59 protein-coding genes and 2 tRNA genes (1 of these 61 cut by a window edge) are annotated in these 54970 nt (G+C 56.5%); 28 read left to right on the plus strand and 33 right to left on the minus strand.

The window, feature by feature from the left end; translation table 11 throughout:
• Positions 1–330 precede the first annotated feature (330 nt).
• The 4 genes from G7G_RS0115875 to G7G_RS0115890 all read left to right on the plus strand — a co-directional run bounded on the left by G7G_RS0115875 (position 331) and on the right by G7G_RS0115890 (position 4224).
• Complete coding sequence (locus tag G7G_RS0115875) at positions 331–1080, plus strand: 5-oxoprolinase subunit B family protein (protein WP_010442428.1); 750 nt, start codon at positions 331–333, stop codon at positions 1078–1080.
• On the plus strand, positions 1077–2072 hold the full coding sequence (locus tag G7G_RS0115880) for a 5-oxoprolinase subunit C family protein (protein WP_010442429.1): 996 nt from the start codon (positions 1077–1079) through the stop codon (positions 2070–2072). Before G7G_RS0115875 ends, G7G_RS0115880 begins: the two co-directional genes overlap by 4 nt.
• Positions 2073–2084: 12 nt before the next feature.
• Positions 2085–2846 (plus strand): LamB/YcsF family protein, encoded by a 762-nt coding sequence (locus G7G_RS0115885; protein ID WP_010442430.1) that lies wholly within the window; start codon positions 2085–2087, stop codon positions 2844–2846.
• Positions 2847–2976: 130 nt separating this feature from the next.
• On the plus strand, positions 2977–4224 hold the full coding sequence (locus G7G_RS0115890) for a hypothetical protein (protein ID WP_010442431.1): 1248 nt from the start codon (positions 2977–2979) through the stop codon (positions 4222–4224).
• A gap of 64 nt (positions 4225–4288) precedes the next feature.
• Here G7G_RS0115890 and G7G_RS0115895 read toward each other — a convergent pair whose 3' ends face one another.
• Together G7G_RS0115895 and G7G_RS0115900 are read right to left on the minus strand one after the other, a co-directional pair.
• Entirely contained in the window at positions 4289–5668 is a 1380-nt protein-coding gene (locus G7G_RS0115895; RefSeq protein WP_010442432.1) for a D-alanyl-D-alanine carboxypeptidase family protein, read from the minus strand.
• Between the two features lie 280 nt (positions 5669–5948).
• Entirely contained in the window at positions 5949–6650 is a 702-nt protein-coding gene (locus G7G_RS0115900) for an HAD family hydrolase (protein WP_010442433.1), read from the minus strand.
• 94 nt (positions 6651–6744) lie between these two features.
• Between G7G_RS0115900 and clpS the strand changes: the two genes are divergently transcribed.
• From clpS to hemF, 4 genes are read left to right on the plus strand one after another with little or no spacing between them, the layout of a single operon-like run.
• Positions 6745–7086: an ATP-dependent Clp protease adapter ClpS gene (gene clpS, locus G7G_RS0115905; RefSeq protein ID WP_010442434.1), complete on the plus strand. Its 342-nt coding sequence runs from the start codon at positions 6745–6747 to the stop codon at positions 7084–7086.
• 9 nt (positions 7087–7095) lie between these two features.
• On the plus strand, positions 7096–8058 hold the full coding sequence (locus G7G_RS0115910; RefSeq protein ID WP_010442435.1) for a class I SAM-dependent methyltransferase: 963 nt from the start codon (positions 7096–7098) through the stop codon (positions 8056–8058).
• Between the two features lie 37 nt (positions 8059–8095).
• Positions 8096–8896: an SDR family NAD(P)-dependent oxidoreductase gene (locus G7G_RS0115915; protein ID WP_010442436.1), complete on the plus strand. Its 801-nt coding sequence runs from the start codon at positions 8096–8098 to the stop codon at positions 8894–8896.
• Positions 8897–8901: 5 nt separating this feature from the next.
• Positions 8902–9786 (plus strand): oxygen-dependent coproporphyrinogen oxidase, encoded by an 885-nt coding sequence (gene hemF / locus G7G_RS0115920; protein ID WP_010442437.1) that lies wholly within the window; start codon positions 8902–8904, stop codon positions 9784–9786.
• A gap of 3 nt (positions 9787–9789) precedes the next feature.
• On the opposite strand, the gene G7G_RS0115925 is transcribed toward hemF, so the two are convergent.
• Positions 9790–10197 carry a hypothetical protein gene (locus G7G_RS0115925; RefSeq protein ID WP_010442438.1) on the minus strand — a complete coding sequence of 136 codons (408 nt, stop codon included), beginning with the start codon at positions 10195–10197 and terminating at the stop codon, positions 9790–9792.
• Between the two features lie 191 nt (positions 10198–10388).
• Here G7G_RS0115925 and G7G_RS0115930 point away from each other — a divergent pair, with 191 nt between their 5' ends.
• Together G7G_RS0115930 and G7G_RS0115935 are read left to right on the plus strand one after the other, a co-directional pair.
• A complete protein-coding gene (locus tag G7G_RS0115930) occupies positions 10389–10901 on the plus strand; it encodes a toxin-activating lysine-acyltransferase (protein WP_010442439.1) in 513 nt (170 codons plus the stop codon).
• Position 10902: 1 nt separating this feature from the next.
• Positions 10903–11814 carry a Hint domain-containing protein gene (locus G7G_RS0115935; protein WP_010442440.1) on the plus strand — a complete coding sequence of 304 codons (912 nt, stop codon included), beginning with the start codon at positions 10903–10905 and terminating at the stop codon, positions 11812–11814.
• Between the two features lie 3 nt (positions 11815–11817).
• On the opposite strand, the gene modC is transcribed toward G7G_RS0115935, so the two are convergent.
• The 3 genes from modC to modA are packed head-to-tail and all read right to left on the minus strand — an operon-like array spanning position 11818 to position 14355.
• Positions 11818–12909: a molybdenum ABC transporter ATP-binding protein gene (gene modC, locus G7G_RS0115940; protein WP_010442441.1), complete on the minus strand. Its 1092-nt coding sequence runs from the start codon at positions 12907–12909 to the stop codon at positions 11818–11820.
• Entirely contained in the window at positions 12906–13598 is a 693-nt protein-coding gene (modB, locus tag G7G_RS0115945) for a molybdate ABC transporter permease subunit (RefSeq protein WP_010442442.1), read from the minus strand. The genes modC and modB overlap by 4 nt, the downstream gene beginning before the upstream one ends.
• Before the next feature lie 4 nt (positions 13599–13602).
• Positions 13603–14355 (minus strand): molybdate ABC transporter substrate-binding protein, encoded by a 753-nt coding sequence (modA, locus tag G7G_RS0115950; RefSeq protein WP_010442443.1) that lies wholly within the window; start codon positions 14353–14355, stop codon positions 13603–13605.
• 189 nt (positions 14356–14544) lie between these two features.
• On the opposite strand from modA, the gene G7G_RS0115955 reads away from it, so the two are divergent.
• Positions 14545–15798, plus strand: coding sequence for an aminotransferase class V-fold PLP-dependent enzyme (locus tag G7G_RS0115955; RefSeq protein ID WP_010442444.1), 1254 nt, complete (start codon positions 14545–14547; stop codon positions 15796–15798).
• Positions 15799–15882: 84 nt separating this feature from the next.
• Positions 15883–15958: transfer RNA gene (locus G7G_RS0115960), tRNA-Val, on the plus strand.
• A gap of 152 nt (positions 15959–16110) precedes the next feature.
• On the opposite strand, the gene G7G_RS0115965 is transcribed toward G7G_RS0115960, so the two are convergent.
• The 4 genes from G7G_RS0115965 to G7G_RS0115980 are packed head-to-tail and all read right to left on the minus strand — an operon-like array spanning position 16111 to position 20779.
• Entirely contained in the window at positions 16111–17352 is a 1242-nt protein-coding gene (locus tag G7G_RS0115965; RefSeq protein WP_010442445.1) for a membrane dipeptidase, read from the minus strand.
• 48 nt (positions 17353–17400) lie between these two features.
• A complete protein-coding gene (locus G7G_RS0115970; protein ID WP_010442446.1) occupies positions 17401–18579 on the minus strand; it encodes a carbohydrate porin in 1179 nt (392 codons plus the stop codon).
• Positions 18576–19340 (minus strand): DUF3299 domain-containing protein, encoded by a 765-nt coding sequence (locus G7G_RS0115975; protein ID WP_010442447.1) that lies wholly within the window; start codon positions 19338–19340, stop codon positions 18576–18578. Before G7G_RS0115975 ends, G7G_RS0115970 begins: the two co-directional genes overlap by 4 nt.
• A 26-nt stretch (positions 19341–19366) precedes the next feature.
• Positions 19367–20779, minus strand: coding sequence for a metal-dependent hydrolase family protein (locus G7G_RS0115980; RefSeq protein WP_037321800.1), 1413 nt, complete (start codon positions 20777–20779; stop codon positions 19367–19369).
• Positions 20780–20903: 124 nt separating this feature from the next.
• Between G7G_RS0115980 and G7G_RS0115985 the strand changes: the two genes are divergently transcribed.
• Entirely contained in the window at positions 20904–21908 is a 1005-nt protein-coding gene (locus G7G_RS0115985) for an AraC family transcriptional regulator (RefSeq protein WP_158005278.1), read from the plus strand.
• A 207-nt stretch (positions 21909–22115) separates the two neighbouring features.
• Here the strand turns inward: G7G_RS0115985 and G7G_RS0115990 are convergent, their stop codons facing one another.
• From G7G_RS0115990 to G7G_RS0116005, 4 genes are all read right to left on the minus strand, one after another.
• Entirely contained in the window at positions 22116–22451 is a 336-nt protein-coding gene (locus tag G7G_RS0115990; RefSeq protein ID WP_010442450.1) for a hypothetical protein, read from the minus strand.
• A gap of 200 nt (positions 22452–22651) precedes the next feature.
• Positions 22652–22728: transfer RNA gene (locus G7G_RS0115995), tRNA-Arg, on the minus strand.
• Between the two features lie 21 nt (positions 22729–22749).
• Entirely contained in the window at positions 22750–23226 is a 477-nt protein-coding gene (locus G7G_RS0116000) for a GNAT family N-acetyltransferase (protein ID WP_010442451.1), read from the minus strand.
• Between the two features lie 13 nt (positions 23227–23239).
• Positions 23240–23551 (minus strand): ETC complex I subunit, encoded by a 312-nt coding sequence (locus G7G_RS0116005; RefSeq protein ID WP_010442452.1) that lies wholly within the window; start codon positions 23549–23551, stop codon positions 23240–23242.
• Here G7G_RS0116005 and G7G_RS23215 point away from each other — a divergent pair.
• The 4 genes from G7G_RS23215 (at position 23550) to G7G_RS0116025 (ending at position 28198) form a co-directional block, all read left to right on the plus strand.
• A complete protein-coding gene (locus G7G_RS23215; RefSeq protein ID WP_010442453.1) occupies positions 23550–24188 on the plus strand; it encodes an SRPBCC family protein in 639 nt (212 codons plus the stop codon). The genes G7G_RS0116005 and G7G_RS23215 overlap by 2 nt on opposite strands.
• A gap of 81 nt (positions 24189–24269) precedes the next feature.
• A complete protein-coding gene (gene uvrB, locus G7G_RS0116015) occupies positions 24270–26456 on the plus strand; it encodes an excinuclease ABC subunit UvrB (RefSeq protein ID WP_010442454.1) in 2187 nt (728 codons plus the stop codon).
• Positions 26457–26552: 96 nt separating this feature from the next.
• On the plus strand, positions 26553–27380 hold the full coding sequence (locus G7G_RS0116020) for a formate/nitrite transporter family protein (protein WP_238528820.1): 828 nt from the start codon (positions 26553–26555) through the stop codon (positions 27378–27380).
• Positions 27381–27490: 110 nt separating this feature from the next.
• Positions 27491–28198 (plus strand): ORF6N domain-containing protein, encoded by a 708-nt coding sequence (locus G7G_RS0116025; RefSeq protein ID WP_010442456.1) that lies wholly within the window; start codon positions 27491–27493, stop codon positions 28196–28198.
• 3 nt (positions 28199–28201) lie between these two features.
• Here G7G_RS0116025 and G7G_RS23220 read toward each other — a convergent pair whose 3' ends face one another.
• The 3 genes from G7G_RS23220 to G7G_RS0116040 form a co-directional block, all read right to left on the minus strand.
• Positions 28202–28645: an excalibur calcium-binding domain-containing protein gene (locus tag G7G_RS23220; protein ID WP_238528821.1), complete on the minus strand. Its 444-nt coding sequence runs from the start codon at positions 28643–28645 to the stop codon at positions 28202–28204.
• A gap of 65 nt (positions 28646–28710) precedes the next feature.
• Positions 28711–29118, minus strand: coding sequence for a universal stress protein (locus G7G_RS0116035; RefSeq protein WP_010442458.1), 408 nt, complete (start codon positions 29116–29118; stop codon positions 28711–28713).
• A 65-nt stretch (positions 29119–29183) separates the two neighbouring features.
• Positions 29184–29510: an antibiotic biosynthesis monooxygenase family protein gene (locus G7G_RS0116040; protein ID WP_010442459.1), complete on the minus strand. Its 327-nt coding sequence runs from the start codon at positions 29508–29510 to the stop codon at positions 29184–29186.
• A gap of 156 nt (positions 29511–29666) precedes the next feature.
• Here G7G_RS0116040 and G7G_RS0116045 point away from each other — a divergent pair, with 156 nt between their 5' ends.
• Positions 29667–30329, plus strand: a complete 663-nt coding sequence (locus G7G_RS0116045; protein ID WP_120981253.1) for a hypothetical protein — start codon at positions 29667–29669, stop codon at positions 30327–30329.
• A 38-nt stretch (positions 30330–30367) separates the two neighbouring features.
• Here the strand turns inward: G7G_RS0116045 and G7G_RS0116050 are convergent, their stop codons facing one another.
• The 4 genes from G7G_RS0116050 to G7G_RS24855 form a co-directional block, all read right to left on the minus strand.
• Entirely contained in the window at positions 30368–32653 is a 2286-nt protein-coding gene (locus G7G_RS0116050; protein ID WP_010442461.1) for a glycosyl hydrolase family 28-related protein, read from the minus strand.
• Positions 32654–32789: 136 nt separating this feature from the next.
• Positions 32790–33191 carry a DUF4864 domain-containing protein gene (locus tag G7G_RS0116055; protein ID WP_010442463.1) on the minus strand — a complete coding sequence of 134 codons (402 nt, stop codon included), beginning with the start codon at positions 33189–33191 and terminating at the stop codon, positions 32790–32792.
• A gap of 48 nt (positions 33192–33239) precedes the next feature.
• The gene (locus G7G_RS0116060; RefSeq protein ID WP_010442464.1) at positions 33240–34814 is read right to left on the minus strand and encodes a lysine--tRNA ligase; all 1575 of its coding nucleotides are present in this window, start codon (positions 34812–34814) and stop codon (positions 33240–33242) included.
• A gap of 226 nt (positions 34815–35040) precedes the next feature.
• A complete protein-coding gene (locus G7G_RS24855; RefSeq protein ID WP_010442465.1) occupies positions 35041–35175 on the minus strand; it encodes a hypothetical protein in 135 nt (44 codons plus the stop codon).
• Positions 35176–35621: 446 nt separating this feature from the next.
• Between G7G_RS24855 and G7G_RS0116070 the strand changes: the two genes are divergently transcribed.
• Positions 35622–36044, plus strand: coding sequence for a tellurite resistance TerB family protein (locus G7G_RS0116070; protein WP_010442466.1), 423 nt, complete (start codon positions 35622–35624; stop codon positions 36042–36044).
• Here the strand turns inward: G7G_RS0116070 and dacB are convergent.
• The 3 genes from dacB to G7G_RS23225 all read right to left on the minus strand — a co-directional run bounded on the left by dacB (position 36041) and on the right by G7G_RS23225 (position 38711).
• Positions 36041–37519, minus strand: coding sequence for a D-alanyl-D-alanine carboxypeptidase/D-alanyl-D-alanine endopeptidase (gene dacB, locus G7G_RS0116075; protein ID WP_010442467.1), 1479 nt, complete (start codon positions 37517–37519; stop codon positions 36041–36043). The genes G7G_RS0116070 and dacB overlap by 4 nt on opposite strands.
• 67 nt (positions 37520–37586) lie before the next feature.
• Positions 37587–38207, minus strand: coding sequence for a nicotinate-nucleotide adenylyltransferase (locus G7G_RS0116080; protein ID WP_010442468.1), 621 nt, complete (start codon positions 38205–38207; stop codon positions 37587–37589).
• 87 nt (positions 38208–38294) lie between these two features.
• Positions 38295–38711, minus strand: coding sequence for an MOSC domain-containing protein (locus tag G7G_RS23225; protein ID WP_310793668.1), 417 nt, complete (start codon positions 38709–38711; stop codon positions 38295–38297).
• A gap of 101 nt (positions 38712–38812) precedes the next feature.
• Here G7G_RS23225 and G7G_RS0116090 point away from each other — a divergent pair, with 101 nt between their 5' ends.
• The 3 genes from G7G_RS0116090 to G7G_RS24250 all read left to right on the plus strand — a co-directional run bounded on the left by G7G_RS0116090 (position 38813) and on the right by G7G_RS24250 (position 42586).
• A complete protein-coding gene (locus tag G7G_RS0116090; protein ID WP_010442470.1) occupies positions 38813–40099 on the plus strand; it encodes a KAP family P-loop NTPase fold protein in 1287 nt (428 codons plus the stop codon).
• A gap of 88 nt (positions 40100–40187) precedes the next feature.
• Positions 40188–41855, plus strand: a complete 1668-nt coding sequence (gene ettA / locus G7G_RS0116095; RefSeq protein WP_010442471.1) for an energy-dependent translational throttle protein EttA — start codon at positions 40188–40190, stop codon at positions 41853–41855.
• A gap of 23 nt (positions 41856–41878) precedes the next feature.
• A complete protein-coding gene (locus G7G_RS24250; RefSeq protein WP_139056616.1) occupies positions 41879–42586 on the plus strand; it encodes a hypothetical protein in 708 nt (235 codons plus the stop codon).
• A gap of 84 nt (positions 42587–42670) precedes the next feature.
• Here G7G_RS24250 and G7G_RS0116110 read toward each other — a convergent pair whose 3' ends face one another.
• Positions 42671–42934: a transposase gene (locus G7G_RS0116110; protein WP_010442473.1), complete on the minus strand. Its 264-nt coding sequence runs from the start codon at positions 42932–42934 to the stop codon at positions 42671–42673.
• Between the two features lie 327 nt (positions 42935–43261).
• Here G7G_RS0116110 and G7G_RS0116115 point away from each other — a divergent pair, with 327 nt between their 5' ends.
• The gene (locus G7G_RS0116115; protein WP_010442474.1) at positions 43262–43468 is read left to right on the plus strand and encodes a cold-shock protein; all 207 of its coding nucleotides are present in this window, start codon (positions 43262–43264) and stop codon (positions 43466–43468) included.
• A 166-nt stretch (positions 43469–43634) separates the two neighbouring features.
• On the plus strand, positions 43635–44189 hold the full coding sequence (locus G7G_RS0116120; RefSeq protein WP_010442475.1) for a L,D-transpeptidase: 555 nt from the start codon (positions 43635–43637) through the stop codon (positions 44187–44189).
• Here G7G_RS0116120 and G7G_RS0116125 read toward each other — a convergent pair.
• Positions 44186–44800, minus strand: a complete 615-nt coding sequence (locus G7G_RS0116125; protein WP_010442476.1) for an SOS response-associated peptidase — start codon at positions 44798–44800, stop codon at positions 44186–44188. The two genes, G7G_RS0116120 and G7G_RS0116125, sit on opposite strands and share 4 nt — an antisense overlap.
• 9 nt (positions 44801–44809) lie before the next feature.
• Positions 44810–45394, minus strand: coding sequence for an arylesterase (locus G7G_RS0116130; RefSeq protein ID WP_050806473.1), 585 nt, complete (start codon positions 45392–45394; stop codon positions 44810–44812).
• A gap of 105 nt (positions 45395–45499) precedes the next feature.
• Here G7G_RS0116130 and G7G_RS0116135 point away from each other — a divergent pair, with 105 nt between their 5' ends.
• A complete protein-coding gene (locus tag G7G_RS0116135) occupies positions 45500–46195 on the plus strand; it encodes an ABC transporter ATP-binding protein (protein WP_010442478.1) in 696 nt (231 codons plus the stop codon).
• Entirely contained in the window at positions 46192–48720 is a 2529-nt protein-coding gene (locus tag G7G_RS0116140; protein ID WP_010442479.1) for an ABC transporter permease, read from the plus strand. The genes G7G_RS0116135 and G7G_RS0116140 overlap by 4 nt, the downstream gene beginning before the upstream one ends.
• A gap of 2 nt (positions 48721–48722) precedes the next feature.
• On the opposite strand, the gene G7G_RS0116145 is transcribed toward G7G_RS0116140, so the two are convergent.
• Positions 48723–49169, minus strand: coding sequence for an RrF2 family transcriptional regulator (locus tag G7G_RS0116145; protein ID WP_010442480.1), 447 nt, complete (start codon positions 49167–49169; stop codon positions 48723–48725).
• A 94-nt stretch (positions 49170–49263) separates the two neighbouring features.
• On the opposite strand from G7G_RS0116145, the gene G7G_RS23230 reads away from it, so the two are divergent.
• A complete protein-coding gene (locus G7G_RS23230; protein ID WP_010442481.1) occupies positions 49264–49875 on the plus strand; it encodes a gamma-glutamylcyclotransferase family protein in 612 nt (203 codons plus the stop codon).
• Positions 49876–49890: 15 nt separating this feature from the next.
• Here the strand turns inward: G7G_RS23230 and gltX are convergent, their stop codons facing one another.
• Both gltX and G7G_RS0116160 read right to left on the minus strand, forming a co-directional pair.
• The gene (gltX, locus tag G7G_RS0116155) at positions 49891–51216 is read right to left on the minus strand and encodes a glutamate--tRNA ligase (RefSeq protein ID WP_010442482.1); all 1326 of its coding nucleotides are present in this window, start codon (positions 51214–51216) and stop codon (positions 49891–49893) included.
• Between the two features lie 60 nt (positions 51217–51276).
• On the minus strand, positions 51277–51711 hold the full coding sequence (locus G7G_RS0116160; protein ID WP_029622090.1) for a DUF1801 domain-containing protein: 435 nt from the start codon (positions 51709–51711) through the stop codon (positions 51277–51279).
• A gap of 116 nt (positions 51712–51827) precedes the next feature.
• Between G7G_RS0116160 and G7G_RS0116165 the strand changes: the two genes are divergently transcribed.
• On the plus strand, positions 51828–52760 hold the full coding sequence (locus G7G_RS0116165) for an MBL fold metallo-hydrolase (protein WP_010442484.1): 933 nt from the start codon (positions 51828–51830) through the stop codon (positions 52758–52760).
• Between the two features lie 3 nt (positions 52761–52763).
• On the opposite strand, the gene G7G_RS0116170 is transcribed toward G7G_RS0116165, so the two are convergent.
• From G7G_RS0116170 to G7G_RS0116180, 3 genes are all read right to left on the minus strand, one after another.
• Positions 52764–54095, minus strand: coding sequence for an NAD(P)/FAD-dependent oxidoreductase (locus G7G_RS0116170; protein WP_010442485.1), 1332 nt, complete (start codon positions 54093–54095; stop codon positions 52764–52766).
• Between the two features lie 148 nt (positions 54096–54243).
• Positions 54244–54465 carry a hypothetical protein gene (locus G7G_RS0116175; protein WP_139056617.1) on the minus strand — a complete coding sequence of 74 codons (222 nt, stop codon included), beginning with the start codon at positions 54463–54465 and terminating at the stop codon, positions 54244–54246.
• 336 nt (positions 54466–54801) lie between these two features.
• Positions 54802–54970: the 3' portion of an NAD+ synthase gene (locus tag G7G_RS0116180; RefSeq protein ID WP_010442487.1), read on the minus strand. The gene runs 1490 nt beyond the window's last position; the window shows 169 of its 1659 coding nt (coding positions 1491–1659); the start codon falls outside the window, past its right edge — the gene reads right to left on this strand; it ends in the stop codon at positions 54802–54804.

The raw sequence follows: 54970 nt of genomic DNA on the forward strand, positions 1-54970 counted from the left end.
TTCAATTTCGCTTTTTATATCAATATATCAATAACTTACGAACTATCAATCTCACCGAAAACTGTTAAAAGCATCCTTCAAACCTATCAGGCATACCGCTCAGGTTTCAGTGCGTGTTGGTTCAAACCCTATATATAGTGAGTGCACTACGCCACCTCCACAAGACTGGACCGACTCGATGGGAAGCAGCGATTCATTTCCAATCCCGGAATCGCATCCAGCATCGGCGCCGCCGAGCGCATTGCCCAACTATCCTACAAGGCCTTGCGCATTGGCTATGGATAGGCTCAGGTCTCTCAGAAGTTCAACCGATACGCCTGTGACCGTGATATGACGACTGACACTAAGTTTCCCCTGCTACGAACCGTTGGATTAGACGGTCTGTTGGTGACTTTTGCGCAAACCATGTCCGAGCCATCCAACCGCGCCGCTCTGGCATTTCGCGGCGCGGTCGAAGAACAACAGATCGACGGTGTGCTTGAGACGTCGGCCTCGCTGGCATCTGCATTTATACGGTTCAATCCCTCAAGCCTGTCGCATCACGACATCGAAGAGTTGCTGCGCGCGATGTTGGACAGCCGCGATTGGTACGCCGCACCCTTGCCTGCGGGGCGACGATTCTGGAAAGTACCGACAGTCTACGGTACCGATCTTGCGCCACAGCTAGAAGACGCAGCGCTGGCAGCCGGATTGTCAACTGCAGACGCCATCGATCGTCTCAGCCAATCGCGCGTGCGGGTACTAACCATCGGGTTCGCTCCGGGCCAACCTTATCTTGGGCCACTAGGACCCGAATTCAACATTCCACGCCTGAAAGAGCTGACGCCAATGGTGCCCGAGGGGGCGTTGGTTCTGGCAATTTCGCAATTTGTTCTGTTCTCAGGGCCAACTCCAACCGGATGGCGCCATGTAGGGCAAACCGCTTTCCGTTGCTTTCGCCCGGACATGGAGCAGAGCTTTGCCCTCAACCCCGGTGATGAGATGCAGTTCATCTCTGTCTCGCGCGAGGAACTTGAGGATATCCGGAGAACCTGCACCGATGGTTCTGGCGGTGCGAGTTGCAAGGAGATCACGGCATGACGCTGATCGTCCATCGCATCGGTCCAGCTTGCACGGTTCAGGATCAAGGGCGTACTGGGTATCTGGATCAAGGCCTGTCACGTTCGGGTGCCGCAGATGTAATGGCGCTTTACGAAGGAGCCGCCTTACTGGGTAACGCCCCAGACTGCGCAGCACTGGAAATGGCGGGGATCGGGGGCGAGTTCGAGGCAACCGTGCCAACCGCCATCGCGCTAACCGGCGCACCTATGCAGGCCAGTATCGATGGCAGCCCGGTTCTGTGGAATGCCTCGCACCAGATGGAGGTCGGACAGCGACTGGTTATCGGGTCGGTTCAACAGGGCAGTTATGGGTATCTACACTTGGGCGGCGGGGTCGAGACCGAAATGACACTGGGCTCTCGCGCGGCACATCTGACCGCCAGGATCGGGCGCGCTGTTCGGGCCGGCGATCGACTGCCCGCACCTGGAGCAGGAACGACGGGCCTGAAGTTGCGTGCCGACGATAGATTCTCGGGAGGCTTGCTGCGGGTCGTGGCCAGCTTTCAGACTGCGCTGTTCGATGAAGGTACACTTGCGCGGTTTACACGAACGACTTTCTACCGTGGCGCCCGGGCCAACCGGATGGGCATGCAGCTAGATAGCGAAGGCGACGGCTTCGCTGCCAAAGGCCAGTTAGACATCCTTTCAGAAGTTATAACCCCCGGCGATATACAGATGACCGGTACCGGTGCACCCTTCATCTTACTTCCCGAATGCCAGACCACCGGAGGCTACCCGCGCATCGCAACCGTCCTACCCTGTGATCTGCCCCGCGCGGCACAGACCCCGGCGGGGGGCGAGGTTCGGTTCGAGTTTGTATCGATGGAACAAGCTGTGACACTACAAGCCGCTTTTGACGCCGAACTGGCCCGCATACCGGGGCGCGTCGAACCCTTGGTCCGCGATCCACATGACATCCCGGACCTTCTGTCCTACCAATTGATCAGCGGAATGATCTCCGCCACCGAATAAGGAGTTATCGCGATGCCGAGCGTCGATCTGAATGCAGATATGGGCGAGAGCTTTGGCCCCTGGAACATGGGGGATGATGAAAGTCTGCTGAAGATCATCACTTCGGCCAATATCGCCTGTGGCTTTCACGCCGGTGACCCGGATGTGATGGCCAAGACCATGACTCTGGCGACCGAGAACGGTGTTGGTATTGGCGCGCATCCCGGTTTTCCCGATCTACAGGGGTTCGGGCGTCGAAACATGAAAGTGCCTCATGACAGTTTGCGCAATCTTGTGCGTTATCAACTCGGATCGGCCATCGGTATGGCCAAGGCCGTAGGTACAAAAGTCCGGCACCTCAAATTGCACGGCGCACTGGCCAATATGTGCTCGGCCGATATCGACATGGCGCGCGCCTGTTATCAGGGCGCGCTGGATGTCGACCCCGACATCATCATAATGGTGCTTGCGGTGACCAAGCAGGAAGCAGCTGTGCGCGAGCTAGGTTGCAAATGGGTGGGTGAGATCTTTGCGGATCGCGCCTACAACGACGACGGCACGCTGGTAGACCGGTCCTTGCCGGGGGCGGTCATCCATGATCCCGCGATGGCAGGGCCGCGCATACTGAACATGGTGAAAGAAGGTGCGATAATCACCGAATCCGGCAAGCGGCTAGAGACTTCAATTGATACGATATGCCTGCATGGTGATGGCCCGACGGCGGTTCAGATCGCGCACTCCGTGCGCGAGAACCTGATCGCAGGCGGTGTCGAGGTCACAAAGTTCATCCGCTAGTCACAACAACGTAACTTTGGAACCCCATCTCCAAACTGTTGCCCATGCAGGCCTTAGCGCCTAGCATGAGTGGCAAGTGCATGATCTGACTACCACAAATCCAAGCAACGCGCCGCAAGGAGATGAGCCTATGTCTTTCGATCTGATGTCCTACCAGCCAAGGGGCGACAAGAAAAACTCGGACTTCTTCACCGAATATCTGCCCAGGATTTACGAGCGTCGCATCAGCTCGGGCATCGCGGATCAGGTAGGCGCGATGCGCGCGATCGTCATTCAGGTTGAAACCGATGCGCTGTTCGACACGTTGGTCGAACTTTATGTAATGACCCCCTATCGCCATACTGCCAGCTATCTGGGCCAGACGCATAAGTTCGCGGTCATGCACTCACATGCCGATTACCCGGCGCTGATCCTGATGGCTCCGCTCAGTTCGGCGTTCGAAGATTTCATTCCCCGCATCAACAGAATGTACCCGCTGGCGCGCGGCACGCCTCAGACGCGCTACGTGGGTGAGATTTACGGCGCCACCGATTTGAAGAACCTGACGGGAACGCTGGAGGATCAGAATATTCGGTTCGAATATTCCGGGGATACGGAAAACCCATTCTACACGTTGGACGGTTACCGGTTTACGACGCCGTCGGATTTCACGTGCAACCGCGTCGGCTATTCAACGCATGATTTCAACGACACCGACAGTCTGGGGCTTGGCGATCGCGTGATGCTGAGCGATGCGGAACAAGCGCGGCTGGATCAGGCCGCAGCCTTTGGCGCCGACAGCAAAATCTCTCCGCTGATGCTGGGGATCGATCACCTCGCCACGCGGGTTCTCGCTGGAGAGCGCGAGGACGCGATCCTTGAGTTTCTGACCATGGTCCCCTATTATTTCTGGGGGGCGTACAACATCTTTGACATGAACTCGTCAACCAACGTGAACCGTAACGCCAATGTGGATGACGACAAGAAATCCCCCGCCAAGGTCTTCACTGCCAACAACACGCCATCCTTCGTAAATTCCTTCGCCAAACTGCCGATGCCGACCGAGGATTTCGTGCGCAACTTTGGACGCCGCCTGCACCACATGGCAGTCGAGATTCAGGATGGTGATCATGCCGCAGGTGAGAAAAATGTCGATTTCGTAGTGAATACACTCAAAGACAAAGGTGTGCCATTTCTTGCCCATGTGGTGGGCGAGTGCAAAGACGATCCGAATCTTAAACAGATCTTCTCGAAGCACTCGAAACATACATTGCTGATCACTGAGTATATCGAGCGCTGCCATCACTATGATGGCTTCTTTACCAAAGACAATGTTGCTGCCCTGACCGCTGCCGCCGGGCAGGACGAACAGTACCAGCATGGTCACGTTTTCGACTGATCGGATGAAAAAAGGGCTGCGAGATCATCGCAGCCCAGACCCATCCAGGAGAGTATGTCGGGTCTTATGACGGCCCGATCATGAAACATGTGACGTTGCGCGCCTGCAACCGGCGGCAAGCCAGATCGGCCTGTTCGCGGGTCATGCCCTGAAAGGTCGCATCAAACCCGCGCGCGCTTTGGTTCACCTTGCGCAAAGTGCCTTCCAAAGTGGTCATTTCCGACAGCGCGGTTTTCAACAGAACTTTCTCGGCCTCGTATCGCGTGGTGTATCGGCCCACATTGACACCCCACAGGTGACCGCCGGATGTTGACAGGCGGGTAACCACTTCGGGTTCCGGCTCTGGCTGTCTGGCCGGTTCAACCGAGGCCAGAACCACATCCTCAGGCCGCGAAACCGGTCGTGTTGCGCTGTCCGCAGGTGCGATATCCGCTGCAGCGATGGCGGCAGCAATACCGTCTTGAATACGGGAACCATTTTTCTCGGCCGTTTCGGCAACTGCACCTGCAACTTGCACAGCAGAGGCTTCCGTAGGACGCAGTACCGGGCGCAAGCTTTTCTTCGGTGGACCAACCTGAGCGACCTGTACAGCGCCCAAGCCCGCATTACCTGCATAGGATGGGCGGGCTGGCTTGCGGATTGGAGCACGCGAAGGTGCGCGGCGGAAGCCCATATCCAGAAGCTCCGCTACACGCGCATTGCGCGATGCGCCGGACTTGCCGCCGAAGACCGTGGCAATGATGCGTTCATCCTTGCGCTTGGCCGAAGCAACCAGGTTAAATCCGGCCGCGCGAGTATAGCCGGTCTTGATCCCATCTGCACCTTTATAGGCAGCCAGCAGCCGGCGGTTGGTGTTCGGAACGGTCTTGATCCCGGCATGCGTCGATTGGCGCGAGAACAGGTTGTAATACTGCGGGTAATCGTACAGCAAATGACGGCCCAGCGTGGTCATGTCGCGCGCGGTGGACAAGTGACCCGACTCGGTCAGGCCATGAGCGTTCTTAAAAGTCGTCCGGCTCATCCCCATCGCCTTGGCGGTACGGGTCATACGACGGGCAAAGGCCGCCTCGGATCCGCTAAGCGCGATACCAATTGCTGTAGCTGCATCATTGGCCGATTTCACTGCTGCTGCCCGGATCAGATACCGAAACGCGATTCGCTGGCCGGTACGCAACCCCAGCTTGGACGGAGGTTCAGCCGCCGCCTTCTTGGTGATCCGAACCTGAGTGTCCAATGTGATCTCACCATTCCGCACCGCCTCAAACGCGATGTAGAGCGTCATCATCTTGGTCAGCGATGCCGGATGGAGCCGCGTGTCGGCATTGCGGGAATGCAGCACTTCCCCGGTGCGCGCGTCAATAACCATCGCCGCGTAGGGGGCAGCCATGCCCTGAAGTGGCGCAAAAGAAAGCAGCCACAGAAATGCTATAAGGAATAAGCCCATTCGGGCCGGAACTGTCCGCCGAATCTGCACGATCTTTGCCTCTGTCTGCCTCGCGCCGCCGGGTTTTCCCGGTCAGCAATTTTTGTTTTGATATTGGTCAGGCTAACACAGGGACGGGCTTAAAGAAACTGAAAGCTGCGTGTCGTTACACCCACTCCGACCCATCACTGCACTACATGTGGTAGTAGTTGCGCGCCCAGACACCAAACCCGCGATTACGCCAAAAATCAGGCAAGCCAATCCATCGAATTTTTCGCAACTGATGTGAAACGGCAACAGGTCAGGAAATCCGGGCAACCAGAGCCGAGAGATCGCCCAGATCGCGCAACTCACAAAATCTGGGATTGCCGGCCGGAGTTTCAGCCTTCTCAATTTCCCAGACCAGCCCGTGGGGCACATACACGCCCCAGCACCCCGCTTCGATGGGCGCCACCACGTCAGACCGCATCGAGTTTCCGATCATCATCGAGGCCTCGGGACCATCCCCATGCTGCGCGAAAATCGTCGAATAAGTCGCCGCTGTTTTCTCGGACACGATTTCGATCCCGTCAAATAACTCACCCAATCCGGATTGCGCCAGCTTACGCTCCTGATCGATCAGGTCGCCCTTGGTGATCAGCAAAACCCTGTGCGTCTCGGCCACCGACTCGATGGCCTCGCGCGCATGGGGGAGCAGTTCGATGGGATGCGCCAGCATCTCCTGCCCCGCTTCAACAAGTTGGCGGATAACGCGCGCAGGGACGCGATCTTCGGTCACCTCGATCGCTGTCTCGATCATAGACAGGGTAAAACCCTTGATGCCATACCCATAGTGCTGGATGTTCCGCTTTTCAGCGGCAAGAAGACGTTCCATCAGGTGATCGCGCTCGGCGTGATCGGCCAGCAATTCGGCAAAATAGGTCTGCGTCAGTTGAAAAAACCGCTCATTATGCCACAGCGTGTCATCCGCATCGAACGCGATTGTGGTCAATTTGTCCTGCATTGCGATTCCGACTCGTAGCTCTTTTCTCTGACCACAGTGACGTTATATAAGCCCTCAAACAAACCGAAGCTTGAATCGGGATTCTCTTACAGTAATGCGCGAACACCAGTGGATCATGTCGGACAAGGACGACCAGGACGACGACACGTCGGTCATGGTGCAAACGCGTCCCAAGACCAAGCGGCCTCCACTGTATAAGGTGTTGCTGCTGAATGACGATTACACGCCGATGGAGTTTGTGGTGCATGTGCTGGAACGGTTCTTCGGCATGACCCATGCGCAGGCGTTCGAAATCATGCTGACCGTGCACAAGAAAGGCGTCGCAGTGGTTGGCGTGTTCAGCCATGAGATTGCCGAAACCAAGGTCGGGCAAGTGATGGATTTCGCGCGCAGGCATCAGCACCCGCTGCAATGCACCATGGAACGCGAAGAATAACGCGCGGCCATGTCTCCTCGCCTTGAACTTGCCCTAAGCAGCGGGCTCAGCCTGTCACAACCTCTGACCGTGCTGGCCCCAACCCCCAATAACGATCTGTCGGACCTGCCGCACGAGACGCAGGTGGTACAACCCTTCAAACCCTTTCACGATCATTTTGCCGCGCAAGGTTTTGTGGCAACGCCCAACAGTGACGCGCCCAGCCAGGATGCTGTCGTCTTCCTGCCGCGTGCCAAAGCGCTGGCCCGGGCGTTGGTTCATCAGGCTTGCAGCCGCGCCAGCGGGATCATTGTGGTGGACGGGGCCAAAACCGATGGCGTCGACAGTTTGCTGAAAGACATCCGCAAGCGGGTCGCAATCAACGGGCCGATTTCGAAAGCGCATGGCAAGATTTTCTGGTTTCAGTCTGATGCGGACGCGTTTGCCGACTGGGCTGCGCCTGAAAACCAAATGGTCGACGGATTCCACACCGCACCCGGTGTGTTTTCCGCTGACGGTATCGATCCTGCCTCAGCCCTGCTGCAGAGGTCTCTGCCAACCAAGCGCGTTACGCGCATTGCTGATCTGGGCGCAGGCTGGGGCTTTCTGTCCGCCGGGCTGATCGACGACACCTTGCACAGCCTGCATTTGGTTGAGGCGGATCACACCGCACTCACCTGTGCCCGCTCCAACGTCACCGACCCTCGTGCGCAGTTCCACTGGGCCGACGCAACCAATTGGACCGCACCCGAGCCACTGGACATGGTGATCATGAACCCGCCGTTTCACACCTCGCGCAGTGCTGACTCGGCCCTTGGGCAGGGATTCATCGCAAACGCCGCACGAAACCTAACACGCAACGGGCAACTCTGGATGGTTGCCAATCGCCACCTACCCTACGAAGCCACCCTGGCCGAGTTCTTCACGCGCGTTGAAGAAGTCGCAGGAGACAACCGATTCAAGGTATTTCATGCCTCTCGCCCTCGGGGCTGAGGCCCGCTAACCTGCGCCAGAACTCAGGAGGATTCGCATGTCCTTTTCAATCGCGGGCAAGACCGCAATCGTCACCGGCGGTGCCAACGGCATCGGGCTTGCCATCGGGCGGCATTTTGCGGATGCAGGTGCCAATGTCATGTTTGCCGACATGGATGAAAAACGCCTGTCTGAAGAGCTGGGTGAACAGGTGGATGACAGCAATATCCGTTATTTTGCGGGCGATCTGCGCGAAAAGCTAACCATCGCCAACCTACTCTCGGCAACGCTGGATGCTTTCGATCAAGTGGATATCCTGATCAATGGCGCACGGCAGGTCATCCCTTCAGACCCGCTCGACGCGGATGATGACTCGGTCCGTACATTGTTGAACCAGAACCTGATGCCTGCGCTGAGACTGAGCCAACTGATCGCCAAGCGGTTCATCAAACAGGCTGATGGTGACACCGAGAACCCTGCAGGTTCGATCATCAACCTGTCCTCGATTGCTGCGCGCCGAACCCACCCGGACCTGATGGCCTACTCGGTCTCAACAGCCGCGCTGGATCAGATGACCCGTTCGCTTGCTGTAGCATTGGCGCCGAGCCGCATCCGCGTGAACTCAATTGCTCTGGGATCGGTAATGAGCGCCTCGTTGCAATCCACATTGAAGGAAAATCGCGACTTCCGTGATGATATCGAAAAACACACGCCCCTGGCGCGAATTGCAGCACCTAACGAACTGGCCGAAACAGCGCAGTTCCTTGCATCGGATGCCGCGGGTTTCATGACAGGGCAAATCCTGACCATTGACGGCGGCCGCACCCTGCTAGACCCGGTCGCGGCACCAGCTCATTGACATCGATGTTTGACACAGAAAAAAACACCGCCTCCGCATGGTTTCGCCAATTGCGCGATGAGATCATCATGGCGTTCGAAGCGCTTGAGGAAAGCCACGCCGCTGGCCCATTCTCAGACAATCAACCGGGCCGTTTTGAAGTGAAAGAAACCACCCGCCAATCCGACGATGGCTCGGACGCTGGTGGCGGCTTGATGTCCGTTATCCGCGGCGGTCGCGTGTTCGAAAAAGTGGGCGTTAATGTTTCAACCGTTTACGGCACACTAGGCGAACGCGCGCAGAATGCGATGGCTGCGCGCAAGGGCATTCCCGGAATGAAAGATGACCCGCGTTTCTGGGCGTCTGGCATCAGCCTGGTGGCACATATGCAGAACCCGCATGTGCCTGCGGTTCACATGAACACACGAATGTTTTGGACACCGCATGCCTGGTGGTTCGGTGGCGGGTCCGACCTGAACCCTTGCATCGAATATGACGAGGACACCTCTCATTTCCACGCCACTCAAAAGGCTCATTTGGATCCGCATGGTGCGGCGCATTATCCACGCCTCAAAGATTGGGCCGATGAATATTTCTACATCCCCCACCGCAAACGCGCACGAGGTGTTGGTGGGATATTCATGGATGACTATTGTACTGGCGACTGGCAGGCAGATTTCTCCCTGACCCAGGATATTGGCCGCGCATTCCTTCCAGCGTTCTTTCCTCTGGTCGAGAAGCGTCGAATTCTGAGTTTCAATGACACGGACAAGACTACGCAGCTTGTACATCGTGGCCTCTATGCGGAATACAATCTGGTTTACGACCGTGGCACCAAGTTTGGTCTGGAAACCGGGCATGATCCCGATGCCGTTCTCATGAGCCTGCCGCCGCTGGCGAAATGGATCTGATGGTCAGAAACCAAAATCTATGAAATTGTCATAACAATATCCCTGAGCCGACCCTGCCGTCATATTTGCTCCTACGGTTTTGACCGTGACGGAATATGTTGTGACATCTTCAGCCCCTTCAGGCGGTGACAGAGAAAATTGCACCGTACGGGCACCTCTCTCATAGGGTTTCGAGATATAGATACGTTGGGTCGCCGATGTCCGTAGCGTCCTGATCGCAAAATCACCGATCCCGCACCAATAGGCCACCGGCGCTGATGTACCGATCGCAGCCACCTCGTAGGTGCCATCATTCAATGGCGTGACTGTTGTTCGAAATGCGGGCCGCACACCTACGCCGAAGCCAACGGCTTGTGAAAGTGTGGGGGACACCAAAGCAGCCACCAGGCATGCAAGCTTCAGAATTCGCATATCCAATACCTCATTCGATAACTTCGATCGACGCCGTCAAAGCGTGAATTCAATCAATAACATACCATGACAGCATTCTTGCTTCTGGTACAATGTCGAATTCGTGCGCTCTTGGTTACCCACCATGAATATCCTTTCATTGAATATGATCCGCGCTATGATCTGAGGAACCGTAGTTTCCAGAGTGACCCGTGCAGACGTCATTTCCAAAAGACTGGTTCGACATTTCACCTGAAAAATACGCCGATTTCGGTGCAGTGTTTTATCTCGCGGCACTGACCAAAACACATCGGGATCGCAACTTAGGTCAGGCGCTTTATGCCTTTGAAACGCCCTTGCGTCTGGGGCAGTATCATATCTTTCGGCAAAACGGATTTCCGCGCGGGTTTGTGACTTTCGCCGGTCTAAGCCCTGAAGCCGAACATCGCTATGCGGTACAGGAACAGCCGTTGAATGACACCGATTTCACCAGCGGTACGTCTTTCTGGATCATCGACATGGTCGCTCCGTTTGGTCAGACCAACCAAATTGTCGAGATGCTAAAACGCGAGATCCCACATCCCCGGGTGCGCACTAACCGGATGGACAGCGACCTGACCCAAAACCGAATCGTCGAATGGACCCGTGACCAGAACGCTGAGGTGCACATGCGCCTTTACAGAAAAAATGAATTCGCGCGAGTGCTAGAGCAGGAGGGATCATAACATGGTCTCGATAGTCGGCGATACAACAGGTTCGGTGACAGATGATCCACCGAATGTGGCAACCGGTGATCTTGATATTACCAGCGGTGCCACCATCGTCTCGCAGGACTGGTCAATCCAGACGCCGCCCGATCACGGGACAGCCAGCATAGATCCAGCTACAGGCGAATGGACCTATACGGTCGACCCTACCTTTTTCGACAGTTTGGATAATGGCGAAATCGTCACCGATACGTTCACGGTTGAAGTCAACGCCGTCGTCAGCGTCTTCGGCTTTAATTTTAATGCAGCTCCGGAAACAACCGATGTCACCATCACAATTGAAGGTGTGTGTTTTACTGCAGGCACGTTGATCGAGACCGAAGTCGGTTCGCAACCGATCGAAACTCTTCAGGTGAATGACGAAGTGTTGACCGCCGATCACGGCTTGCAGCCCATCCGCTGGATCGAAAGCAGCCGATTGGACCATGGGCGATTACGTGCGAACCCCTCAATGCGACCGGTGCGGCTTACTGCAGGCAGTCTTGGGCCAGATATTCCATCCCGTGATCTTCTGGTCTCTCAACAGCATCGAATTCTGATAAGTGGTCCCAAGGTCCAGATGCTATTTGGTGCGCCCGAAGTATTGGTCGCCGCAAAACACCTTTGCTCCTGGCCGGGCATCGATATCGAAACAAGCGACCAGCCTGTCGAGTATTTGCATATCCTTTTGGACAGGCACGAGATTCTAACCGCCGAAGGGGCGCCAGCTGAAAGCCTATTTCTGGGTGAAGAAACTCTTTACACGCTTTCGTCTGACGCATTGCAAGAACTCGTCGAGATTTTCCCCGACCGCGCGACAGACGAACACAACGGATTCGGAAATGCCGCGCGCCTTATTCTGCGCGAGCATGAGGCACGCGCGCTTGCCTAATCCTTAGACGACCCGCCCACCAACATCCTGTGGGGCCAGCGCGACAGTCTTGATCACCGCATAACAACTGCTGCCCTGCTGCAACCCCAAGGCCGCGACTGAGCGCCGGGTCACGCGGGCTAGAACAATCCCAGCAGGTGTGTTGACCGACACAATGGCACCAGGCCCTTCGCCTGGCCGTATCTTTTCGACCTGCCCCGAAAGCACGTTCAGCGCTGACAGCCCTTCTGGCGGTCTGTTCGACAAGATCACCTCTTGCGCAGGGATACGGATACGCAGGTCTTCGCCGATACGGTGCGCAATGCGCGGCAGGAACAACCGCGCCCCGCCTGCGTCCAATTCAGATAAACCATCATTGTGATGAGCCGCCACGCGAACGCTTAGCACCGCACCCACGGCGCGCACACCGGCGGGGGCAACTGACGGGTCGGCCAGCACTTCGGATGCAGGGCCAAAGCGTACCACCTGCCCATCCTGAAGCGCCACGACCGACGTCGCCAACCGCGCAACCTCGGCTGCCGAATGTGTTACATAAAGGATTGGAACCGAGACCTCATCCCTTAACCGCTCAAAATAGGGCAGGATTTCCGCCTTCCTCGCATCGTCAAGTGCCGCCAAGGGCTCGTCTGCAAGAATCAGGCGCGGGCTGGCCAACAAGGCGCGGCCAATGGCAACGCGCTGTTTCTCACCGCCCGACAGCATAGCCGGGCGCCGATCCAGCAGGTGGCCGATGCCCAACATCTCGATCACGCGATCCGGGTTTTCGCGCTGTACTTCGCGCGGGGCAAACCAACGACCATAGTTCAGATTCTGACGCACAGTCAGATGCGGGAACAATCGGCCTTCCTGAAAGATGTATCCCAATCGCCGCCGATGTGGCGGCAGCCAAACCCCGCAATCCGTGTCGAACAAAACCCAATCACCCACTGCAACACGTCCCGCTTGGGGACGCAGCAACCCGGCTACGGCATTGACCACCGTGGTCTTCCCGGAACCCGAGCGCCCAAAAAGGACTGTGACACCCGGAGGCGCTTCAAAATCCAAATCGAGCGCAATAGCCGGCAGATTATGTTGCATGCGAACAGACAGACTCATGACCCTGCCACCCGTTTGGCCACACGGCGGCCCACATATTCTGACAAGAGCAGCGCCCCCATGGCGACTATGATCGAGATGATCACCAATCGCGTCGCCGCCGCCTCACCCCCGGGCACCTGCAAAAACGCATAGACGGCGGAAGGCAGAGTCTGGGTCTGGCCCGGTATATTTGAAACAAAAGTGATCGTGGCCCCGAACTCTCCCATCGCTTTGGCAAAGGCCAGTATTGCGCCTGCGATAACCCCAGGCAGGATCATCGGCAGCGTCACCGTTCCAAAGACCATCAGACGCGACGCACCCAACGTAGCCCCGGCCTGCTCCAGTTTGGGATCCACCGCCTCAATCGACAAACGGATCGCGCGCACCATCAGTGGAAAGGCCATGATCCCAGCTGCAAGCGCCGCACCGGTCCAGCGGAACGCGAAAACGATACCAAGCTCGGCCAACGGCCCACCCAGCGGCCCCTGAATGCCGAATGTCAGCAGCAACAGATAGCCGGTTACGACCGGAGGTAGGATCAGCGGCAAATGCACCAGACCATTCAACACTTGCCGCCCCGGAAAGCGCCAACGCGCCAAGGCGTAGGCCACGAAGATTCCGAATGGCAGCGTTATTAGCGTCGCCCAGAGCGACACGCGCAACGACAGGTGCAACGCCTCGATCTCTGCTGGTCCCAACCACCCCATCTCGTCACCCGTCCGGCAGGGTGAAACCCTGCCTCAGAAACTCTGCCTGCGCGGTTTCTCCTTGCAGATAGGTCAGAAATGCCTGCGCATCTGGATTTGCGGTGCGGGTCAGGGCTGCAGGGTAGACAATTGTCGGATAATGCTCAGGCGGGATTGTTCCGATCACACCCACCCGATCCTCGGCAATTGCATCTGAACGATACACAATTCCCAGCGGTGCAGCACCCGTCGCCACCAGCGCCAGTGCTGCGCGAACATTATCTGTCTGTGCGATCTGGTACTGTACTTCGTTCCACATGCCCAAACCCTGCAAGGCAGCCTTGCCATAGATACCTGCAGGAACGGCATCGACCAATGCCAACGCCAGATAACCCCCATCCAACTGGGAGAGCAGATCAAACCCAGCTCCAATTTCGGCGGTTTCCGAACTCGGCGTGCCAATCAGCACCAACCCGTTGCTTAGCAAGTCCACCCGCGAAGCAGTATCGATCAAATCTTCGCTTTGCAGCACATCCATCCACTCTTCATTGGCCGATATGAACAGATCTGCAGGGGCCCCAACCTGAATCTGCCGCGCCAATACCGATGAAGCGGCGTAAGACACTGTGACATTGTACCCGGTTTCTTCCTCAAACCCGGGTGCGATGGCATCCAGTGCGGTCTTGAGGCTGGCCGCGGCAAAGACCAGCACCCCCTCGGCCCGAACCGGAGCTGCGATCAGCGTGCATAACGCCAGAGCCGCAATCAGACAGCGCATCTTGTGCCTCCGGTTCAAAGGGTTGCAGTCTCTCTGGGCATATCGGAGGCGACACGGGGCAGGCAAGGCCCTTTCCCGGCGCAAGGAGACATCTGGTTCTACTACGACACGCGTTTCTGTCGCAATTGGGATTGAACCCGGCAGGCATTCAGGCTGATGTGAGCCAAACCAAGACAGGAACCGTTGAACATGCTGCACCAGACTCCCGGACTGATTGAAGAAATCCGCTCACGCTTTGCCCATGTCGACGCCTGCCCGTTTCAGGGGCCACGCATTTTCTTTGAAAATGCAGGCGGTGCACTGACCCTGAATACGGTGATCGACACCTCGGCCAAATTCGCTGCGATCCCGGATAATCAGGGGCGGGACAACGTCGCCAGTCATGCGCTGGTCGATATCATCAACCGCGCGAAGGCAGATTTATCTGTCTTCATGAACGCCTCGGAAGGTCAGTTCTTTGTCGGCGAAAGCGGGACAGAGCTGCTGTTCCGCATGATCCGCACGGCCTGCGTGAATGCACCGAAGGGGGGTAAGGTGATCGGCAGCTCCATCGAACACCCCGCAAGTCGCAGCGCCGCACGCAGATGGGCTGAAATCGCCAGCCTTGACTATGTCAATGTGCCCCATGACGACGCAACGGGCCTTGTCACCGCCGAAGACTATGCTGCGCTGATGACCCCGGATGTGGCCGTCGCCACGATCCTGCACGCCTCGCCTGTAACGGGCATGGGGATGGATGTGGCTGCCATAGCGCGTGTCATCCGCGCTGTCGCACCCGATTGCTTCATAATCGTCGACGGCATTCAGCACGCAGCCCATGGCCAGATGGATATCGATAGCTACGACGTCGATGGCTATGCGATCTCGCCTTACAAAGTGTTCTCACGTCACGGTTATGGCATCGCCTGGATCTCGAACCGCTTAACCGCCCTGCCACACGACCAGCTGATCGACGCCCCAGCAAACGGATGGGAATTTGGCACTAGAGACACCGGCTCATACGCCGCGATGACCGACGTGGTCGGCTATTTCGACTGGCTCGGCGGACAGGTCTCGGAGGAAACCGATCGCAGGGACCGCATCCGGGCCGCCGGCCATGCGATACACGCCTACGAAACACACCTGACCAATGCTATGATCAAAGGTACAGGCAACCTGCCCGGTCTGAGCGATATGGACCACATCACGATCCTGGCTGGTGCCGATAATCCCGCGCGCGAAGGTCTGGTCTCGATCACTGTCGAGGGTTTTCCGTCGGCGGATGTGGTGACCCGGCTGAACCAACAAGGCATCCGTACCCATACCCGAAAAGCGGACCACTACAGCGGCAATGTGCTGATACCTTTAGGCCTGAACGACTGTATCCGCATCTCGCTGTGCCACTACAACACCGAACATGAGGTCGCGCAGCTCTTGGCCGCTCTCAAGGACATGAAACTCTGATCTGTAGCGCGATACAAATTTGCAGAAGAAATTGTGCCCTACCCTCTTGCGCCCGCGCACGGGCTTAGCTACATGAGCCCTCACGGGTGATTAGCTCAGTTGGTAGAGCGCTTCGTTTACACCGAAGATGTCGGGAGTTCGAGTCTCTCATCACCCACCATCCTTTCCCCACAATGTACCAAGAATTTTGTTGGCTCGCTCCGGCTTGCTGTCCTGCGCGTGAAGCTGTCTTCTCTGCGCCTTTACCACCTTTGATGGGAAAAGAATTCTCCAAGAGAGCTGATTTGGGCCCTGGAAAAATACACGGGCGGATCAACGCGAATAGAACCCATCACGAAGTTCTTGCCTCAAGCGCAGACGCTCGGGGTATTCTTGCAGGAATTGCTCAGGCGGTTTGCCTTCCCAAACTTGCGCATAAACTCGCATCTTGTTGCCACCATAAATCTTTGCAAGGTCCTCGTTTGAGTAGCCTCGCGCCCAAAGGTCATCGGTAATCGCTGCAAGGATTTTGGCAAGTTCTCCGTTACCGGTGGCTCCTTTGTTGAACGCGTCGATCATGTAGCCGCCATCATCGTACATGCTCGCGTTTGCAGTTGCGAATTGTACAACAAGCTCGGTCGAAAACATGTCGTCCGTTGCGATCCCGACATGGTCGATCCCGACAAGTTGGACATAGTAGTCGATCATATCAGCAGCCTGCTTGGGCGAGATATCCTCGGGCCAAACACCGTCCATCATCCATTCGGTGAAGGTCGGAGAAATATAACCACCTGATTGGGCCGCGCGTAGCGCTTCGTCGTCCGGAATGGCTCGATAGCATCCACGTGGCGTGGCGTTAGGTTCGTTCGCATAAAGCCCAGCTGGGACAGAGTGCGTATAGACATAAGGCACGCCAGGATAGGTCTCATCCATATAGTTCATGGCGTCGTTGGCCGTTTTTGAACCCGTGTGGCTTAGGTCGAGCAGGATACCGAACCGTACCATTTCATCGATGACCGACTTCCCCCAAGGCGTCAGACCAATGTCGCGCCCGTTATAGGCCGCCAACTGCCCCGATCCGGTTCGGAAAATGTCATTGTAAGCCAGGATCATACTTTTGATCCCCATATCCTTTAGCAATGCCATTTTCTTAAGATCACCGTTCAGGATTGTGGCGGTTTGGCTGTTCCAGATGACGGCCGTCTTACCTTGTAAATGGGCGGCTTCGATATCTCGGGTTTCATTGACGATCAGGTAGTTTTCCGGTTGCTGCGCCATTGCCGAGCGAAAGTGATAATGCTGTTCAAGCAGGGTTTCAAAGGTCATATCTGCTGCCGCGAGCGTCATTTCGTGCCCCGTAATGCCGTTGTCCCGAGCACGCGCGAAGTAAGTATGAAGCTGGTCGTAGTCGGTCCAACCAGTGCCGTAGGGGCTGGCCAACATGCCGAGGACGATTGTGTCTTGCACGAATTGCTTCGCCTCTTCTGACGCATCCCATGTCTTGCTTTCTTCGCTCGCGTGCAGTGCGCCACTAAAAGTGATCGCGATAGCGCTTACGGCCAACAGGGTCTTCATGACAGAACCTCCCTAACTGTTTTGTTATTAGCGCCACATTCGAACCCGTCAGAAAACGATCCAGGTTCTTAGACCGAACAGCGTAATGCTATCCTGGGTGGGGTTCAGCAGCGGGTCAGAAATGAACTGCAGTGATGGCGTGATCTGCAGTCCGGGCGAGATTGAAAACCGGTAGAATGCTTCCAGAGTGAATTGATCACCGTCTATGCCTCTTGCCTCGGCCCAGTTCAGGCCCAGCCCGGCCAGATCGGTATTGCGACCGTAATATCCCAGACCCGCAGAAACCGACCGATCGTAAAGCGCCGCTGTCCCTTTTGAGGCCCCTGCCCGAAAGAATGGCATCCATGTATTGCCAACAAACCAAGCCGCTGAGAACGCGGCCCCATAATCTTCAGGGCGGCTGCCATCGTCGGCTGCATCCGCATGCCAAAGGGTCAGGTGGATATTGTCGAAGTAAATGCGATCAAAGCCAGAGGTGTAACCAAGTTCGAGTGACTTGAAGAGATTGCCATCGCTAAACACATCAAAGTTTGGATCAGACGGGTCGGCGTTTGCATCTGAGACGCTCGCAACAGCGTAGAAGTTTTCGCTCAGCTTTACCCCACCGGCGATGCCAAGGCCTTGATTGGGCGTGTTAATAGTTGGGTTGGTATTGAAAGACAGGTTTTGGAAACCACTGTAGGGGCTTACCAACCCGTAGATATCCACAAAGTCCGTTACATCAATCTGGCCGACTTGCAGCGCCCACGACCCATTCTCAGCCCTTTGGGTCCAGAACAAATTGGTCAGAAGCAAACCGTTGTCATTGAAGGCTGTTCCCGTGATTGAAAGGGCTCCGCCATCCAGCCCGAGAAATTGCGGAGCAACGTCAGTATAACTGTGCCTGTCTTCGATCTTGAATGTCAGAGACCCCCGTTCAGTTGCCTGCCAACTGCCGTAGAACCGCGCAATTCCGCTGGCTGCTTCGCCGGTTCCCAGATCAGCATCCGTGGTTTGGCCCAATGCCAGGTAGTCAATGTTGAACCGAAAACCACCCTCAGCCAGTCGGTCTTTCCACTGAAACCAACCCGGTGCGATGTTGCGTGGAAAATCGGAACGATATTGCGGATCGGTGTGCCCGTCTCCGGGCGCAAGATCGGCTTCGACTGAAGATGGCCCGGATAGTCCCTGAGCCGACGCTGCGCCAGCAAATGCAATGCTCAATGCGGCAACCAGAAGTCTTATCATTTTGACGCCTGTGCCCCACCGGTCTTGCGATTTCCTGCCGCGCGGATGCGATCAGCAGCACGCTGCTTCCATTCCAACCTGTCTGCCTCGGTTTCCAGAGTTTCGACACGTTCCGCCTCTAGCTGGAAAGTCGCATTCATAGGCATGAGGCCATCCACAACCATCATATTATGAACGGAAGGATCGATAGTCAGCGTGCCTGTCAGCCGAACGGGTTCGTGGAAATAGCTAGGCGCCCAGTCCCCGTTCAACCGCACACGGATCATCTGGTTAGGCGGAGGTGGAGGCATGTGGCTGCACATCCCTCTTTCTGGCACCAAATACGCCACAGGCCGGCCGTCCGGATCGCTTGGAGCAGGAATGGCAAAGCCCGCGAGTGTGATTGTTCTGCCGTCGAATTGCGGGTTTCCGCTCGTTCCAGCCTTTCTTCGACGTTCAGTCACAACCTCGCGCTGATCGAGTAACCAGTCGACGTCAATTCCGTCTGACACCAAGGCGTCTTCGGTCTCTGCTAAAAGCAATTGCCATTTCTGCCGTTCTTCGGCGCTGCCAACCTCCTGCTGCAACCTGCCGCGTATACGCACAACGAAAAGAACATCGTCGAACTGTTCGGGGCTGAGTTCACGATAGGGGTCATCAAAGACCTGCGCGGACGGGTCAGGCAGGTCAGACCAGTCCAACGCGGTTCCTGGCGTCGCCATGACAGGATGACCACACCAGACCAACCCTGCGAATACTAAGGAGCGGAACCAATGGTGCATAAATACTCTCCGGCTGTTGAGACAGGTCAATCCAGTGTGTTTTTGTAGATGACGCCGTCCTTCATGATCAGTCGGATCGTATCTGGGCTTTCAGGCCTCGGGTCGGCACCGAACCACTGATCACCCGTGCCAACAACCGAGAAGTCTTCAAGTGGGTTACCGTCGATCAGCAGGATGTCCGCATAGGCTCCTTCCTCAATCACACCCAGATTGCCCTCGGGATAGGGGTTCATGAATGGTCCGGACAAAGCGGCGATTTCACCGCCAGTAGATGTCATTGCGACCAACGAGGCGTGAGAGCCAAAGAACTCATTATTGAGATGTTTTTCATAGGCAATTTGAATATTGCAGGCGGCTACAGAACCTACGCAATCCGTGTGAAACCCTCTTTTAGCTGGGCACTCATTCATGTTTTTTATGTAGTCGCCAAAAGCCTGCGTAGCTGACTGTGCCTTTCGTAAGCTGGCTGGGACATCTCGAATGGCAGGAATATCGAAGAGATTTGGATCAAATGCGGTGAGATTGGTCGTGATGTAGGCTCCTTTCTCTTCCATCAGCGCTGATATTTCACAATCAAACATGAACCCGTGTTCAATTGATCGCACACCAGCATTCAGTGCCGCCATGATCGTTTCCTTGCGGTAGGAATGGGCCATGACGTAGCTTTCGTATTCGTTGGCAACCTGCACGGCCGCTTCTAACTCTGCCGTCGATCCTGCCAATAACTGCCACGGGTCAAACACTGAAACTACACCGCCTGATTGCATGTACTTCAGTTGTGTTGCTCCCATCCGGAAGTTGTTACGAGCAAACTTGTACATGTCAGAGACGCTGTCGACTTCTTGGGCCATATTCAGACGGCTGAAGTTCGAAGACTGGCCAACAGGCGCCGTAAAGTTGGCGAAATCAGCATGGCCACCACGCGTACTTAGAAAAGCAGCCGCAGGGTAGAAACGCGGCCCGGCAATGGTCCCGGTGTCGATTGCGCGGCGAAGACCTCCATTAGCGCCACCTGCATCTCTTACGGTGGTAAAGCCTTGCATTAAGTACATCTCAGCCATTTGAGTGCCGTGAATCGCGAGGTCTTCCCAAGTGCTGTTGGCTTCCATTGCGGGCAACGTGGGTCCTGGCAGCATCAGGTGTGCGTGATTTTCGATGAAGCCGGGGGTCAGTGTCCTCCCTTCTCCGTCAATGACCGTAGCGTCGGGGGCATCGATTGCGTCGGTTGATACGGCCTTAATCAGATTGCCCTCGACCAATACGCTGGCATTCTCGATGCGCTGTTCACTCACTCCATCGAAGATGTGCACGTTGGTAAACAACGTTTGGGGTTCTTCTTGATCCTGAGCCTGCGCGGACGCTGAAAAAGCAAGTCCTGCAGCGACAATTACCGTCGAGCAAAGCGACATTCGTAGACCGGACATAAGTACTCCCTTCATATTCATGTTTTACAAACTGTAGTCTGGAATACCTTGGCTCGGTTGCCACTTTTGAGTTAAGATGTTCGAATGTGATTGAAAAACTGGCCACTGCGGAAAACTAATCTAAACAAGGGTGACGGGCTTGCCTTTCAACTCCACCTCTCAAGAGCATAGCGAGGGCTTTATTCGCCTCTCTTTAGCCGCTCCGTTCCTGCAATATCTGACCGAACGTAAAATCAATCCGCAATCAGCATTGGACCAGGTCGGCTTGAAGGCCGAGCTGCTGTCTGACCCATCCGTATTTGTACACTCAGAGTTGGTTTACGGCTTGGTGAATACTTTCTCAGAGTTGTCCGGTGATCGATACCTTGGCCTGCATGTCGGAGAAACATTTGACCTGCAAGGATGGCCTCCGTTCGCTCAAGCCTTGCAATCGACAACGAGTCTGTTCGAGTTTTTTGCCCGTTTTGTTGGGCTTGTACCGCAGGAGTCAAACTCTGTGCGGCACAGCCTTGTCATTGAAGCTGACAGGGCGACTTATCGAATCGAGAGGCAACAGGAACCGACTGTCCCACCGGTTCAGGTTACCGCTTTTGGAGCCGCAATCTACGTGCGCCTATTGCAGACAGTCGTCGGAGACTCCTGGAATCCTTCCCGTGTTCGATGGGAAAGCAGATACATCACTGGTCTGCCCATCAACTACAAGGGGATCGAGGTTGGCCTTGGGCCTGATTCCGGAATGCAGATTAGTTTTCCTGTGGAATGGTTGTTTTTGCTCCACGTCTCTGAAGGCTCGACCAAACCATTGGCTTCGCCTCGACAAGATGAAGAAGTGACCGTGGTAGCTGCTTTGCGATCTGTCTTACGCGACAAACTGGACGAAACCGATTTGGGATCAGAGCGGGTGGCTGGATTGCTGGGAATACAGCCGGATCGGTTTCTGAAAGCGCTTCAGCAACAAAGCACGACGCTACCCCGTGAGATCAAACGGCTGCGTGTCGATGTCGCTAAGAAGCACCTCCGAGAAGACAAGATGACAATAGCGGAGATCGGCCTGATGCTCGGCTACTCCGACAAGTCCCATTTCACCCGCTTCTTCCGAGGTCAAACCGGAATGACACCGACCAAGTTCCGCCTTGGTGCTTAATTACGTTACTAGTTCTTGGATTGGCTCTCTATTGCTTGATAAGTGAGGACAGACAAGAACTTGCATTTCATTTCTTGGATCCCCTATCTTTGGATTGCTGAGGGATAGCTATTTCGCCACCAACCAGAATTGGAAGGCGATGAACGCCTGAACTATCGAAAAGCGATCCAACATCAGTGCCTTGGTCGCGCCGTCCGCTCAAATCAATTATTGCCCCGTAATTTCCCGACACGCGCCTTTGCCCCAGCCGGATTTACTTCCTGAAGCCGAGTAGTCGAAGGTGCCTTTTTCCGGGTGTACGTTGTAGTGCAGTGTGTAGCCATCGCCAATATACAGGTAGGTCAAAGTGTCGAGGCCGGGGAATACATCCACGTCTTTGTCGATGTCACCTATTGTAATGTGGCCCTTTTGCTGCCCGTCATATTTAACCAGTTTGGCTGCCATTTCCGGATGTTCTGCATCCGGCGCGTCACATTCAAACACGCGTTCTTCGGCAAATGCAGCCGCAGGCAAAAAGGCAAGAAGAAGAGCAATCTTTTTCATTGGATCCCAGTCCGTATTCCGTCACTTTCTTTGCGTCGGCTATTGGCTATTCTGGGCGTAATTTTGTCCAAACTCAGGTCGTAATGCGTTCTCTAACTCAAGCCATATCTCATACCGATACGACGGATTTTTCATCCGCAACCCGAAGGTTCACAAAAGTACCGGATCGGCCACGTGCACTCAGTATTGAAGGTAAGGAATGGCGATCCCTGAAGGACTCGAACCCTCAACCTGCTGATTAGAAGTCAGCTGCTCTATCCAGTTGAGCTAAGGGACCGCTGAGCCCTTCTTGCGGCTTTTAGCGGGCGGGTTCAAGAGCCAAGCGCATGAAGGCGCTGTTTGGGTCGTTTTCGTAACCTACAATCGGACCACAATATGAATACCCCAGCGATTCGTATAGCTTGCGCGCCGCGTCATAGCCTTGCAGATGGTTAGCGCCAGTTTCCAAAACCAACGCAGATAGTCCTTCATCTTGCGCGATCTGCGCAAGATGTTTCATCATCACCCTCGCAAGCCCCCTACCACGTGCCTCGGCCAAGATATGCACCGATTTGACCTCGGCGGTGCCGTCGGGCAATGCCTTTAGCGCGCCACACCCCAACGGGCAGCCGTCCTCAAAAAGCGCCCAAAATCGCGCTCCGGTGGCGGCAAGTGAGCCTGCATCCATTGTGTGATTGCTTTCGGCAGGGCCAGCTGCGTTGCTATGTGCGAAATGGGCTTGGATGATGGCGCGCATTTCCTCGGCGCCGGGATCGGCTTCGCGGATGTCGATCATTCAGGATGCCTTGTCAGTGAGTCCAGGGCGCGCGCCGATCTGTGGCAAAGTTCTCACCATAGCCGCGCGCCCGCAGGTTCGGCTTGCGTTTGTGCGGCTCGCTTACCTGCGCGTCGATACCGTTGTCTTTAGCGTAGTCCAGCGCCTCTTCCTTGGTATCGAATTTCAGACGCACCTGGGTTTGCGTGTCATTGGAGGAGGTCCAGCCCATCAGCGGATCAACTTCGCGCGCCGAAGCGGGGGCGTATTCCAAAACCCACTTGCGGGTCTTGGCCATCCCCGAGGTCATCGCGTTTCGCGAAGGCTGGTAAATCCGTGCACGCATGTCGCCTCTCCGTATCCACTTGATGGGCTTGTTTATGCGTCAGAGCGCGGCCCGGGACAAGATGACAAATGTCGCGGGCCGCGACAGCATCCTGATGACAGGAACTGTCATTGGCAACGCTTATGATTTTCGAAAGAGCAGCCAAAGGATTGAGCAGATGATCCATCATGAACGAACCCTTGAAATCAACGCGACCACCGAAGCTATCTGGGCAGTACTCAGCCGGTTTATGCAGATTGACGAAATTGCCCCACAGATCGCATATGTCGAGGCCCTGACGCATGAGGCGAATGGCATTGGGTCAAAGCGGCGATGTTACTTTGAGAACGGATCCTCTTTGGTCGAAGAGGTGACAGAGTGGGACCCCAACCGAGGTTACAGCGTGCGCCTGTCCGATATGACAGCGATGCCCCTAACCGATGCGCATGCCACGATCGCAATCAAACCGCTTGACGGGGCTAGAACCCGGGTGATCTGGAGCATGGATTATGCCGTGAAATATGGCCCCCTCGGCTGGTTTTTAGGGCAGACCTTGATGAAAATGATGATGTCGAAGGTTCTTGACAGCAACCTGAAGGCACTGGCCAACAAGGTGAATTCGGATCACATTCCGGATGCTGAACCCGCCTATTACTGAATCAGAGCTTCCCAGACCGGATCAGCCCTTGCAGTTGGACAAAATAAGAACAAATGTAGAGTTCTGATCCGGAGCCTGCCTATGCCATACGCCCATTCCGACAAGACCCAGCTAACCGCCGAGGACGTGCGCGCGCGCCTGAAACTGGAAGGCGGCAAGCAGTTTGTCATGCACACCGAATTCGCCCCCGCAGGCGACCAGCCAACGGCGATCAAGGAACTGACAGGCGGTGTAATTGATGGGGAACGTGATCAGGTTCTTTTGGGGGCAACCGGGACGGGCAAAACCTTCACCATGGCGAAGGTGATTGAAGAGACTCAACGCCCGGCTATCATCCTCGCCCCTAACAAGACGCTGGCGGCGCAGCTTTACGGCGAGTTTAAGGGCTTCTTCCCTGAGAACTCGGTCGAATACTTTGTCTCCTACTACGACTACTACCAACCCGAGGCCTATGTGCCGCGCTCAGACACCTACATAGAAAAAGAATCCCAGATCAACGAACAGATCGACCGGATGCGCCACTCGGCCACGCGGGCGCTGCTGGAACGCGATGACGTGATCATCGTCGCCTCGGTCTCGTGCATCTACGGTATCGGGTCGGTCGAAACCTACGGGGCGATGACGCAGGATCTGAAGGTCGGCAAGGATTATGACCAGCGGCAGGTGATGGCCGATCTGGTTGCCCAGCAGTACCGCCGCAACGATCAGGCCTTTCAGCGAGGCTCGTTCCGGGTGCGGGGCGATTCCCTGGAAATCTGGCCTGCCCACCTTGAGGATCGCGCGTGGAAATTCTCATTCTTCGGCGAAGAGTTGGAAACCATCACCGAGTTCGACCCCCTGACCGGTGAACGTGCCGCGACGATGGAGCAGGTGCGTGTCTATGCGAATTCGCACTACGTCACGCCGAAACCGACGATGAACCAAGCGATCATCGGCATCAAAAAGGAACTCCGCATCCGGCTGGATCAACTGGTTGGCGAGGGCAAACTGCTGGAGGCCCAACGTCTGGAACAACGCACCAATTTCGATCTGGAAATGCTCGAGGCCACCGGTGTCTGTAACGGGATCGAGAACTACTCGCGCTATCTAACGGGCCGCGCGCCGGGTGAGCCACCCCCGACTCTGTTCGAGTTCATCCCCGACAATGCCATCGTCTTTGCCGATGAATCCCACGTCAGCGTGCCGCAGATCGGCGGCATGTACCGGGGCGACTATCGGCGCAAGTTCACGCTGGCCGAGCACGGGTTCCGCCTGCCCTCCTGCATGGACAACCGCCCCCTCAAGTTCGAGGAGTGGGACGCCATGCGCCCGCAATCCGTCTTCGTCTCGGCCACCCCTGCGAAATGGGAGATCGAACAAACCGGCGGCGTCTTCACCGAACAGGTGATCCGCCCCACCGGGCTCCTGGACCCCGAGGTCGAAATCCGCCCAGTGTCGATGCAAGTTGACGACCTGCTGGACGAGGTGCGCAAGGTCGCCGCCGATGGCTATCGCACGCTGGTCACCACCCTGACGAAACGCATGGCCGAGGACCTGACCGAATACCTTCACGAACAGGGCATCAAAGTCCGCTACATGCACTCAGACATCGACACGCTGGAACGCATCGAAATCCTGCGCGACCTGCGGCTTGGGGCGTTTGACGTGCTGATCGGCATCAACCTGCTGCGTGAAGGGCTCGATATCCCTGAATGCGGGTTGGTCGCCATTCTGGACGCGGATAAAGAAGGTTTCCTGCGGTCTGAGACTTCACTGATCCAGACCATCGGCCGCGCCGCGCGGAATGCCGATGGGCGGGTGATCATGTATGCGGACAAGATCACCGGTAGCATGGAGCGCGCGCTGAACGAGACCAACCGCCGCCGTGCAAGGCAGGTCGCCTATAACGAGGAACACGGCATCACGCCTGAGACGGTGAAGAAGAATGTCGAGGACGTTCTGGCTGGTCTCTACGAAGGCGACGTCGACATGAACCGCGTCACCGCCACCATCGACAAACCGATGCACGGCGCGAATTTGGAGGCCCATCTGGATGGGTTGCGGGACCAGATGCGCAAAGCCGCCGAGAACCTGGAGTTCGAAGAAGCCGCCAATATCCGGGATGAGATCAAACGACTAGAGGCGGTCGACCTGGCCGTCGCCGACGACCCCATGGCGCGCCAATGGGCGGTCGAGAAAGCCTCGGAAGACGCCGTGAAATCGCATGGACGGTCAACGGCTGGACGGCCGGGGCAGCGGGGTGGGAATGTGAAGAGAAGGAAGCGGTAGGATAAAATTGGCTGTAGTGGTCAAGTTAGCTGTTTTAGTTAGCACGAGCTCTGGGCTGAACCTCAGTACTTCGTCGCGTGACCTTGATCCGGATCAATGTCGAAACATGAATGTGTTGGCAGTGTGCGACGCATGAAGGCTCACAATCCAACCGGCGTAGACGCCTACAAACCTGCACAGATTGCAGAACTGGTTGAAACATCTGGTGTCGCAAAGGCACATCTTTCCATCGTTCAAACGCTGACACTTGCAATACTCGCAGGTGTCTTCATCGGCTTCGGTGGGGCCGCCTACACTATGGTTATGACCGGCGTAGATCCCGGATTTGGGCCAGCCCGATTTCTTGGTGGGGTGGTGTTTTCTCTGGGCCTGATCCTTGTGGTCGTTGGTGGGGCGGAACTATTCACTGGAAACGCGCTGATGACCATCGCGGCAGTGGATCGAAAAATCTCGATGCGTGACCTGTTGAGGAACTGGGGATTCGTGTATCTCGGAAATTTAGTCGGAGCCGTCGCACTAGTCCTTGCTTGCGCTGCAAGCGGTTTGCTGGAAGGACCAATGGGGGCTACTGCTGCAGCGATCGCAAATGGCAAGATTGATCTCTCTCCAACGCAAGCCTTTATGCGAGGCATTCTGTGCAACGCCTTAGTCTGCCTTGCAGTCTGGCTGAGCTTCGCCGCCAGATCGGTCGTGGGAAAGGTCATGGCAATACTCTGGCCAATTTCGACGTTTGTTCTGTTGGGTCTCGAACACTCGATCGCTAATATGTACCTGCTGCCTCAGGGTGCGCTAGCAGGTGCCAAACTCGGTTGGAGCGCCACCATCAGCAACCTTTTTTGGGTCACGGTCGGTAATGTAGTCGGAGGCGCGGGCGGTGTCGCGCTCGCCTATCGGCTTGCCTATTTGGGCAAGGCAAGCGACTGACGCTAGCTCAAGTCCTGTCTCGATTGACGATAGCCATACACTTCAAGGTTGCAGCGTAGCTTTCTCTCCTCCACGTTTGACATCACAAATTGTGATTCCAAACGGATGCCATGACGAAACCCAACACCCTGCCCAGCACGCATGAAGTCCAGAGCGCCATTCACCGGGTGCGCGGCACCCGCGTGGTACTGGCCGAGGATCTGGCGCAGTTCTACGGAAAGTCCGTCAGCGCTTTCAATCAGGCTGTCTCGCGCAACAAGGATCTGTTCGAGGGCTACCGTTTTCAGCTGAACGATGCCGAGGTCGCTGATTTGCAATCACAGAATGTGATTTCAAAACCCAAAGGCCGCGGCGGGCGGCGGGTCAATCCGTGGGTCTATACCGACTACGGCGTGGCCATCGCCTCGACCCTGTTCAAGGACCCTCGCGCGATCAAGATCACCCGGATGATCACCGAAGCCTTTGTTGACGGTGTGAACGCGCTGGCCGAAACCCCGCGCAGCGTGCCGGAAATCCTGACACCCACGGACGCTCCTGCCCCGCTGCTGCCCAATGGCGATCAACTGCGTGATCTGGCCGAAAATATACTCGATTCAGGGCAACAGAGCCTGGTCGACTACATCGCCAACCCCACCACCAAGCGCCAGCAGGCGGTGGCGATGATTATGAAAACTCTGGCCGAAACCGCCGGAGAAGAGGTCCGCACCCAGCAGGAACGCCTGCGCCTGCGCATCGCGGAACGTCTGGCCACTGGGGATTACACAAATGATGATGACCGCAAGCGCCTGCTGGAGTTATTGCAAGCCATGAAGGGATGATCATCAGGGTTTGAGGAACTTCGCGGTTCCAACGGTTCGCTCACGCGGTGCCTGAGTTTGCCGCGGTGCGTTCCCGGCGGTTCCCGGCATCGCAGTCGTTCGTTGCCGTTGCAGACCACGGGTGCCGCAGGCAACGCCGTCACCGTCAGGGTCATTTCGCTTGTGATAGCCCGGCCCGCCTTCAAAAAATGGCCCCGGAACAAGCCGCTGCACCGTGTCACAGCCCGCCAGCGCCACCAGATGGATCACAGCCTCATGACGCTCGTAGTCCGAGATGCGCAAATACACTCCGATCGTGATCATTCCGATTGTCAACGGCAGCGCAAGCACCATCAGCAGAATGCGCAGCGGCGACAGAGCTTTCCGACGCATCTCATCCGCACGACGTTGCCGCCTAGTCATCCGCGGATTAAGGCCAATCTCATCATTTGTATTTCCGGTCGTCATCGGGGTAGATATATACCCTGTATGTGGCAAAGCCATGGCCATACCGAGCTAAAAAACCTATTCCGTCACCGCACCACATGCACTGCGCATTTTGCGTGCCGTACCACATGGGTCGCGGTTGACCCCAACAGCAGATCCTGCATGCCAGGCCGGTGCGAGGCCAGAATGATCAGGTCGGGCTTGTTCACTTCGGCCCAATCCAGAATTGTTCTGCCAGAGTGACCTTCGATCACCTGTCCTTGGGCATTTGGTAATCGAGCAGCCAGCGTGTCAAGCTCAGCCTGAAGCGCTTTGCGTGTCTCTGAAAGATATTCCGCCGGCATGTATGAGATCGCATAATCCGGAATGTGCTCGACCACATGCAGCAGAGTGATCTGCGCCTGTGGGGTTGCCAGCAACTTTGCCAGTTTCATCGCCGCCGAACTGTCGCGTTCGGCATCAAATGAAATAGGGACAAGGATGTTGTGATACATGGCTTGTGCCTCCGTGGTTGCGCCGGCATCTTGCCCTGCCTCGCCACAGCGCGCCTTGATTCAGGTCAGGAACCGCCGAATGTTTCGGCAACGTCATACATCACCGGCTCAAAGCTCTTACACAGCTCGTTGATGCGGCGGTTTCGTTCCCGCATTTCCGGCGTACGCAGCATCGCCAGAAAGTCGTCGCGCCGCTCCCATTGCGAGTAATTTGCAATCCGGGTTTGGGCATCATTTACATGAAGACCGGCTGAAATGAACCCTGGCTGTTTCGAGATAAAGGAGGCATACGCATCCGTCAGCGCCTCAAGAAGATCCTGGCAGGTCCCGGGCGTCATTTCAAACGTGGTGATGACGGTCTGGCAACTGGCGGTTTTGGAAATCTGCGGCATTTGGCTTCTCCTTTGTAGCTGCCCCCAGCCTAGCACAGCTTTCAAATTCACAATCTATTTCGTGCAGATAAGTGCGGATGCAGATCAAAAAACTTTCTCAGACATGAACAAGATACTAACCATCCATTAACCAAGTCGACCGATGCTGCTCAGATGATGCATCGGCTTCTTGTATCCGTATTACTTATATGGCTAGCCGCTCCGGCTTCGGCCGGGGCCTGGCTGCGCGAAAAAGGCTCAAGCTTCACCGCAATCTCGGTGACCGCTTTCCAAGACGACGGCGACACTCATAGATACAAATCTGCTCTCTATTCCGAGTGGGGTCTGAGGCCGAAACTCACAATCGGGCTGGATGCCGAGGAGCACCAGGATCTGTATGGGCATGCGTTGGTTTTCGCCCGCATTCCCGTCGCTGATTTTGGGCAAGCAGGCCGATTTTCCATCGAGTTCGGACTGGGCGCACATCACCGTCAATACGATGCCTGGGCGATGTACAAAACAACACTCTCATATGGCAAAGGTATTCAAATCGGATTGGGGGGCGGATGGATCAATATCGACGCCGTGCACGAAAACCGCACGCATGAGGCTCTAATCCGCAAGCTGGATTTCACGGCTGGCCTGTCCTCGGGACGGCGCATCGACCCGCTCTTGCAGATAGAAACCTCGTATATTTCAGATCGCCCTTGGTATTGGCGGGTACGTCCTTCGCTGATGTTTCGCCCGAAAAAAGGCAACCTCACCTGGATTCTGGGTGCCGAACGAAATTCAGCCGATGACAATATCGGAATCAAATTCGCCCTGTGGCGCCGCCATTGAAGATGGGCCGCCCAAAACTGGAGAGCCCGCCACATCAATCAGGTATCGATCCGCAGGATAGTCGAGACTGCCCCGCGCAAGCCTTCGGACCAGCGCAGGCGTATATCGCTCTGACTGGCACCTTGTCTCAGTTCAACATATGGCGAGGTATAGCGTATCGCGTTCGATGCGTTCCTGAGGGTGCCCAGGGCCACAACCGAATCACATCCGCGAGCACGGCCGCCAAATGGTAACTGCCCCTGCGAACTGACGGTCCAGGACGAAGACGCCGAACTCTGCGTATGTTGCAGCCTCAACGGGTTGGCGCAGGGCGTGTCGATGCCGTGGAACGTGTTGTTCTCAAAACACACTCTCTTGTACCGTTCCGGGTCGAGATCGGCAAAGCTGGTATCAACCCGATCCACCCGGTCGATCCGCACATTGTTGACGCGGAACTTGTTCCCGGTCACGGTCAGCCCGTTCAGGAAATGACCCGTGCCATAGGGGCGGATCACCAGATAGCTGAACCAGGGCGCGACATCGCTGGCGTAGAAAATGTTATCCGTGATACTCAGCGCGCTGAATGAGAAGCTGGTAAAGTAATCCGGGTTCGCATCGTGCTCGTTGGTCCACTCGATAAAGCAGTTATCGACATAGTTCTCGGCGATGGACGAACTGTTGTAGCCACCGATAATGACCAACCCGGCATTGCGCACCCCGTTGGCCACGTTGTCGCCCTGGAAAAAGTGGTTGCCCAGGACCAGATTGTTGTCGCCGCTCAGCACTGCGAAATGATGGAACCGGGTCGCCCGGTTATGGCGCAGCTTGACGTCATTGGCATTGGCGTTCAGTGCGATTGAGCTGCGATCCGGCACATCCAGACTTTCCTCGGTCGACAGGAATTGACAGCCATCAATCAGCATTCCCTGACATCCGCGCCCGATCGAGGTAACGCCGCGATCTTTGGGGCGACTGATAAAGCAATCCTTCAGCACAAAGGTGTTCCCACCCGGGGACAGCCGGATCGCGCTGCATCGCCCGTTGCACTGGAACTCGATCCCTTCCATGTTGAACTTCTGCAGCGCGCTGAAGCCGCTGAAATCCAACAGATATTTGAAAGCTGTAAAGGTGAAAGCCTGTGTACCCGCCGCATCATAAGTCGGCGCGCTCAGCGTGATCTCACCGGTGCTTTCGTTTTTCGACCGCACATAGACCTCGCGCCCAACACCGCTGCCGGTGACCAGCGAGCCCACAGGTATATTGGCCACATTGGCCACATTGGTCAGCGTATCAGGATCAGACGGGCTATAGGTCGCGACCGAGGTGAAGGTTTCAGTATCCCAGGCCGAGCTGCTTTTGACATCAAACTGTCCATTACGCACCACGCGACGGGTGGCATAGCCCGTTCGGTTTGGCACCGCCGCCGCCATATCGATAGATTCGGTTACTGCGATCTTGCGCCCACCCAGATCCAGCGATTCATGGTCCGAGCTATTCAGCAGCGCCTGAAAGGCCTTTTTGAAAGCCAGCATTTCGTCACCGAACGCGGTGATATAGGTGGGCAAATCAAAGTTCTTGGTCAGCAGCAGCATCTTGTCGACCGGCATCGTGACGGTGCCGTCAAACGAAACCTCGGATGCCATGTTGGTGTTCTCTTCCAGCCGGAACTCACCTTGTGGCACGTAGACCTTGCGCCCATTCGCGGCCTGATCCGCTGCCTCAAACGCCGCCGAGTCATCGGTGACCCCGTCGCCCACCGCCCCAAAATCGCGCACGTCTACCAGCCCGATCATGTCCCGCAGGAAAACCGAAGTCACATCGGTGATCTCGATATCATCCACCCGCACCACCGCGCCGTTGGTGCCTTCGATATCCAAACCAAAATGGCCATAAAGCGCCGTGTTGCCCCATGGCATATCCACGCCGGGGCGCAGGCTCGTGCCCACGATGGCCGTCACCTCATGCACGATGCCATAGCCGGTCAGCTGCACCGCGGGGCCCTGCTCGACCAACCCGTCCACATGCGCATCTCCGGCACCACCGGCCCAGCCCGCAACCCGCACCTCGGGCAGCGGCCCACTGATCGCCTTCACCCGCGCCTTGATCTGCAGATAGCAGCCCGGCAACAAGGACGTCTGCCCCATATAGCGCAGACGCTGAGGCTCTGCCGTCTTGTATATCTCCAAACAGCCCGCAAAATCCGCATCCGCCGGAACGAACACTCCCGTGCCCGACCCCTCATAGGTCGGAGAGCCCGGCGTGCCGTCGCCACTGGACCAGACCCCAAGACCAGCCGCATAGGCGGGCGGCATGAACACCATGCCATCGGTGATTGCCTTGTTCATGTAAAATCCCTTTCCCAATCGCGCCAAGCACGCGCGCCAAAACCCGATACTGCCCGGGCCCTGAGCCCAAGCGCATGGGTCTGAGTATCGAAAAGGGATTAATCGTGGCTCTTACCACCGTGACGATGGTGTTGCATCAGGCCGCCGGGTCGGAGTTGCCCAGCAACTGTACACCGTTGATCTTCCAGCCGTTTTCCTGTCGGATCATTTGGTAGTCCAGCAAATGCACGCGTCCGTCACCATCAGTGATCATGACCTTCTGCCACAGGGCTCCGCTAATCTCGCGCAACTCCAGAAACCTCACATCCGCAGGCCGCCAGACCATAGGATAGCCACGGCGCACCATAATCCCGAAATTCTCCGGATCGCCAAACAGCCGCTGGATATTGGGGCTGGCAAAGGTGAAGGCGGTGGCAAAGTCATCCGCCTTGAAGGCCTGTATCTGCGCCGAGATATTGGCCTCAATCTCGTCACTCTGAGCAAAAGCTCCGGATGCCAGTCCGGCACTCAGAGATACAGCAAGCAATAGTCGACGCATGGGGTCACCTCCTGATGCAAGGGTAGCCCCACACTGGATCAGGTCAAATCAGACCAATTCCCCGGCCAGCGCCTTGTCGATCAGAGCAATCGTCTCTTGCACGCCATAAAGCGCGATGAACCCACCAAACCGAGGCCCTTGCGAAGCCCCCAGCAGCACTTCGTAAAGTGCCGTGAACCAGCCGCGCATCGGATCGAACCGCTCACGCCCGATGGAATAGACCACCGATTGCAGTGCCTCGTCTTCCATCGGCCCGTCATAGGCTTCCAAAGCCGCCCTCAATGCTTCCAGCGCCTCACGCTCCTGATCCGTCGGCGCGCGATGCTGGCGCGTCGGCTTGACGAAATCGTTGAAGTAGCGCACCGCAAAGCCCGCCGCCTGATCCAGATCAGGGTGAGTTTCCGCCGTGGCCTCAGGCGCATACCGGCGGATGAAGCCCCACAGCGCCTCTTTGTCCTCAGCCCCGGATACCGACGCCAGATTCAGCAACATCGCAAACGGAACCATCAGCGTGGACTCGGGCACATTCCCACCATGGATATGCCACACTGGATTATTCAACTGCGCCTTCAGGTCCTGCCCCGGATAGGCCCGCAACTGCTGATGATACTCATCATACGCCTTCGGGATCACATCGAAATGCATCCGCTTAGCCGTCTTGGGCTTTTGATACATGAAATAGGCCAGTGACTCAGTCGGCGCATAGGTCAGCCATTCATCAATCGAGACACCATTGCCGGATGATTTGGAAATCTTCTGCCCGTTCTCATCAAGGAACAACTCATACGAGAAGTGTTCAGGCGCACGGCCTCCCAAGGCCCGGCAGATCGCGTCATAGATCTTCTCGTTGGTGGCGTGTTCCTTGCCATACATCTCGAAGTCAACGCCCAGCGCGGCCCAGCGCGCGCCGAAATCCGGCTTCCACTGCAGCTTGACGTTCCCGCCGGTCACGGGCAGCGTCCATTCCTTGCCATCCTCGTCATCGAAGGTGACAGTGTAGGTCTCGGCGCAAACCTTCTTCATCGGCACGTACAGAACCCGCCCGGTCTCGGGGTGGATCGGCAGGAAGATCGAATAGGTCTGCTGACGTTCTTCGCGCAGGCTTTTCAGCATGATAGCCATCACGTCATCATACTTCTCAACAGCGCGCTTGAGGATCTCGTCAAACTGGCCCGAGCGATAAAACTCGCGCGCCGAATAGAACTCATACTCGAACCCGAAGGTATCGAGGAACCGGCGCAGCATGGCGTTATTATGCTCACCAAAGCTGTCATGCGTGCCAAACGGATCGGGTACCGAGGTCAGCGGGCATTGCAGATAGTCCTGCAGCACTTCTGGGTTCGGCACATTGGTCGGCACCTTCCGCATCCCGTCCAGATCGTCCGAGAAGCAGATCAGCTTGGTCGGAATATCAGACAGCGCCTCAAACGCGCGCTTGACCATCGTGGTCCGCGCGACCTCGCCAAAGGTGCCTATGTGCGGCAGACCCGAGGGTCCATAGCCCGTCTCAAACAGCACATATCCCTTCTCCGGAGCGCCCTGCTTGTACCGTTTGAGCAACCGCCGCGCCTCTTCAAACGGCCACGCCTTGGACGTCATCGCGGTTTCACGCAGGTCAGACATTTGGATACTCCATCGGGAAACGTGCCAGACACCCCATGCGCCCGGACCGGCCCCTGTTATTGTGCAGGTGCAGTATGAGTCAATAAAGGGTGGTGAATTTCATGCCTCTATGCGCATGAACGTCATGCAATCAATATCTGCTCTGGACTACGAATGTCCGCAACGCGGACACAGCGGACATTCATCAAAGTTGCGCACTGGAGCGAACCATCCAGTAATCAAATCGTCACTGTGTCCACTTGAATTTTCCAGTCTGCTTACCCGACATATCGTGAAAAGTGCCTTTTCCATCCGGTTTGAACATATAGACAACCCCAAAATCCGAGAAGACGACCTGCAAGCCACTTTTAGTTTTTGTCATAGGATTGTTTGCAGGAGAAGTATTGGTGTCTCGCAGGCACAAACCACTATTCGAATTGCAAGATACGATATTTGGACTGTATGGCCCGCCGTTCTGTGAGTGCCACTCTGAAGTCACAGTAATTCGTGAACCAGCTGTGATATCCTGAGCGAAGGTCGGGGTCGCTGTAGTGAAGATTGCTGTTGCTATCCCTGCAAGTAGTTTTCTCAAAGAATTACCCTCCACAAATAAAATATTAGTTAATTTGCCCAATGGCGGACGCATGTCAAGCGAGCGGAGGATACAGTGTAATCTCCGGTAACTTTGGGCTCTAAACGGACATACGCATCACAGCCGATATCACCCACCCTGCCCGATCGCAATCATCGCATGCCAAAACTATCAGTTGAACCTCCCCGCACCCCCTCCTATCGTGCGGCAACAGACGTATCATTCAGGACGACACCATGACCGAGCAAACCCCACACCCGATGTCTCCGCAGGATTGCCTTGTGGCGATCATGGTGGCGGTTTCCGCCTCGGACGAGAACATCCGAACCGCCGAACTGGTCAAAATCGAAGGCGCGGTCAACATGCTGCCGGTGTTTGCAGGCTACGATATCGACCGTACCCGCCGCGTCTCGCAAATCGTATTTGATCTGTTTGAACAGGTAGACGGGTTGGATGCCCTGTTCGGACTGATCCGTGACAACCTGCCTGAACGCCTGAACGAAACTGCGTATGCGCTGGCTTGTGACGTCGCCGCCGCTGATGGCACACTGGCCGAAACCGAACTGCGCTTGCTGGAAGAAATCCGGTACGAGCTGAGCATCGACCGCCTGCACGCCGCCGCCATCGAACGCGGAGCCCGGGCGCGGCATACAACCTAACTGCCGTAGAGCGTACCCCAGCGCTCGATCAAATTACGCTGCAACGTGCGCGATCGTCGGTTCCATGGCCGCGCGCCGTCCGGGCGCTCGCGCGATGCTCGCGGGATCGTGGCGCGGTGCGCGGTATCGGCGGTGAAGATCGCAAAGGCCAGATCAACCCCATCTGCCGTTGTCATATAACCCCCAAGGCCCGAGACGAAGTTCAACGTCCCCGTCTTTGCGTCGACCTTGATCGGATGATCCTTGACCGGCTGCCCATTTTTGTCGGCCAGCGTAAAGGACCGAAGCAATGGCCGCAGCTCCTCTGAGTGCCCCGCAGCCACCAGCGACTTGACCAGACCGGCGGGGGCCATGCGCGACGCTCCGCTGAGGCCGGAATGATCGACCATCGCGATCCCATTCGCACCAAAGCGCGCGGCCGCCCAGCGGTTCATTTCAGTGGCGGACTCTTCGAGGCTCTGCGGTGCAACCCGGCGCGCTTTGGTCGCCGCCAGGCCCACCATTTCAGCGGTTATATTGGTCGAATATCTCAGCATCCCCTTCAGGATGCTTTCCAACGGATCGCTTTGATGCACCACCAGCGTGGTCCCTTGCGGTACTTGCCGCGTTACCTGCACCCGGCCCAGCACGATCCCGTTCACGCGTGCCAGCGTGCGGAACACATCTCCGGCATAAAGCGCTGGCTTTCGTACCGGCAGCCAGCGTGCCCCGCCATTGCCCAGTGCCCCTTTGGCCACGGTCCAGCGATCCTGCCGCGCGCTTGGCTGATAGGTATAAATCGGCAGGCTGCGGTTCTCGACCCGCATAGAGGCCATATCCACCGACGGCGTATAGCTCGCGCTGCGCGCATCCATTGTTACGTCGTACCCGGTGGCCTCGCGTTTCCACTCGAAATGCACGCGGTTGAAGTTCAGGGAAATCCCGCTGATCGACGGGCTATAGCCCAGATGATCCGGCTGCCCCGGATCGATGCTGAAGACGTAAGGCAGCGCACCATCATAGACTTTGAACGCGCCTCGAACCTCGGTGATCCCGGCCTTGCGCAGATTGGCTGCCATGGTGGCCAGTGCGTCTGTATCCAGCAGTGGATCCCCACCACCCGCAAGGATCAGGTCGCCTTTCAGAATGCCATTCTCGATCGGTCCATCCGCGATCAAGGTGGTTTCAAACCGATGCTCCGGCCCCAGCACATCCAGCGCGTAAAGCGCGGTCAACGCCTTGGCGACACTGGCGGGCGGCAGGCTTTGGCCTTCGCCATATACCTCCAGCGGGGTTCCGGTTTCAACGTCGGCCACGGCAAAGACAACTTCGCCCCTCAGCCCCGCCGCTTTAACCAGCCGCTCGGCCCCGCTGGGCTGCGGCCCGCGCAGCACAGGACGCAAGGACACCAAAGGCGCCTCGGCCAGGCCCGTGCCCGGAACCAGAGACGCCCCTAATCCACCCAGAAACAAACGACGCGAAATTCGATCAACCATGGGTCTATTAGAATCCCAGAGCTTAAATGCAGACAATCACTAGATTAAGATTATGCGCCAAGAGGAGTCATTCCGGCAACACCCCATCGCTCCAGCCTCCGCGCTTGCGCAACTCGGTCGAGCTGAGATCGACCATCGGCACGTTCACAAAACACCAGGCCGGAGCCTGCGCCCGCCCCAGCAAATGCCGCGCCTGCCCATCTATGCGGTATTTGGCATAAAGCCGCGCCGCCGGTGACATCCTGGCAGAAATTCGATCCCCCGGTCGCGCCACAACGCCCACTGGCACGCTGTCCATGATCTGTCGCCAATCTTTCCAACGATGAAACTGCGCCAGATTATCCGCACCCATCAGCCAAACGAACCGCACTTGAGGATAAAGCTGCCGTAACGCCGCCAGTGTATCCGCCGTCGCCCGCGTCCCCGTCAGCGCTTCGATATCCGTAATCTCTACTCGAGGGTGCTGCATCACATCCCGCGCCGTCGCAACCCGCCGCGCCAGAGGTGCAGGCCCCCGCTCCTTAAGAGGGTTCCCCAGAGAGACCAGCCACCACACCCGGTCCAGCCCAAAGGCCTTCATCGCCTCACGCGTCACATGCACATGGCCCTGATGCGGAGGATCAAACGACCCCCCGAACAACCCCACGACCTGACCGGGCCGCGCATATGGTATGGTACTGCGCTCCATATCTTGCTGATGTTCAGAACTGGGCGGCCTTGTCAATCAACAGGTTGCACCATATCGCCGATCCTGATCCGCCCCGGCTTTATGACCTCAGCACACCAACCTCCATGGCCGCGCACTGCGGAATACACCGCCTGCCCTGCCCAGCGCCTCCTCCATCCGACTGCACGGAGCGCAGATCACGATAAAGCGCAAAACGGCCTCACCCACCTGCACCTCGCGCCCCTTAAGCCCCGCCAGATTGATCCCCGAGACCACCAGATTGCGCCGCAGGATTTCCGGCGCAATTGGCCTTTGACCAAGAAACGACCCTATCGTCACCAGATGCTCTTGCTGGATCAGTGTTACGGCCCGTTTGCCCGCCCGGCTACGGTCGCCATCGAGGCCATCGGTGGAGGTTATTGCTTCTTCCACAATCTCCATCCCAACCCGCCGTTCGGGTCTGACACCGATCCATTCCACGCGACCGGGCTGAGCCCAACCTGCGATGAGGTTTTTCAGAGACATATCGGGACCTTCCTGCACCATACCCCCTCATTTAGCAGTCTGGTCCTTTCACACACAGACGCTAAGAGTAGCGCTGATTGATTTGTGAATTGGAGAAAGATATGCGCCTGACGATCCCGGAGCCCAAGATCAAACTGTATGAAGATGGGTTTGATGAACACGACAAACTCTCGCGCAAAACAACTGGTGATAAGCTTTCAGAATTGGTCGAACGGATAGACGACCCAATGGTGGTTGCTTTGGATGGAGCATGGGGCTCTGGCAAGTCGTTCTTCCTGAAATGCTGGGTGGGCGAGCATTTGAGGCGAGAGGGAAATACGACCCAAACCGTCTATTTCGACGCATTCAAACATGACTTTCTAGACGATCCTTTGATTGCGCTGACCGGAGCGATTGCCGAACGATTTAAGGAGTCTGGTGACAAAACCGCCCAAAAAGCTTGGGATCAAGCCAAACGAGTGGCTCCTGCTCTTGGTCGGGCAATTATTCGAGCCGGGATTTCAGTCGCCACAGCGGGTCTCGTGAATAAAGCAGACCAATTGGCGGATGCCGCAATTGAAACTGCTTCGCGCGAACTTGACGAAGCTATTGCCGAATTCTGGAAAAGAGAAAGCGGAAAACGGGTTGCGATGGAGTGCTTTCGTCAAGCATTGGTCGACTTGACTGATCCAGACGTGAACGGACTACCGGCACGAAAGCTGGTCATCGTGGTAGATGAATTGGATCGCTGTCGACCAGACTACGCGCTGTCGCTACTGGAAACCATCAAACACTTCTTCAACGTAGATGGAGTACACTTCATTCTTGGCGTCAATCTGGAACAACTACAAAACAGTGTAAAAGCCAGATGCGGAAGTGGAACGGAAGCTGACGCATATCTTCAAAAGTTCTATCCCTTGAAGCTGAAGCTGCCTAGAATGATCCAGCACACGCGGGACCATCTACATTATTTCAACTATGCATCTGCCCAAATGCAGATACCCATCCCGATACACGAAACTACACGCGCCCTTTTAGGATTGTACTCTGGCCACCTGCCGATGACACTAAGGGCCATTCAAAGGGTTTTGTCAGTTCTCGTCTTAATTCCACCGGACAGACCTCAATACATATCCGATAAGATTCTAGTAACTGTGGCGATTGTGAAAGTTTGCGCGCCTCTCACCTATGAACTTATGAGGGAGAACAAATTAACACCACAAGATCTGCAAGAAGTTTTTAACTTCGATCAAAGTGATCTTGCGTTATGGACCCGTGTATTGAGGGCCGCTAGCGGTCATGAAGAGGTATTCCGTCCGAGCAAACGATTGATACCAGAGAACCTTCTCCCTGAAATCTGCGATGAGTATCTAGAGGTCTTTGACTCTAGCGCACTGCAATTCAGATAGTGAGGTCACAATCATCCACGATTGCCCCCACCCAACGCATCCGCTATCACACCGCCCAACTCAATTTCCCCGACCCAGAGGACGCGACATGGCCGCCTATCAATATGTCTACCACATGCAGGGTGTCTCAAAGACCTATCCCGGTGGCAAAAAGTGCTTTGAAAACATCCACCTGAGCTTTCTGCCCGGCGTGAAAATCGGTGTTGTTGGCGTCAACGGCGCGGGTAAATCGACGCTGATGAAGATCATGGCGGGCCTCGACACCGACTTCACCGGTGAGGCATGGGCCGCCGAGGGCGCCAAGGTCGGTTATCTGCCGCAGGAACCGCAATTGGATGAATCGCTGACCGTGCGCGAAAATGTCATGCTGGGCGTGGCCGCGAAAAAGGCCAAGGTCGACCGTTTCAACGAAATCGCCATGGAGATCGCCGAGAACTATTCGGACGAGTTGATGGAGGAAATGACCACCCTGCAGGACGCGATTGATGCGGAAAACCTGTGGGACCTCGACAGCCAGATCGACGTCTCGATGGAGGCGCTGCGTTGCCCGCCGGACGATGCCAACATCGCCAACCTTTCGGGCGGTGAGAAACGCCGCGTGGCGCTCTGCAAACTGCTGCTCGAAGCGCCCGACATGCTTCTGCTCGACGAACCGACCAACCACCTGGACGCCGAGACCATCGCCTGGCTGCAACAGCACCTGATCGACTACAAAGGCACCATCCTGATCGTCACCCACGACCGCTATTTCCTGGATGATATTACGGGATGGATCCTCGAGCTCGATCGCGGTCGCGGCATTCCTTACGAGGGCAACTACTCTGCATGGCTGGAACAAAAGGCCAAACGGCTGGAGCAGGAAGCCCGCGAGGACAAGTCCAAGCAAAAGACGCTGCAACGCGAACTGGAATGGATGCGTCAGGGCCAGAAGGCTCGTCAGGCCAAATCCAAGGCCCGGATCAACGCCTATAACGAGCTGGCCGAACAGTCCGAACGCGAAAAGCTGACCCGCGCCCAGATCGTCATCCCCAACGGCCAGCGCCTTGGCGGCAAGGTGATCGAGGTCGAGGGGCTGTCGAAGCACATGGGCGACAAGCAACTGATCGAAGGGCTGGATTTCGCCCTGCCCCCCGGCGGCATCGTCGGCGTCATCGGCCCCAACGGTGCCGGTAAATCGACGCTCTTCAAGATGCTCACCGGTCAGGAACAGCCCGACAGCGGCACCATCACGCTGGGCGACACGGTCGAACTGTCTTATGTCGACCAGTCCCGCGACGACCTCAAAGACAACGACACCGTGTGGGAGGCAATCACCGGCGGTGCCGAGATCATCCAACTGGGCGACGCTCAGGTCAATTCCCGCGCCTATTGCTCGTCCTTCAACTTCAAGGGCGGCGACCAGCAGAAAAAGGTCTCTCTGTTATCCGGCGGTGAGCGCAACCGCGTCCACATGGCCCGCCTGCTGAAAGAGGGCGGCAACGTCTTGCTGCTCGACGAACCGACCAACGATCTCGACGTCGAAACCCTGCGCGCACTGGAAGACGCGCTGGTCGATTTCGCGGGCTGCGCCGTCGTAATCTCGCACGACCGCTTCTTCCTCGACCGGATTTGTACGCATATTCTGGCCTTCGAAGGGGATGCCCATGTGGAGTGGTTCGAGGGCAACTTCGAGGATTACGAAGAGGACAAAAAGCGCCGTCTGGGACCGGACGCGCTGGAGCCCAAGCGGTTGAAGCATAAGAAGTTTGCGCGTTAGTTTCGACTTTAGAGCTGGCACCCTTGAGTAGTCGAATCTTAGGGTGCCAGATCAAAACCAATGTCGATTGTTACTTATACGAAAGAAGCATTTTGGATCTTTTTAATAATATCTCATCCCCCAAAAAAAATCTGCTAAAGAAAGCCGCTGATGAAGCTGCACAGAATTGGATTTGGTGGAAGGATGACTACCTGCATGATGGACGGTTCAGAGACCTACCGGTTCTTCAGAATTATCCTCGATTCAGAGGTTTTGGCGCTGATTATTCAGTTTTCCGAGGCTGGAGTGCAGAACAATGTGATGCTGCCCTAGGTTGGTTTAGTATTCAAAGTGATCCTGTTGATTTCAACGGGCTGTACTCTGAATTTATGAAGTACTGCGAAACCCACGAAGCGCTTAAGAAAAACCTACAAAGACGTGTATCGCTCGTTTCAAAGCTTCTCGCGATGTGGAGACCTAATGAATTCGCGATGTGGGACACCCTAGCTCGTGAAGGCATGAGGCAAATTCACGGCCGCGTACGAGGCAGAAACTATCGGAAAAACGGCGCCTCAGATTACATTGCGTTTAATACTGACTTCCACTGTTTGCGAAAATTATGGAGCGACGAACTAAATATCGCCGCGATGGGAGCTGGAGGCGCAAATTTAGATGGCGAAATACGTTACGAACAGTTTTCAGCTAGAATTCTAGACAATTACCTAATGAACCTCGCAACTCTAAAGAGTTAGAAAGCGTAGGATGGGTGCGCGCACCTATCATTCCTCAATTCTCCAATATCCAACCACATAAATTGATGGTTGAAATCACCCATCCTATGACTCTCCGAACTTCCCTCCAAGACCCCCCAACCGCGTCAAATAATCCGCATCCCCCGGCGGCAGGGTCCAGACCGCGTGCAGATGATCGGGCAACACAACAATCGCATCGCACCAGAACGGCCGCTCCCTCTGGGTCACTGCAAAAGCAGCGCGCAAATGCACCACCTCTCGCACCAGCAAATCCGACGACCGGTCGGCCAAAGACACAGTGAAAAAATACTTGGCTCCGGGAATGCGGACGCGTCGGTAATCGCTCATGCCGCAACTTGATCATGACGAGGGTTAACGGATTCTGAATGCCACTCCGACGCGCCAGATAAATAACCGGGTCTTATCAAAGGTCCGCAAACTAATAACCAAAACCATCGGCGGATTCTTGTACAAATCGGACGATTGCCCCTCAACCCCCTGTACAAACCGTACAATCCGCCCTTGCCACACGGCCTGACCGATGCCATATCCAAGAGGCTTACGTTTTTCTATTTCGACCCACTGTCTCCTTCTACGGCGCTCAGTCACTCGATCCAGACTACGACGCCAGGCTGCCGCAACTCCGTGGGCAGCACCAAACAGGAGACAACGGATATGCCCGCAGGCACCGTAAAATGGTTCAACACCACCAAAGGCTACGGCTTTATCGCACCCGAAGATGGCGGCAAAGACATCTTCGTACACATCTCGGCTGTCGAGCGTTCGGGCCTCACCGGTCTGGCCGACAACCAGAAAGTCACGTACGAGCTGCGCGCTGGTCGTGATGGTCGCGAAAGCGCCGACAATATCGAACTGGCCTAAGCCGTTAGAAGGGCGGGATTTTTCCCGCCCATCCCATAAGCCCGCATTGAGTGTGTGGCAAAGGGAATACATCACAATCGGGTTATCCTTCCCCGGTGATTGACCAAATCGGCTATCATTCCAAAACTAGCGTTATGATTTCTTTGGTCATTTGAGGGATGTCACCATGTTCACACGCCGTGTTTTTCTGGCCGGTACTGCTGCCAGCCTGTTGCCGGGTGTTGCCAGCGCCAAGAAAGCGGTCGAGTATGATCCGACGCCGCAATTCGTGCGCATCAAAAAGCAATTTCAGCCCGGTCAGTTGCTGGTCGCGCCGCGATCCTTTTACCTTTATTATGTAACCGAGCCGCGCAAAGCGATCCGCTATGGCTGCGGCGTCGGCAAAGCCGGACTGGAATTCACCGGATCGGCCACCATTGACGTCAAGAAAGAATGGCCGACCTGGCGACCCACCGAAGAGATGATTGAGCGGGACCCTGTCACCTATGCCAAGTTCAAAGACAATGATTATGTCCAGCCCGGCGGCGGAGACAATCCTCTGGGCGCGCGCGCGCTGTATCTGTTTCAGAACGGGGTGGACACGTATTTCCGCATTCACGGCACAACGCAGCCGCAGACCATCGGTCATGCAGTTTCAAACGGGTGCATTAGGATGCTGAATGAGCATGTGATCGATCTGTACAATAGAGTTCCTATCGGCACGGTGGTCACAGTGGTCTAAGCCCCCGACCAATCGACGTCGTCAGCTTCTTCGATCATCAACCGACCTTCGGGCCAAGGGCGCGTCAAACTCTGCGCCTCGTCTTCAGACCCATGCAACCAGCGTTGAACGTCCCGCGCCTCCAGCAGCACTCCCATTCGGTGATGGATCGGCTTTACATCAGCGTTGGGTTCGCATGTCACCGCTGCAACCTGATCCACGCGTAGCCCGCCCGGGGCTTCCCAAGTGTCGGTGATCGCAGCAAAAAGCAGTGGAGCCCCGTCTTTGGCGGCAATCCGGCAGGCCGTTTTGCGTCGCTTCTCACCGGTCCATTCGTACCAGCCATCCACCGGGATTATGGCGCGACCGACCCCTTCGAAGGCGCTCTTGTCAAAAACCGTCTCGGAGCGCGCGTTTACGATGGTCTCCATCACCGGTCGTCCACGCGCATTGACCCTGCCGACCGGGATAATCCCCCATCGCATGGTCTTTAACCCATCACCAGTCAGTACGACCACTTCTTGACCCGGTTGAATGTTTTTGCGTGCTGGCTGAGGCCCAAGACTGTCTTCCACATTCAAAAACAGAGCGATCTCGCCAATTGGTCGTGTGAGGAAAAACCGGCCGGGCATCGCGTCCTCCTATTCGCCAATGCGCTCCGCAAGCGCCAAGACAAAGGGTCCCAGCGTGTCAACGATCAGCGCAACGCCTTGGGCACTTGGATGGATACCATCAGATTGCATGAACTGGCGCGCGGCCGCCGGATCGCCTTCGGTTGTGAGCCCGTCAAAAAAGCTTTCCGCATAAAGTGAATCATATTGCTCTGCCAGCTCTGGATACATGGCGTCGAAACTCTGCTTGTAATCGGCTCCGTAATTACCAGGCGCCTGCATTCCAACCATTAGCACCTCGACATCCGCGGTCTCTGCAGCACGCAGTATTGCCTCGAGGTTTGATCGGGAAACGCTCGGATCGATGCCACGCAACAGATCATTGCCGCCAAGTGCAACAATCATGCCGTCGACCTCTGGTGTCAGGGTCCAGACAACGCGGGCAGCGCCCCCTGCGGTCGTATCTCCGGAAACACCGGCATTGATCAACCGAACCTCCGCACCTTCTTCCTGAAGCCAACGCTGCAGTTGCGGCACGAACCCGTCTTGTTCTGGCAGCCCATATCCTTGTGTTAGGGAATCTCCGAGCGCAGCAATCACAACTGGCTCTGCCATCGCTGCAATTCCGCAACAGATGAACGCGCCTGAGATCAAACCCTTGTGTAGCTTCTGTTTCACGCCATATCCCAATGGACTGTACCTCTCTTGATGGCCTGATCGATGACGACACCTGTTCTTACGCTCCAAGATGCCGCATTATCGCTGGATGGCAATGCCGGAAGGGTGGATATTCTGCACGACATCTCTCTGTCTGTGAAACAGGGCGAGACGCTGGGGTTGGTCGGTCCGTCCGGCTCAGGAAAATCCTCACTGCTAATGCTGATGGGTGGGTTGGAACAAGCCACCGACGGCCACGTCACGGTATTGGGCCATGATCTGACGGAAATGAGTGAGGATGCACTTGCCCGGTTTCGTCGTGAATCAATGGGTGTGGTGTTTCAGAATTTTCACCTGATCCCGACGATGACCGCGCTTGAGAACGTCGCCACCCCGCTCGAACTTGCAGGGCATAAGGATGCTTTCAAGCGCGCTGAGGCCGAGCTAGAGGCTGTGGGGCTGTCACTTCGAAGCGATCACTACCCGGCGCAATTGTCAGGTGGAGAGCAGCAGCGTGTGGCGTTGGCCCGCGCGTCGGCCCCACGCCCTAAGATTTTGCTGGCAGACGAACCCACAGGAAATCTGGACGAAGCCAACGGTGCGGCGATCATAGATCTGTTGTTCGGTCTACGCGACCGGCATGGTGCCACCCTGGTTCTGGTCACGCATAGCCACACGCTGGCGCAGAAATGCGACCGCGTCGTGCGGTTGCGGGATGGACGCATCGCTGAAGAGTCGCTGCGCGAAGCAGCCGAATGAGCCTGCGCCTGGCAGGAAGACTGGCACGGCGCGAACTCCGCGGTGGGCTGCGTGGATTTCGGGTGTTTCTGGCGTGTCTGGCCTTGGGCGTTGCAGCGATTGCCGCGGTCGGCATGGTCCGCCAAGCAATCCAGACCGGCCTTCAGCAAGAGGGCGCATCGCTACTGGGCGGGGATGCGCAACTGGAATTCACCTATCGCTTTGCCAATGATCAGGAACGCGCGTGGATGGAAAAAACCGCACATGCGGTTTCAGAGGTTGTTGATTTTCGGTCTATGGCCGTAACGGGAAACGGGACGAACACGCAACGTGGGCTGACGCAGGTTAAGGCTGTGGATGACGCATATCCGCTGTTAGGTTCGGCGATCCTTGAACCTGAACTTACTCTGACCGATGCCTTTGCAGGTGCCGATGGGCTGCCTGGTGCAGTCATGGCCCCCTCTCTGATTGACCGCCTAAACCTGATGGTTGGCGAGCAGTTTGAACTTGGCACGCAGAGATTTGTTCTGATGGCCTCGTTAGAGCACGAACCTGACGGCGCGGCTGATGGGTTCTCGCTTGGGCCGCGCACATTGGTCCGGACAAAAGATCTGCAGTCTTCGGGCCTGTTGGCGCCGGGCACTTTGTTTTCAACTAAGTACAGGTTGGACCTGCCTCAGGCTGCCGAATTGGATGCGCTGTCGTTGGAAGCGAAGCAGGCCTTCGAGGGGACCGGCATGCGCTGGACCGACGCTCGCAACGGTGCGCCGGGAATATCTGAATTCGTAGGCCGCCTCAGCGCGTTTCTGGTTCTGGTGGGCCTGTCGGGATTGGCCGTTGGCGGGATCGGGGTGTCTGCTGCCGTGCGAGCCTATCTTTCCCAAAAGACGGAAACCATTGCAACATTGCGCACATTGGGCGCTGATCGGGCGACAATCTTTCAGACCTATATGATTCAGATCGCCGTTCTGTCGGGCATCGGTATTATCATGGGTTTGGTTCTGGGCGGGGTGCTGCCGCTGCTGCTGGCCCCCTTAATCGAAACGCAGTTGCCAATCCCCGCAGTCTTCTCACTTTATCCGCAGCCACTGTTCGAGGCCGCGCTTTATGGCGTGTTGACCGCGTTCCTGTTCACACTGTGGCCTTTGGCCAGAACGGAAGAGGTGCGCGCGGCAACATTGTTCCGGGATGCGCTTTCCTCGGCGCGCAGTTTCCCGCGCCTGATCTATGTCGTCGCGACCGCTATTGGCTTGGCCGCACTGATCGGAGCCGCTGCATGGTTCAGTGGTTCAACCCGATTGACCCTCTGGACCAGCGCAGGGTTGGCCGGGGCGCTTACTTTGCTGGCTCTTTCTGCCTTTGCCATTCGCAAATTGGCCCGCGCGGGCGCCCCTTGGGCCAGAGGCCGCCCTGCCCTGCGGTGGGCCTTGTCCGCCATTTCCGACCCTCGCGAAGGGGCAGCGTCGGTGGTTCTGTCCCTTGGGCTCGGCCTGTCGGTCCTTGCAGCTGTGGGACAAATCGACGGGACCCTACGCAATGCGATCTCGGGCAACCTGCCAGAAGTGGCACCCTCATATTTCTTCGTCGATATCCAGAAGGATCAAATGCCCGGGTTCAGCGAACGTCTCGACACTGACCCCGCCGTCAGTCGGGTAGAAAGCGCTCCAATGCTGCGCGGGATCATTACCAAGATCAATGGACAACCCGCGCGAGAGATTGCAGGCGATCACTGGGTTCTGGACGGCGACCGGGGCGTGACCTATTCCGCCCAGCCGCCGCAGAATGCCCGCGTGACCGACGGAGTGTGGTGGCCCGAGGATTACAGCGGCCCTCCACAAGTCAGCTTTGCCGCCGAGGAGGCTGCTGAGATGGGGCTTAAACTTGGGGATGAACTCACGGTCAATATCCTTGGCCGCGATATCACTGCTGAACTGACCTCATTACGCGAAGTTGATTTTTCGACCGCTGGAATGGGATTTGTCATGTCGATGAATCCCTCCGCGCTGGCGGGCGCGCCGCATAGCTTCATCGCAACGGTTTATGCCGAAGAGCAGGCCGAAGCCGCCATCCTGCGCGATCTGGCGGGGCAATATCCCAACATCACGGCGGTCCGCGTCCGCGATGCCATCGACCGGGTCTCTGGTTTGCTGGCGGGCCTGGCAGCAGCTACCTCGTATGGCGCAGGCGTGTCCCTGCTGACCGGTTTTCTGGTGTTGATCGGTGCTGCCGCCGCAGGAGAGCCAGCGCGCAGATATGAAGCGGCGATCCTCAAAACTCTGGGCGCGGACCGGGGCCGCATCCTGCGCAGTTTTGCCTTGCGAGCTATTCTGTTGGGGGCCGCTGCCGGATGTGTCGCCCTGTTGACCGGTATTTTGGGCGGCTGGGCCGTGGCCACATATATCTTCGACACAGATTTCGCGATTATCTGGTCATCCGCGCTCGGGATCGTTATCGCGGGCGTCGCGGTAACGCTTGGCGCGGGGATGCTCTTTGCGCTGCGCCCGCTTTCAGTGCGTCCGGCGCGCATTCTTCGCGCCAGTGACTAAGTTCAACGCACGCACGCGACGGGCTGTAGTATCTTCAGCAACTGGTCGTTGTCACAAACCAACGCATCAAGCGTGATTTCGTCTAAGGACGCATAAAACACCTCAGCCGCATCCTGCAGCGCCAATCGCAAGCGGCAGGCATCGGTCAGCGGGCATGTATTGTCTGCATCCGCAAAACACTCGGCAATCGGCAATCCACCTTCAACATGGCGGAACACAGACCCGACCCGGATCTGATCTGCCGAGCGGGCCAGCGTCATGCCGCCATTGCGGCCACGTTGGGTACTGAGATAATCCAACTGGCTAAGCTGGTTGATCACCTGCGCCAGATGGTTCTCGGAGATGTTGCAGACTTCTGCAATTTCAGCCTTAGTAACCAGCCGATCCTGATGCGCGGCACAATACATCAATACGCGCACCGCGATATTCGTCCGTTTGGTAATCCGCATGAGGGCCTCCCGAATCTCAAGATGAAGCCTTATTGCATGTTCTGTAAAAAGACTGTTTGACATACATCAATCGTCAAAGAAGGACACGACCCGCATGGCAGACCCCTATTTCTTCGGCTATGGCAGCCTCGTGAACCTGTCGACGCACGATTTTCCCGACCCGCGCCCGGCGCGTCTGAAGGGCTGGCGGAGGGCGTGGCGGCACACCGATCTGCGCCCGGTCGCCTTTCTGACCGCTGTGCCGGATCCCGCATCCGAGATCGACGGCATGATCGCTCACGTGCCCAAAAACGACTGGGTCGCGCTGGATGAGCGGGAATGGGCCTATGAACGCGTGCCTGCCACGCGATCAGTCACCCATACGCTGACGCAAGAGGCAGAAATCGCCGTCTACGCCGTGCCCCATGACCGCCATACAGCGCCCAGCAACCACCATCCGCTGCTGCTGAGCTATATCGATGTCGTGGTGCAGGGGTACCTGAGGGCATTTGGATCAGACGGCGCTGATCGCTTCTTTGCCACAACCGATGGCTGGGACGCGCCGATTTTGAATGATCGTGCCGAACCGCGATATCCGCGTCATCAGCAACTAAAGCCCACCGAGACGGAATTCGTGGACGACCGTCTGCAGCGCGTATCGGCCCGCGTATTGCAGACCGGAGAACAAAGAAAGGCAGGCGAACTGCCTGCCTCCTTCGTGTTTTAAGATACTCTCTGCGGATTACCCGCGCGCGCGAATCACCTGAAGCAGCGGCAGCAAGGTCGCCATCTCTGGCCCGCGCTCCATTCCGGTCAGCGCTTTGCGCAGCGGCATGAACAGGCCTTTGCCCTTACGGCCCGTGGCCTCTTTCACCGCCTTGGTCCAATTCCCCCAGGTATCCGCGTCGAACGGACCTTCGGGCAGCAGGGCCACCGCCTCTGCTATGAATTCACGATCTTCATCTGCGATCAGAGGTTCTGCCCCATCGCGGCAAAGATCCCACCAGCCTTTGAGATCGCTCAAGGTGGTGATGTTTTCACGCGCCATGGTCCAGAAAGGTTCTGCCAGTTCATCCGGAACACCCGCCTCGGCAACGGCATCCGCAACTTCGGCCAGAGGCAGCGATTGCAGGTGCTTCGCCGTCAGCGGGAACAGATCTTGCACATCGAACTTGGTCGGTGCCGCGCCAAAACGGTTGATGTCGAACCCGTCGATCAGCTCGGACATCTCAGCACGCAGCTCAACCGGATCAGAGGAACCCAGACGCGCCATCAGGCTCAGAAGGGCCATTGGTTGGACGCCCTGCTCTCGCAGATCACGCAAGGCCAGTGTGCCCAGACGTTTAGACAGGGCCTCGCCCTGCGGGCCTGTCAACAGAGAGTGATGCGCAAAGCGTGGGCAAGTGCCGCCCAACGCTTCGATGATCTGAATCTGCGTCGCCGTGTTGGTGACATGGTCCGAACCACGCACCACGTCGGTCACGCCCATCTCGGTATCATCGACCACGGACGCAATCGTATAGAGAACCTGACCGTCACCCCGGATCAACACCGGGTCGGATACCGAGGCGGCATCGATCGAGATGTCGCCCAAAATGCCATCGTTCCATTCGATACGCTCGTGGTTCAGTTTGAACCGCCAGACGCCATTGCCGCGCTCGGCGCGCAGCGCCTCTTTCTCGGCGTCGCTGAGGTTCAGCGCGGCACGGTCGTAGACCGGCGGCTTGCCCATGTTCAGTTGTTTCTTGCGCTTGAGGTCAAGTTCGGTTGGCGTTTCAAACGCCTCATAGAGCCGACCCATCGCGCGCAGCTTGTCCGCAGCCTCGGCATAACGGTCCAGCCGTTCCGACTGACGCTCGACCCGGTCCCAATGCAGGCCAAGCCACTCCAGATCTTGTTTGATCGCATCGACATATTCTTCCTTCGACCGCTCGGGATCGGTGTCATCGATACGCAGGATGAACGTACCGCCTGCTTTGCGGGCGATCAGATAATTCATCAGGGCGGTGCGCAGGTTGCCCACATGGATGTAACCGGTGGGCGACGGGGCGAAACGGGTCGTGGTCATGGAAGTCTCCTGTTGGCGCGGCTCATGTCACATGGGCGCGTTTTTGTCCAGAAGAGGCTTTCAGGTCGGCTCTACCGGCCACATACCATCCAGATGTTCGAGCCCAGCCTTGATGAGCTCACGAAGCACGTCGAGATCGATGTCTGACAACTTGTTCACGTAGAGGCAGGATTTCCCCAGCTTGTGTTTACCCAGTCGAGACAGGATATTTCCGAAATCAGCATAACCCGGCATGATGTAGATGGAATGCGCAGCCTTGCGCGGAGAGAACCCGGTCGCCAAAAAATCGCCTTCCCGCCCGGAAGCATAGCGATAGTGATATCGGCCATAGCCAATGATCGACGGACCCCACATCACTGGGGCAAACCCGGTGGTATCCTGAAAGAGCCTGTCCAGCACTTGCGCCTCGTCCGCCTTACGCAGCGGCTGAACGGTCGCCAGAAATTCAGCAATATTTTGCCCGGTGGGCACTGTTTTGTTCTCAGATCGCGGCATGAACAAAAATTAACACGTAATGTTCATCCATGCAGCCCATGTATTGGGTCTATAACTGGCAAGAGAAACGCTCTGACCTATTTCTACTACTGGCGTTCTGACAGGGAGACTTAGATATGACGATCAAATTGACTCGCAGGGCTGCTCTGAGTGCAGCTGCCGCATTGCCCTTTGCCTCTGCCGCGGTGCCGGCTTTCGCAGCTGGTGAGCCGAGCAAAGCAAATTCGACCATCGCAAAATCATTCCAGGTAGGCGATTTCACTGTTACCACCCTGCTCGACGGCAGCGTGCCACGTGATGAGCCAAAGGCACTATTCGCAGCTGAAGTTTCTGACGACGAATTTGCAGCAGTCTCTGCGGAAAATTTCATTCCAACTGATATTGCGCAATTCTTCTTTACTCCGACACTGGTCCATACCGGCTCTGAGCTGGTGTTGTTCGACACAGGCTTGGGTCAAGGCGGTATCCAAGCCGCGCTGGCTGACGTAGGAGTCTCACCTGACCAAATTGATGTGGTCGTAATCACGCACATGCACCCCGACCATATCGGGGGCATGACAACGAATGACTCTCCGACATTTGCGAACGCCCGATTTGTAACCGCCGCGCCGGAATATAACTTCTGGTCTGCGATGGATGCGGGCAACCGCGTCGGAGATATGGTTGCAGCGAAGGTCACACCCCAAGCCGAAAAGATGACGTTCCTTGACGATGGTGGAGAGGTCACTTCGGGGATAACAGCCATGGCGGCTCACGGACATACGCCTGGTCACACGGTTTATCATCTGGAAAGCAATGGACAACGATTGGTTCTGACGGCCGATCTGGCAAATCACTACGTCTGGTCATTTGCGCGCCCCGAATGGCCCTTTAGCTTCGATATGGACGCTGCCGCGGCTACCGCGTCGCGTCGGAATGTGCTGGGTATGCTGGCCGCAGATAAAATACCCATGATCGGCTATCACATGCCTTTCCCAGCTGCCGGGTACGTTGAAACACGCGGCGAGGGGTTCCGGTTCGTACCAGTCAGCTATCAAATGATGGGCTAGGGCCTAATAACCAGGATCTGGCCGTACTTTTGAACCATCCGTGAAACGGGACAGGCGAAAGGCGGCTGGATCGACGCAGGGCGTGCTATCGGTGACAATATCCGCCATCAGCCGACCTGCGCCTGGCCCAATCCCAAAACCATGGCCGGAAAACCCGGTTGCGATATGCAAACCCGGGAATTCGTCTACTTTTGAGATAACTGGAATCGCATCCGGGGTCACATCGATCAGCCCGGCCCAGCTTTGGACGATCTCTGCCTCCTCAAGTACTGGCATCGCTTTGCGAGCGTTGGACCAGGCCTGTCGCAACACTTTTCGAGAGGGCTCGGGATCCAGCACCCGGCAGTGCTCAAACGGCGTCACGTCAGTGGGCAGCCAAGTTCTGTCTTCTTTCGCCTCGACAATCCAGCGTTGCGACAAGCGAAACCGCAAGGAACGCCACTCTTGCCGAAACGCCGGCAAGAACCGAAGGCCGAGTCGAAAACTGTCAGGGACGATATCCACGGTGTTCTCGTGCCCCGACGCTATCGTGTAGCCCCCATCCGCGCGTTTGCGAATGGCGAAATCATCACTCCAAAGCGATACCTCCGGCCCGGATTCTACCGGTGAGGTCCGCATGACTGTATTCAACACCTTGAGTTGGGGCAGAGCGATACCTGCGTTCCCCGCAAAAAGACGCGACCATGCCCCACCCGCCAACACCACCTGACTGCAACGAACTCGCCCACGTTCGGTGAAGACACCTGCAATCCGACCTGCCTCGAGATCGACGCTGCGCACTGCGCATTGTGTCATGATCGCGGCTCCACAATTGCGGGCCGCCTCGGCCATGGCGGGGGCCGCCCATTGCGGCTCAGCCCGTCCATCTTGCGGCATATAGAGCCCAGACTGCGGTTTCATGGTGGAGTTTGGAAATAGTGAGGCCAACTCAGTGTGCGATACCATACGGGCACCCGTCTGCTGCCCTTCAACATGCTCCAACCACCGCGTCAGGTTACCAACGTCGCGCGTGCCTGATGCGCCAAATACGATCCCCGACTGAACATAGCCCGTGCTCCGCCCTAGGCGTTCATCCAACCCACGCCAGATGCGCAGAGCTTCCTGCATCAATGGGATCTCGCGTGGGTCGCGCATCCCAAGCCGGACCCAACCCCAGTTGCGCGAACTCTGTTCACCGGCGATCCGGCCCTTTTCGCATAGCAGTACGGAGATGCCACGCTCAGCCAGTTCCAAAGCGGTCGAGACACCAATTATTCCGCCGCCGATAACGACGACATCCACAGATTTAGGAAGGGTAATATCAGATTCGACGGGAGTCGGAGAAGGACCTGGCATCAACCGCTCGGAAGTTGTTTATCGAAGCGGTATCCAGCCCGAGAACGCGTATTCTGGCAATGAGAAACGGAGGTAGGTCAACTGAATGCAACAACCTGTTGCCTATCAGCCAGCCCATTACGCACCACGCAGCGCTGGTTGTTCTAAATCAGGCAGCGCCGGACAGTTGCGCCCATGTTTGGCGTAGAAAAGATTTGCGGCCAGTATCAGGCTTTGCAGCAAGAACTTCTTGCGACTTCAAGGATGGAAATTCCGGTCGCGTCGGCTCATTGTCTATAACCGGCGGCGGCGCAAGATCCTCTTTGTTCAGAATTTCTGCGATCGAAGCATCAAGCGTTTCTTCATCCAGCTTGCGCGGCTCAGACTCCATTGTTTTCCATTGCAATGGAGCATGAAGCGATTTGTCATATCCATTCGTCATTTGACCACCATCACCTTTACCGACACCCAAAAACACAGATGCCCCAACTCAGATCAACAATCACGGTCGCAGTTTCTGAAATAGCAGAGCGGCATACCGGATTACGTCACATTCGCCTCATACAAGGCGAACCTCTGACATAAATGTGGCAAAAAAAGGACCCAATTACAAGCCGAACGTGCGCAAGACCTCCACAACCAGTTATTATATATGGACAATTATGATGGCCGAAGCCAACTGCCGACGAATTGGAAACAATCATAGCGATAGAAACTGATCCGGGTCTTAATTCTGATCGCGCCAGCGATTTACAATCGGGTAACGACGATCCAACCAGAAGGCCCGCGGGGTCAGCCGGGTGCCCGGCGCGGACTGGAAGCGCTTGTACTCACTGATGTAAATCAGGTGCTCAACGCGCCGCGCGTCGCCTTCGTCAAAACCCGCCGCTACGCAA

It is taken from the genome of Ruegeria conchae, assembly GCF_000192475.1.
GTDB lineage: Bacteria > Pseudomonadota > Alphaproteobacteria > Rhodobacterales > Rhodobacteraceae > Ruegeria > Ruegeria conchae.

Bases quoted from the DNA above. Each gene is read 5' to 3' on its own strand.
- G7G_RS0115875 (WP_010442428.1), top strand. From the start codon at position 331: ATGACGACTGACACTAAGTTTCCCCTGCTACGAACCGTTGGATTAGAC.
- G7G_RS0115880 (WP_010442429.1), top strand. From the start codon at position 1,077: ATGACGCTGATCGTCCATCGCATCGGTCCAGCTTGCACGGTTCAGGAT.
- G7G_RS0115885 (WP_010442430.1), top strand. From the start codon at position 2,085: ATGCCGAGCGTCGATCTGAATGCAGATATGGGCGAGAGCTTTGGCCCC.
- G7G_RS0115890 (WP_010442431.1), top strand. From the start codon at position 2,977: ATGTCTTTCGATCTGATGTCCTACCAGCCAAGGGGCGACAAGAAAAAC.
- G7G_RS0115895 (WP_010442432.1), bottom strand. From the start codon at position 5,668: ATGGGCTTATTCCTTATAGCATTTCTGTGGCTGCTTTCTTTTGCGCCA.
- G7G_RS0115900 (WP_010442433.1), bottom strand. From the start codon at position 6,650: ATGCAGGACAAATTGACCACAATCGCGTTCGATGCGGATGACACGCTG.
- clpS (WP_010442434.1), top strand. From the start codon at position 6,745: ATGCGCGAACACCAGTGGATCATGTCGGACAAGGACGACCAGGACGAC.
- G7G_RS0115910 (WP_010442435.1), top strand. From the start codon at position 7,096: ATGTCTCCTCGCCTTGAACTTGCCCTAAGCAGCGGGCTCAGCCTGTCA.
- G7G_RS0115915 (WP_010442436.1), top strand. From the start codon at position 8,096: ATGTCCTTTTCAATCGCGGGCAAGACCGCAATCGTCACCGGCGGTGCC.
- hemF (WP_010442437.1), top strand. From the start codon at position 8,902: ATGTTTGACACAGAAAAAAACACCGCCTCCGCATGGTTTCGCCAATTG.
- G7G_RS0115925 (WP_010442438.1), bottom strand. From the start codon at position 10,197: ATGCGAATTCTGAAGCTTGCATGCCTGGTGGCTGCTTTGGTGTCCCCC.
- G7G_RS0115935 (WP_010442440.1), top strand. From the start codon at position 10,903: ATGGTCTCGATAGTCGGCGATACAACAGGTTCGGTGACAGATGATCCA.
- modC (WP_010442441.1), bottom strand. From the start codon at position 12,909: ATGAGTCTGTCTGTTCGCATGCAACATAATCTGCCGGCTATTGCGCTC.
- modB (WP_010442442.1), bottom strand. From the start codon at position 13,598: ATGGGGTGGTTGGGACCAGCAGAGATCGAGGCGTTGCACCTGTCGTTG.
- modA (WP_010442443.1), bottom strand. From the start codon at position 14,355: ATGCGCTGTCTGATTGCGGCTCTGGCGTTATGCACGCTGATCGCAGCT.
- G7G_RS0115955 (WP_010442444.1), top strand. From the start codon at position 14,545: ATGCTGCACCAGACTCCCGGACTGATTGAAGAAATCCGCTCACGCTTT.
- G7G_RS0115965 (WP_010442445.1), bottom strand. From the start codon at position 17,352: ATGAAGACCCTGTTGGCCGTAAGCGCTATCGCGATCACTTTTAGTGGC.
- G7G_RS0115970 (WP_010442446.1), bottom strand. From the start codon at position 18,579: ATGATAAGACTTCTGGTTGCCGCATTGAGCATTGCATTTGCTGGCGCA.
- G7G_RS0115975 (WP_010442447.1), bottom strand. From the start codon at position 19,340: ATGCACCATTGGTTCCGCTCCTTAGTATTCGCAGGGTTGGTCTGGTGT.
- G7G_RS0115980 (WP_037321800.1), bottom strand. From the start codon at position 20,779: ATGAAGGGAGTACTTATGTCCGGTCTACGAATGTCGCTTTGCTCGACG.
- G7G_RS0115990 (WP_010442450.1), bottom strand. From the start codon at position 22,451: ATGAAAAAGATTGCTCTTCTTCTTGCCTTTTTGCCTGCGGCTGCATTT.
- G7G_RS0116000 (WP_010442451.1), bottom strand. From the start codon at position 23,226: ATGATCGACATCCGCGAAGCCGATCCCGGCGCCGAGGAAATGCGCGCC.
- G7G_RS23215 (WP_010442453.1), top strand. From the start codon at position 23,550: ATGTCGCCTCTCCGTATCCACTTGATGGGCTTGTTTATGCGTCAGAGC.
- G7G_RS0116005 (WP_010442452.1), bottom strand. From the start codon at position 23,551: ATGCGTGCACGGATTTACCAGCCTTCGCGAAACGCGATGACCTCGGGG.
- uvrB (WP_010442454.1), top strand. From the start codon at position 24,270: ATGCCATACGCCCATTCCGACAAGACCCAGCTAACCGCCGAGGACGTG.
- G7G_RS0116020 (WP_238528820.1), top strand. From the start codon at position 26,553: ATGTCGAAACATGAATGTGTTGGCAGTGTGCGACGCATGAAGGCTCAC.
- G7G_RS0116025 (WP_010442456.1), top strand. From the start codon at position 27,491: ATGACGAAACCCAACACCCTGCCCAGCACGCATGAAGTCCAGAGCGCC.
- G7G_RS23220 (WP_238528821.1), bottom strand. From the start codon at position 28,645: ATGACGACCGGAAATACAAATGATGAGATTGGCCTTAATCCGCGGATG.
- G7G_RS0116035 (WP_010442458.1), bottom strand. From the start codon at position 29,118: ATGTATCACAACATCCTTGTCCCTATTTCATTTGATGCCGAACGCGAC.
- G7G_RS0116040 (WP_010442459.1), bottom strand. From the start codon at position 29,510: ATGCCGCAGATTTCCAAAACCGCCAGTTGCCAGACCGTCATCACCACG.
- G7G_RS0116045 (WP_120981253.1), top strand. From the start codon at position 29,667: ATGCATCGGCTTCTTGTATCCGTATTACTTATATGGCTAGCCGCTCCG.
- G7G_RS0116050 (WP_010442461.1), bottom strand. From the start codon at position 32,653: ATGAACAAGGCAATCACCGATGGCATGGTGTTCATGCCGCCCGCCTAT.
- G7G_RS0116055 (WP_010442463.1), bottom strand. From the start codon at position 33,191: ATGCGTCGACTATTGCTTGCTGTATCTCTGAGTGCCGGACTGGCATCC.
- G7G_RS0116060 (WP_010442464.1), bottom strand. From the start codon at position 34,814: ATGTCTGACCTGCGTGAAACCGCGATGACGTCCAAGGCGTGGCCGTTT.
- G7G_RS24855 (WP_010442465.1), bottom strand. From the start codon at position 35,175: ATGACAAAAACTAAAAGTGGCTTGCAGGTCGTCTTCTCGGATTTTGGG.
- G7G_RS0116070 (WP_010442466.1), top strand. From the start codon at position 35,622: ATGACCGAGCAAACCCCACACCCGATGTCTCCGCAGGATTGCCTTGTG.
- dacB (WP_010442467.1), bottom strand. From the start codon at position 37,519: ATGGTTGATCGAATTTCGCGTCGTTTGTTTCTGGGTGGATTAGGGGCG.
- G7G_RS0116080 (WP_010442468.1), bottom strand. From the start codon at position 38,207: ATGGAGCGCAGTACCATACCATATGCGCGGCCCGGTCAGGTCGTGGGG.
- G7G_RS23225 (WP_310793668.1), bottom strand. From the start codon at position 38,711: ATGTCTCTGAAAAACCTCATCGCAGGTTGGGCTCAGCCCGGTCGCGTG.
- G7G_RS0116090 (WP_010442470.1), top strand. From the start codon at position 38,813: ATGCGCCTGACGATCCCGGAGCCCAAGATCAAACTGTATGAAGATGGG.
- ettA (WP_010442471.1), top strand. From the start codon at position 40,188: ATGGCCGCCTATCAATATGTCTACCACATGCAGGGTGTCTCAAAGACC.
- G7G_RS0116110 (WP_010442473.1), bottom strand. From the start codon at position 42,934: ATGAGCGATTACCGACGCGTCCGCATTCCCGGAGCCAAGTATTTTTTC.
- G7G_RS0116115 (WP_010442474.1), top strand. From the start codon at position 43,262: ATGCCCGCAGGCACCGTAAAATGGTTCAACACCACCAAAGGCTACGGC.
- G7G_RS0116120 (WP_010442475.1), top strand. From the start codon at position 43,635: ATGTTCACACGCCGTGTTTTTCTGGCCGGTACTGCTGCCAGCCTGTTG.
- G7G_RS0116125 (WP_010442476.1), bottom strand. From the start codon at position 44,800: ATGCCCGGCCGGTTTTTCCTCACACGACCAATTGGCGAGATCGCTCTG.
- G7G_RS0116130 (WP_050806473.1), bottom strand. From the start codon at position 45,394: ATGGCAGAGCCAGTTGTGATTGCTGCGCTCGGAGATTCCCTAACACAA.
- G7G_RS0116135 (WP_010442478.1), top strand. From the start codon at position 45,500: ATGACGACACCTGTTCTTACGCTCCAAGATGCCGCATTATCGCTGGAT.
- G7G_RS0116140 (WP_010442479.1), top strand. From the start codon at position 46,192: ATGAGCCTGCGCCTGGCAGGAAGACTGGCACGGCGCGAACTCCGCGGT.
- G7G_RS0116145 (WP_010442480.1), bottom strand. From the start codon at position 49,169: ATGCGGATTACCAAACGGACGAATATCGCGGTGCGCGTATTGATGTAT.
- G7G_RS23230 (WP_010442481.1), top strand. From the start codon at position 49,264: ATGGCAGACCCCTATTTCTTCGGCTATGGCAGCCTCGTGAACCTGTCG.
- gltX (WP_010442482.1), bottom strand. From the start codon at position 51,216: ATGACCACGACCCGTTTCGCCCCGTCGCCCACCGGTTACATCCATGTG.
- G7G_RS0116160 (WP_029622090.1), bottom strand. From the start codon at position 51,711: ATGCCGCGATCTGAGAACAAAACAGTGCCCACCGGGCAAAATATTGCT.
- G7G_RS0116165 (WP_010442484.1), top strand. From the start codon at position 51,828: ATGACGATCAAATTGACTCGCAGGGCTGCTCTGAGTGCAGCTGCCGCA.
- G7G_RS0116170 (WP_010442485.1), bottom strand. From the start codon at position 54,095: ATGCCAGGTCCTTCTCCGACTCCCGTCGAATCTGATATTACCCTTCCT.
- G7G_RS0116175 (WP_139056617.1), bottom strand. From the start codon at position 54,465: ATGGAGTCTGAGCCGCGCAAGCTGGATGAAGAAACGCTTGATGCTTCG.